Source organism: Streptomyces harbinensis, from assembly GCF_900116145.1.
GTDB lineage: Bacteria > Actinomycetota > Actinomycetes > Streptomycetales > Streptomycetaceae > Streptomyces > Streptomyces carpaticus.
On sequence record NZ_FPAB01000013.1, the window covers coordinates 1 to 56893 of the forward strand.

General features: G+C 71.6%; 55 protein-coding genes and 2 pseudogenes (1 of these 57 cut by a window edge). 31 read left to right on the forward strand and 26 right to left on the reverse strand.

Annotated elements, in window-relative coordinates; all coding sequences use genetic code 11:
- A pseudogene (locus BM385_RS24620) lies at positions 1-196 on the forward strand (hypothetical protein); the annotation flags it as partial.
- 10 nt (positions 197-206) lie between these two features.
- Here the strand turns inward: BM385_RS24620 and BM385_RS24625 are convergent.
- From BM385_RS24625 to BM385_RS24645, 5 genes are all read right to left on the reverse strand, one after another.
- Positions 207-1154, reverse strand: coding sequence for a glycine betaine ABC transporter substrate-binding protein (locus tag BM385_RS24625; protein WP_093844405.1), 948 nt, complete (start codon positions 1152-1154; stop codon positions 207-209).
- Between the two features lie 109 nt (positions 1155-1263).
- The gene (locus BM385_RS24630) at positions 1264-2253 is read right to left on the reverse strand and encodes a malate dehydrogenase (RefSeq protein WP_019431545.1); all 990 of its coding nucleotides are present in this window, start codon (positions 2251-2253) and stop codon (positions 1264-1266) included.
- Between the two features lie 113 nt (positions 2254-2366).
- The gene (locus BM385_RS24635) at positions 2367-3590 is read right to left on the reverse strand and encodes an NADP-dependent isocitrate dehydrogenase (RefSeq protein WP_019431544.1); all 1224 of its coding nucleotides are present in this window, start codon (positions 3588-3590) and stop codon (positions 2367-2369) included.
- Between the two features lie 147 nt (positions 3591-3737).
- Complete coding sequence (locus BM385_RS24640) at positions 3738-4430, reverse strand: DUF2690 domain-containing protein (protein ID WP_019431543.1); 693 nt, start codon at positions 4428-4430, stop codon at positions 3738-3740.
- Between the two features lie 241 nt (positions 4431-4671).
- Positions 4672-5898: an aminotransferase class III-fold pyridoxal phosphate-dependent enzyme gene (locus BM385_RS24645; protein ID WP_093844406.1), complete on the reverse strand. Its 1227-nt coding sequence runs from the start codon at positions 5896-5898 to the stop codon at positions 4672-4674.
- Positions 5899-6087: 189 nt separating this feature from the next.
- Between BM385_RS24645 and trpS the strand changes: the two genes are divergently transcribed.
- The 3 genes and pseudogenes from trpS to BM385_RS24660 all read left to right on the forward strand — a co-directional run.
- Positions 6088-7101, forward strand: coding sequence for a tryptophan--tRNA ligase (gene trpS, locus BM385_RS24650; RefSeq protein WP_093844437.1), 1014 nt, complete (start codon positions 6088-6090; stop codon positions 7099-7101).
- A gap of 118 nt (positions 7102-7219) precedes the next feature.
- Positions 7220-7789, forward strand: coding sequence for a 2'-5' RNA ligase family protein (locus BM385_RS24655; RefSeq protein ID WP_019431540.1), 570 nt, complete (start codon positions 7220-7222; stop codon positions 7787-7789).
- A 39-nt stretch (positions 7790-7828) separates the two neighbouring features.
- Positions 7829-8707, forward strand: a pseudogene (locus BM385_RS24660) (YihY/virulence factor BrkB family protein); the annotation flags it as partial.
- A gap of 55 nt (positions 8708-8762) precedes the next feature.
- Here the strand turns inward: BM385_RS24660 and BM385_RS24665 are convergent.
- Positions 8763-10079, reverse strand: coding sequence for a D-alanyl-D-alanine carboxypeptidase family protein (locus BM385_RS24665; RefSeq protein WP_254791731.1), 1317 nt, complete (start codon positions 10077-10079; stop codon positions 8763-8765).
- Positions 10080-10287: 208 nt separating this feature from the next.
- On the opposite strand from BM385_RS24665, the gene BM385_RS24670 reads away from it, so the two are divergent.
- The 3 genes from BM385_RS24670 to BM385_RS24680 all read left to right on the forward strand — a co-directional run bounded on the left by BM385_RS24670 (position 10288) and on the right by BM385_RS24680 (position 13895).
- The gene (locus BM385_RS24670) at positions 10288-11685 is read left to right on the forward strand and encodes a metallophosphoesterase (RefSeq protein WP_093844407.1); all 1398 of its coding nucleotides are present in this window, start codon (positions 10288-10290) and stop codon (positions 11683-11685) included.
- A gap of 146 nt (positions 11686-11831) precedes the next feature.
- Positions 11832-12137: a carboxypeptidase-like regulatory domain-containing protein gene (locus tag BM385_RS24675; protein ID WP_019431535.1), complete on the forward strand. Its 306-nt coding sequence runs from the start codon at positions 11832-11834 to the stop codon at positions 12135-12137.
- A 171-nt stretch (positions 12138-12308) separates the two neighbouring features.
- On the forward strand, positions 12309-13895 hold the full coding sequence (locus tag BM385_RS24680) for an ABC transporter substrate-binding protein (RefSeq protein ID WP_139275228.1): 1587 nt from the start codon (positions 12309-12311) through the stop codon (positions 13893-13895).
- A 118-nt stretch (positions 13896-14013) separates the two neighbouring features.
- Here the strand turns inward: BM385_RS24680 and BM385_RS24685 are convergent, their stop codons facing one another.
- The 5 genes from BM385_RS24685 to BM385_RS24705 form a co-directional block, all read right to left on the reverse strand.
- Entirely contained in the window at positions 14014-14514 is a 501-nt protein-coding gene (locus BM385_RS24685; protein WP_019431533.1) for a hypothetical protein, read from the reverse strand.
- 180 nt (positions 14515-14694) lie between these two features.
- Positions 14695-15699 (reverse strand): ArsR/SmtB family transcription factor, encoded by a 1005-nt coding sequence (locus BM385_RS24690; protein WP_026047031.1) that lies wholly within the window; start codon positions 15697-15699, stop codon positions 14695-14697.
- Positions 15700-15832: 133 nt separating this feature from the next.
- The gene (locus BM385_RS24695; protein ID WP_175543099.1) at positions 15833-16396 is read right to left on the reverse strand and encodes a Uma2 family endonuclease; all 564 of its coding nucleotides are present in this window, start codon (positions 16394-16396) and stop codon (positions 15833-15835) included.
- A gap of 121 nt (positions 16397-16517) precedes the next feature.
- Positions 16518-17996, reverse strand: coding sequence for a DHA2 family efflux MFS transporter permease subunit (locus BM385_RS24700; RefSeq protein WP_093844409.1), 1479 nt, complete (start codon positions 17994-17996; stop codon positions 16518-16520).
- A 121-nt stretch (positions 17997-18117) separates the two neighbouring features.
- Entirely contained in the window at positions 18118-19485 is a 1368-nt protein-coding gene (locus tag BM385_RS24705) for an FAD-binding oxidoreductase (protein WP_175543100.1), read from the reverse strand.
- Between the two features lie 97 nt (positions 19486-19582).
- On the opposite strand from BM385_RS24705, the gene BM385_RS24710 reads away from it, so the two are divergent.
- Positions 19583-20338 (forward strand): SAM-dependent methyltransferase, encoded by a 756-nt coding sequence (locus BM385_RS24710; RefSeq protein WP_019431528.1) that lies wholly within the window; start codon positions 19583-19585, stop codon positions 20336-20338.
- Between the two features lie 123 nt (positions 20339-20461).
- Here the strand turns inward: BM385_RS24710 and BM385_RS24715 are convergent, their stop codons facing one another.
- Positions 20462-21952, reverse strand: coding sequence for a helix-turn-helix domain-containing protein (locus BM385_RS24715; protein ID WP_254791732.1), 1491 nt, complete (start codon positions 21950-21952; stop codon positions 20462-20464).
- Between the two features lie 211 nt (positions 21953-22163).
- Between BM385_RS24715 and BM385_RS24720 the strand changes: the two genes are divergently transcribed.
- From BM385_RS24720 to BM385_RS24730, 3 genes are all read left to right on the forward strand, one after another.
- Complete coding sequence (locus BM385_RS24720) at positions 22164-22520, forward strand: YciI family protein (RefSeq protein WP_019431526.1); 357 nt, start codon at positions 22164-22166, stop codon at positions 22518-22520.
- A gap of 22 nt (positions 22521-22542) precedes the next feature.
- The gene (locus BM385_RS24725) at positions 22543-23778 is read left to right on the forward strand and encodes an RNA polymerase sigma factor (RefSeq protein WP_381033990.1); all 1236 of its coding nucleotides are present in this window, start codon (positions 22543-22545) and stop codon (positions 23776-23778) included.
- Between the two features lie 776 nt (positions 23779-24554).
- Entirely contained in the window at positions 24555-26339 is a 1785-nt protein-coding gene (locus BM385_RS24730; RefSeq protein WP_175543101.1) for an eCIS core domain-containing protein, read from the forward strand.
- A 200-nt stretch (positions 26340-26539) separates the two neighbouring features.
- On the opposite strand, the gene BM385_RS24735 is transcribed toward BM385_RS24730, so the two are convergent.
- Complete coding sequence (locus tag BM385_RS24735) at positions 26540-26887, reverse strand: hypothetical protein (RefSeq protein ID WP_139275229.1); 348 nt, start codon at positions 26885-26887, stop codon at positions 26540-26542.
- Between the two features lie 30 nt (positions 26888-26917).
- On the reverse strand, positions 26918-27748 hold the full coding sequence (locus BM385_RS24740) for a M55 family metallopeptidase (RefSeq protein WP_093844415.1): 831 nt from the start codon (positions 27746-27748) through the stop codon (positions 26918-26920).
- A 208-nt stretch (positions 27749-27956) separates the two neighbouring features.
- Between BM385_RS24740 and BM385_RS24745 the strand changes: the two genes are divergently transcribed.
- From BM385_RS24745 to BM385_RS24760, 4 genes are read left to right on the forward strand one after another with little or no spacing between them, the layout of a single operon-like run.
- Complete coding sequence (locus BM385_RS24745; RefSeq protein WP_093844416.1) at positions 27957-28715, forward strand: (5-formylfuran-3-yl)methyl phosphate synthase; 759 nt, start codon at positions 27957-27959, stop codon at positions 28713-28715.
- An 8-nt stretch (positions 28716-28723) separates the two neighbouring features.
- Positions 28724-30121: an aldehyde dehydrogenase family protein gene (locus tag BM385_RS24750; RefSeq protein ID WP_093844417.1), complete on the forward strand. Its 1398-nt coding sequence runs from the start codon at positions 28724-28726 to the stop codon at positions 30119-30121.
- Positions 30118-31215, forward strand: a complete 1098-nt coding sequence (locus BM385_RS24755) for an NAD(P)-dependent alcohol dehydrogenase (RefSeq protein WP_093844418.1) — start codon at positions 30118-30120, stop codon at positions 31213-31215. Before BM385_RS24750 ends, BM385_RS24755 begins: the two co-directional genes overlap by 4 nt.
- Positions 31216-31274: 59 nt before the next feature.
- Positions 31275-32189 carry a class I SAM-dependent methyltransferase gene (locus tag BM385_RS24760; RefSeq protein WP_093844419.1) on the forward strand — a complete coding sequence of 305 codons (915 nt, stop codon included), beginning with the start codon at positions 31275-31277 and terminating at the stop codon, positions 32187-32189.
- A 111-nt stretch (positions 32190-32300) separates the two neighbouring features.
- On the opposite strand, the gene BM385_RS24765 is transcribed toward BM385_RS24760, so the two are convergent.
- From BM385_RS24765 to BM385_RS24800, 8 genes are all read right to left on the reverse strand, one after another.
- Positions 32301-32543: a hypothetical protein gene (locus BM385_RS24765; RefSeq protein ID WP_093844420.1), complete on the reverse strand. Its 243-nt coding sequence runs from the start codon at positions 32541-32543 to the stop codon at positions 32301-32303.
- Between the two features lie 33 nt (positions 32544-32576).
- Positions 32577-33074: a glycine-rich domain-containing protein gene (locus BM385_RS24770; RefSeq protein WP_093844421.1), complete on the reverse strand. Its 498-nt coding sequence runs from the start codon at positions 33072-33074 to the stop codon at positions 32577-32579.
- A 163-nt stretch (positions 33075-33237) separates the two neighbouring features.
- Positions 33238-34071, reverse strand: a complete 834-nt coding sequence (locus BM385_RS24775; protein WP_093844422.1) for a helix-turn-helix domain-containing protein — start codon at positions 34069-34071, stop codon at positions 33238-33240.
- A complete protein-coding gene (locus tag BM385_RS24780; protein WP_093844423.1) occupies positions 34061-34585 on the reverse strand; it encodes a DUF6879 family protein in 525 nt (174 codons plus the stop codon). The genes BM385_RS24775 and BM385_RS24780 overlap by 11 nt, the downstream gene beginning before the upstream one ends.
- A complete protein-coding gene (locus tag BM385_RS28080; RefSeq protein WP_078575713.1) occupies positions 34569-34778 on the reverse strand; it encodes a hypothetical protein in 210 nt (69 codons plus the stop codon). Before BM385_RS28080 ends, BM385_RS24780 begins: the two co-directional genes overlap by 17 nt.
- Positions 34779-34890: 112 nt before the next feature.
- On the reverse strand, positions 34891-35085 hold the full coding sequence (locus BM385_RS24790; protein WP_019431513.1) for a DUF397 domain-containing protein: 195 nt from the start codon (positions 35083-35085) through the stop codon (positions 34891-34893).
- 11 nt (positions 35086-35096) lie between these two features.
- On the reverse strand, positions 35097-35300 hold the full coding sequence (locus BM385_RS24795) for a DUF397 domain-containing protein (protein ID WP_019431512.1): 204 nt from the start codon (positions 35298-35300) through the stop codon (positions 35097-35099).
- A complete protein-coding gene (locus BM385_RS24800) occupies positions 35297-36130 on the reverse strand; it encodes a helix-turn-helix domain-containing protein (RefSeq protein WP_237751202.1) in 834 nt (277 codons plus the stop codon). Before BM385_RS24800 ends, BM385_RS24795 begins: the two co-directional genes overlap by 4 nt.
- A 258-nt stretch (positions 36131-36388) precedes the next feature.
- Here BM385_RS24800 and BM385_RS24805 point away from each other — a divergent pair, with 258 nt between their 5' ends.
- Complete coding sequence (locus BM385_RS24805; protein WP_367889614.1) at positions 36389-36733, forward strand: ATP-binding protein; 345 nt, start codon at positions 36389-36391, stop codon at positions 36731-36733.
- The gene (locus BM385_RS24810) at positions 36730-37080 is read left to right on the forward strand and encodes a hypothetical protein (RefSeq protein ID WP_093844425.1); all 351 of its coding nucleotides are present in this window, start codon (positions 36730-36732) and stop codon (positions 37078-37080) included. Before BM385_RS24805 ends, BM385_RS24810 begins: the two co-directional genes overlap by 4 nt.
- 96 nt (positions 37081-37176) lie before the next feature.
- Here the strand turns inward: BM385_RS24810 and BM385_RS24815 are convergent, their stop codons facing one another.
- The 4 genes from BM385_RS24815 to sdhC are packed head-to-tail and all read right to left on the reverse strand — an operon-like array spanning position 37177 to position 40583.
- Complete coding sequence (locus tag BM385_RS24815) at positions 37177-37956, reverse strand: succinate dehydrogenase iron-sulfur subunit (protein WP_019431508.1); 780 nt, start codon at positions 37954-37956, stop codon at positions 37177-37179.
- Positions 37956-39710 (reverse strand): succinate dehydrogenase flavoprotein subunit, encoded by a 1755-nt coding sequence (sdhA, locus tag BM385_RS24820; protein ID WP_019431507.1) that lies wholly within the window; start codon positions 39708-39710, stop codon positions 37956-37958. Before sdhA ends, BM385_RS24815 begins: the two co-directional genes overlap by 1 nt.
- 22 nt (positions 39711-39732) lie before the next feature.
- On the reverse strand, positions 39733-40194 hold the full coding sequence (locus tag BM385_RS24825) for a succinate dehydrogenase hydrophobic membrane anchor subunit (protein WP_019431506.1): 462 nt from the start codon (positions 40192-40194) through the stop codon (positions 39733-39735).
- An 8-nt stretch (positions 40195-40202) separates the two neighbouring features.
- Positions 40203-40583 (reverse strand): succinate dehydrogenase, cytochrome b556 subunit, encoded by a 381-nt coding sequence (gene sdhC / locus BM385_RS24830; RefSeq protein WP_026047026.1) that lies wholly within the window; start codon positions 40581-40583, stop codon positions 40203-40205.
- A gap of 212 nt (positions 40584-40795) precedes the next feature.
- Here sdhC and BM385_RS24835 point away from each other — a divergent pair, with 212 nt between their 5' ends.
- From BM385_RS24835 to BM385_RS24900, 14 genes are all read left to right on the forward strand, one after another.
- Complete coding sequence (locus BM385_RS24835) at positions 40796-42397, forward strand: beta-N-acetylhexosaminidase (RefSeq protein WP_093844426.1); 1602 nt, start codon at positions 40796-40798, stop codon at positions 42395-42397.
- Positions 42398-42811: 414 nt separating this feature from the next.
- Positions 42812-43459: an RNA polymerase sigma factor gene (locus BM385_RS24840; protein ID WP_237751210.1), complete on the forward strand. Its 648-nt coding sequence runs from the start codon at positions 42812-42814 to the stop codon at positions 43457-43459.
- A 194-nt stretch (positions 43460-43653) separates the two neighbouring features.
- The gene (locus BM385_RS24845) at positions 43654-45237 is read left to right on the forward strand and encodes an acyl-CoA mutase large subunit family protein (RefSeq protein ID WP_019431502.1); all 1584 of its coding nucleotides are present in this window, start codon (positions 43654-43656) and stop codon (positions 45235-45237) included.
- A gap of 250 nt (positions 45238-45487) precedes the next feature.
- Positions 45488-46954, forward strand: coding sequence for an ATP-binding protein (locus tag BM385_RS28325; protein WP_093844427.1), 1467 nt, complete (start codon positions 45488-45490; stop codon positions 46952-46954).
- Positions 46955-46960: 6 nt separating this feature from the next.
- Positions 46961-47365, forward strand: a complete 405-nt coding sequence (locus BM385_RS24855) for a roadblock/LC7 domain-containing protein (protein WP_093844428.1) — start codon at positions 46961-46963, stop codon at positions 47363-47365.
- Positions 47366-47371: 6 nt separating this feature from the next.
- Positions 47372-47734: a DUF742 domain-containing protein gene (locus tag BM385_RS24860; protein WP_019431499.1), complete on the forward strand. Its 363-nt coding sequence runs from the start codon at positions 47372-47374 to the stop codon at positions 47732-47734.
- On the forward strand, positions 47712-48395 hold the full coding sequence (locus BM385_RS24865; RefSeq protein WP_019431498.1) for a GTP-binding protein: 684 nt from the start codon (positions 47712-47714) through the stop codon (positions 48393-48395). Before BM385_RS24860 ends, BM385_RS24865 begins: the two co-directional genes overlap by 23 nt.
- A gap of 106 nt (positions 48396-48501) precedes the next feature.
- The gene (locus BM385_RS24870) at positions 48502-49770 is read left to right on the forward strand and encodes a DUF6716 putative glycosyltransferase (protein ID WP_093844429.1); all 1269 of its coding nucleotides are present in this window, start codon (positions 48502-48504) and stop codon (positions 49768-49770) included.
- Between the two features lie 71 nt (positions 49771-49841).
- Positions 49842-51017 (forward strand): acylneuraminate cytidylyltransferase, encoded by a 1176-nt coding sequence (locus BM385_RS24875; RefSeq protein WP_026047024.1) that lies wholly within the window; start codon positions 49842-49844, stop codon positions 51015-51017.
- Positions 51014-51940, forward strand: a complete 927-nt coding sequence (locus tag BM385_RS24880; protein ID WP_019431495.1) for an N-acetylneuraminate synthase family protein — start codon at positions 51014-51016, stop codon at positions 51938-51940. The genes BM385_RS24875 and BM385_RS24880 overlap by 4 nt, the downstream gene beginning before the upstream one ends.
- 34 nt (positions 51941-51974) lie before the next feature.
- Positions 51975-53012, forward strand: a complete 1038-nt coding sequence (locus BM385_RS24885) for a hypothetical protein (RefSeq protein WP_019431494.1) — start codon at positions 51975-51977, stop codon at positions 53010-53012.
- Between the two features lie 143 nt (positions 53013-53155).
- Positions 53156-54382, forward strand: coding sequence for an amidohydrolase (locus tag BM385_RS24890; RefSeq protein WP_026047023.1), 1227 nt, complete (start codon positions 53156-53158; stop codon positions 54380-54382).
- A gap of 212 nt (positions 54383-54594) precedes the next feature.
- Positions 54595-55653, forward strand: coding sequence for a BMP family lipoprotein (locus BM385_RS24895; RefSeq protein ID WP_019431492.1), 1059 nt, complete (start codon positions 54595-54597; stop codon positions 55651-55653).
- 42 nt (positions 55654-55695) lie between these two features.
- A protein-coding gene (locus tag BM385_RS24900) for an ABC transporter ATP-binding protein (protein ID WP_078575708.1) crosses the window boundary here: on the forward strand, positions 55696-56893 show its 5' portion. The gene runs 455 nt beyond the window's last position; 1198 of the gene's 1653 nt are visible here — the first part of the coding sequence; it begins with the start codon at positions 55696-55698; its stop codon lies beyond the right edge, outside the window.

Below are 56893 nucleotides of genomic sequence, written 5' to 3' on the forward strand. Positions count from 1 at the left end.
CGCGCCCTCGGTCACCCTGCACCTGCGCGAGGGCGCCTTCAGTCATCCCGACCATCCCCGCGCCCCGGAGCGGATGATCGCCGCCATCACCGACGCCGTGGCCGCCGTCTACGGGGAGGAGGTACGGCCCCGGGTCGGCGTGCGGCTCACCGGCATCCCGGCCGGGCGGAGCGGCCAGGGCGGCGAGGTGCACTGAGCCCGCCGGTTCAGTCGTCGCGGCCGGGGAGCCAGCGTTCCACCTGGTCCGGGTTCTCGGTGACCCACCGCTCGGCCGCCGCCCCCGGCGACAGGCCCTCGGCCTCGATGAGGCGGGCCACCTCGTTCTGGTCGTCCGTGGACCACTCGAAGGCGCGCAGGAAGTCGGCGGCCGGGGTGTCCGCCTGGGCGAAGGCCGCGTTCAGGTACTTGCGCGGCGACAGGTCCGGATAGGCGCAGGCGACGGTGGCCGGGTCGCTCTGGCAGCCCAGGGTGTGCTGGGGGAGCCGTATCTCCGCCATCTCCACCTCGGCGTTCAGCCAGTGCGGCTGCCACCAGTAGGTGAGCAGCGGGGCGCCGGTCCTGGACGCCTCGGTGATGCTCTCCAGCAGCGCGCTCTCGCTGCCCGCCGCCACCGGCGTCAGCTCCAGGCCGAGTTCCTCGATGATGGCCGCGTCGAAGGTGGCGTAGGCGGCGTCCGCCTGGAGGAGTTCGCCGTTGAAGTCCTCGGCGAAGTCGTTGAGGTTCTCCCAGTCGAGGACATCCGGGTGCGCGTCGGAGAACCGTTTCGGCACGAACCACCCTATGTGGCCGGTGACCCCCAGCTCCCCGGCGTCCACCACGCTGCGCTTCTGCCGGACGTACAGCTCCGTCTTCTCCGGCAGCCCGCCCCAGTCCTCCAGCAGCGCCTGCACGGTGCCGTCGTTCAGTCCGTCCCAGGCGCGGGCCTGGTCCGCCGGCACCAGATCCACGCCGATGCCGAGTTCGTTCTCCAGTACGTAACCGGCCACCGCCGCGTTCGCCTGCCCGCCCGGCCAGTCCGGCACCGCGATCGCGATCCGCTCGCCGGGCTCCTCGCCCGCCCCGGCCACCCGCTCGTCCAGCAGGGCGCAGCCGCTGCTCAGGGTGAGGCCCAGCACCGCGATCGCGCTGATCAGGGCGCGCCGGCAGTTCCGCATGGTGTCCGTTCCTTCGGCCTTCGGCTGGGCGGGCGGCGGCGCGGCCCCGGTCGAGCGCGTACGAACACGCGCTCGTACGGGGCCGCTTCCGCAGGATATGCCCAACCGGTCAGATCAGGCCCAGTGCGCGCACGGCCTCTCGCTCGTCCGACAGCTCCTGGACGGAGGCGTCGATGCGGGTGCGGGAGAACGCGTTGATCTCCAGGCCCTGGACGATCTCGTACGAACCACCCGAAGTGGTGACCGGGAAGGAGGAGATGATGCCCTCCGGGACGCCGTAGGAGCCGTCCGACGGCACCGCCATCGAGGTCCAGTCGCCCTCCGGGGTGCCGTTGACCCAGGTGTGGACGTGGTCGATGGCCGCGTTGGCGGCGGAGGCGGCCGAGGAGGCGCCGCGGGCCTCGATGATCGCCGCGCCGCGCTTGGCGACGGTGGGGATGAAGTCGTCCGCCAGCCACGCCTCGTCGTTCACGGTCTCGGCGGCGTTCTTGCCGGCGATCTCCGCGTGGAAGATGTCCGGGTACTGGGTCGCCGAGTGGTTGCCCCAGATCGTCAGCCGGCGGATGTCGGAGACGGCCGAACCGGTCTTCTTCGCCAGCTGGGTCAGCGCCCGGTTGTGGTCGAGCCGGGTCATCGCGGTGAACCGCTCGGCCGGGACGTCGGGGGCCGCCGCCTGGGCGATCAGCGCGTTGGTGTTGGCCGGGTTGCCGACCACCAGCACCTTGACGTCGTCCGCCGCGTGGTCGTTGATGGCCTTGCCCTGCGGCTTGAAGATGCCGCCGTTGGCCTCCAGCAGATCGCCGCGCTCCATGCCCTTGGTACGGGGGCGGGCGCCGACCAGCAGCGCGACATTGGTGCCGGCGAACGCCACGTTCGGGTCGTCGGTGATGTCGATGCCGGACAGCAGCGGGAAGGCCGAGTCGTCCAGCTCCATGGCGGTGCCCTCGGCGGCCTTGAGCGCCGGGGTGATCTCCAGCAGCCGCAGCCGGACCGGGACATCGGGGCCCAGCAGCTGGCCGGAGGCGATCCGGAAGAGCAGCGCGTAGCCGATCTGGCCGGCGGCGCCGGTGACGGTGACGTTGACGGGGGTGCGGGACATCTGTGGCCTACTCCGATTCTCCAGCGGGTGATGGGTACGTGTGGGCCCCCGGTCGCGTTCCGAGGGCCCACACGGTCCTGCCGTAGTGCTACAGCACGGCTGCGGCTACAGCGTCACGCGGTCGCCGCGATCTTCTTCTTCAGGTTCTCGTCCAGGGCCGCCAGGAACTCCTCGGTGGTCAGCCACGGCTGGTCCTTGCCGATGAGCAGCGCCAGGTCCTTGGTCATCTGACCGTTCTCGACGGTCTCGATGCAGACCTGCTCCAGCTTCTGCGCGAACTCGGTCACCTCGGGGGTGTTGTCGAGCTTGCCGCGGTGGGCCAGGCCCCGGGTCCACGCGAAGATGGACGCGATCGGGTTGGTGGAGGTCGCCTTGCCCTGCTGGTGCTGCCGGTAGTGGCGGGTGACCGTACCGTGCGCGGCCTCGGCCTCGACGGTCTTGCCGTCGGGGGTCATCAGCACGGAGGTCATCAGGCCCAGCGAGCCGAAGCCCTGGGCGACGATGTCGGACTGCACGTCACCGTCGTAGTTCTTGCAGGCCCACACGTAGCCGCCCTCCCACTTCAGGGCGGCGGCGACCATGTCGTCGATCAGCCGGTGCTCGTAGGTGAGCCCGCGCTGGTCGAACTCCTCCTTGAACTCGGCGTCGAAGACCTCCTGGAACAGGTCCTTGAAGCGGCCGTCGTAGGCCTTCAGGATCGTGTTCTTGGTGGACATGTACACCGGGAAGTTGCGCTCCAGGCCGTACCGGAAGGAGGCACGGGCGAAGTCGCGGATCGAGTCGTCCAGGTTGTACATCGCCAGCGCGACACCGGAGGACGGGAACTCGTACACCTCCAGCTCGACCGGCTCGGAGCCGTCCTTGGGGGTGAACGACAGGGTCAGGGTGCCCTCGCCGGGAACCTTGATGTCGGTGGCGCGGTACTGGTCGCCGAAGGCGTGCCGGCCGACGACGATCGGCTGGGTCCAGCCGGGGACCAGACGCGGCACGTTCTCCATGATGATCGGCTCGCGGAAGATCACGCCGCCCAGGATGTTGCGGATGGTGCCGTTGGGCGAGCGGTACATCTTCTTCAGGCCGAACTCCTCGACCCGCGCCTCGTCCGGGGTGATGGTGGCGCACTTCACGCCGACCCCGTACTGCTTGATCGCTTCGGCGGCGTCGACGGTCACCTGGTCGTTGGTGGCGTCCCGGTGCTCGATACCGAGGTCGTAGTACTTCAGCTCGATGTCGAGGTACGGAAGGATCAGCTTGTCCTTGATGAACTGCCAGATGATCCGGGTCATCTCGTCGCCGTCGAGTTCGACGACGGGGTTGGCTACCTTGATCTTTGCCATGGGTGCGGTCTGTCCCTCCGAGCCGGCTGGGTCTTTCCCTGGGATCTCAATATCTCGTCATCAAGATACCCAGGCCCACCCTAGCCCCCGCCCCGGCCCCCGCCCAAGGGACGACCGCGCTCCGCTCCGGACGCCGCGGGGCGCCCGCTAGTACCAGGGAGCGTCCTGGGTGGCGCTGATGCAGTACGGCTGCCAGTCGCCGCTGCGGTCCTCGCGGGTGGTGGGGGTGGCGCAGACCGTCACCGTGAAGGCGTCGTTGTCGACCCCGGCCATCTTCGTGAAGATGTCCCGGTTCACGGAGATCTGCGCGGTGCGCAGCGCCCCGTCCGTGACCTCCGCGGTGACCACGTCGCCCGGTTCCCCGGCCGCGATCCGGCCCCACACGGCGTGACAGGCCGGGTTGTGCCGGATCTGGAGCGCGACGGGGTTGTCCTCCTGCGGGATGTACGAGAAGGCGTCGTCACCGCAGCCGGCGGTCTGCGGATTGCGGCCGTCGCACGCCTCGCCCGGGCAGGCCGGGGGCGGATCGTCCGCCAGCAGCCGGTCGGCGAGACCGGTGGACACCGCCGTGACCCAGGCCACCGCGGCGGTCCCGGCGAGCCCGCCCAGCCACAGCGCGGCGGTACGCGGCCGGCCGCTCGCGCGCAGCCGCCGCCATCGGGTGCGCGGCGCGGCGGGCGCCCGGTCCCGCTCGCCGTCCTCGCCCCGCTCGCCGCTGCCGCGGTCGTCGGCGTCGTCACCGGCTCGCGCGGCGGTACGGGGCTCGGGGCCGGCAGGTCGCTGTCCGTCGTCCGGGCCCGGGGGAGTCGCGTCGTCCGGCCCGGCGTTGGTTCCGGTCACTACCACCTCCGTCGCTCGTCGTGGCGCTCACCGAGCGCGTGCCCACCGGCGGGAGTGGCAAGCCGGCGCACGGGCGTACTGCGGCGGGGTGTGGAAGCACGCACCAGCGCGTACGGGCCCGGTCCGGTGCCTCCCGCGTACGCCCCCGGCCGGCCGTTCCCGGCCCACTGCTCCCAGCCCGCTGTTCCCCGCCCGCTGTTCCCAGCCGGTCGCGCACGCCCCGGCCCGCCGCCGTGGCCGCTCAGCGTGCGACCATCAGCTCCGCGCGCAACTGCTCCAGCGCCCAGCCCAGATCCCGCGCCGAGATCACCAGCGGCGGGGCGAGCCGCAGCGCCGGACCCGGGCCGCCCCGCACCAGCACCCCGTGCCGCAGCAGCCGTTCCGCCACCTCCCGCCCGCCGCCCACGGCCGGGCCCAGGTCCACCTCCGCCCACAGGCCCCGCCCCCGCACCCCCGTCACCGCGCCGTCCGCCGCCAGCCCCGCCAGCTCGTGGTGCAGCTGCTCGCCCCGCTCCCGCGCCCGGCGCTGCGGCTCGCCCTCCCGCAGCATCGCCAGCACCTCCAGGGCCACCGCGCACGCCAGCGGACCGCCGCCGGACGCCGGCCGGTGCTCGCCCGGGCGCAGCGCCCCCAGCACCGCCGCCGAGGACACCACCGCCGCCACCGGCAGCACCCCGCCGCCCAGCGCCGTGCCCAGCACGTACAGGTCCGGCACCACGTGCTCGTGCTCGCACGCGAACGTCGCCCCGGTCCGGCCCAGGCCCGACCACCGCTCGTCCGCCAGGAACAGCACCCCGCACTCCCGGGTCAGCTCCCGCACCCCGGGCAGATAGCCGGGCGGCGGCACCCGCACCCCCGCCGCCCCGCCCACCGGCTCCAGCAGCACCGCCACCGTCTCCCCGGCGTCCGCGGCCAGCGCCGCCGCCACCGCCGCGAGATCCCCGTACGGCACCACCGTGAACCCCGGCGGATGCGCCCCGCTCTCCGCCCCGGTACCGGCGAACACCCCGCCGTCCACCGGCACGTTCCCCGCCGCCACCACCACCCGGGTCCGCCCCGCCGGCACCCCTTTCACCCGGTGCCCCCACGCCCGGGCCGCCGCGACCGCCGCCCGTACCGCCTCCTCGCCGCCGGTCACCGGCAGCGCCATCTCCATCCCGCACAGCGCGGCCAGCGCGGCGCACAACGCGCCGAAGTGCTCGTGGTGGACGGCGCGCGAGGTGACGGTGAGCCGGTTCAGCTGCGCCCGCGCCTCGGCGACCGGCCGCGGATGCCGGTGGCCGAAGGCCGTCGCCGGGGAGCCGGCCAGCAGATCCAGATAGCGGCGCCCCTCCACATCGGTGACCCAGGCTCCGCGCGCCGAGGCGATCACCACCGGCAGCGGATCGTGGGTGGGCGCACCGTGCGTCGCGGCGGCGGCGAGGTGTTCGGCCGGCGAGGCGGTGGACAGGGACGGGTTCGCGATCATGGCGCTCTCCGATCCGTGATCTTCCGGCGGCACTGGCGGGGATCATCCGCCGCCGATTGTCGCGCCGGGCGCCAGGAGGCGGAAGAAAGCGCGGGCAGACGTCCGGTCAGCGGACGGCCCCGGCGCCCGCCCCGTACCGTCCGCACCACCCGTGCCAGGGATCACCGCGGGCCTGAGACAATGGAGGGCATGGCCACTGATCGTCCGCGCGTGCTCTCCGGAATCCAGCCGACCTCGGGCTCGTTCCACCTCGGGAACTACCTCGGTGCCGTCCGGCAGTGGGTGGCCCTCCAGGAGACGCACGACGCCTTCTACATGGTGGTGGACCTGCACGCCATCACCATCCCGCAGGATCCGGCCGAACTGCGCGCCGCGACCCGGCTGGCCGCCGCCCAGCTGCTGGCGGCCGGGGTCGACCCCGAGCGCTGCACCCTGTTCGTCCAGAGCCATGTCGCCGAGCACACCCAGCTGGCCTGGGTGATGAACTGCCTCACCGGCTTCGGCGAGGCGTCCCGGATGACCCAGTTCAAGGACAAGTCCGCCAAGCAGGGCGCCGAGGCCACCACCGTGGGCCTGTTCACCTACCCGGTGCTCCAGGTCGCCGACATTCTGCTGTACCAGGCCGACCAGGTGCCCGTCGGCGAGGACCAGCGCCAGCACATCGAGCTGACCCGCGATGTGGCCGAGCGCTTCAACGGGCGGTTCGGCCAGACGTTCACCGTCCCGGCGCCCTACATCCTCAAGGACGCCGCCAAGATCTACGACCTGCAGGATCCGGCCATCAAGATGAGCAAGTCGGCGTCCTCGCCGAAGGGCATCATCAATCTGCTGGACGAGCCGAAGGCTTCGGCGAAGAAGATCAAGTCCGCGGTCACCGACACCGGCACCGAGATCCGGTACGACCCGCAGGGCAAGCCCGGCATCAGCAATCTGCTCGTCATCCACTCGGCGCTGACCGGCACCACCGTGCCGGAGCTGGAGGAGAAGTTCGCCGGGCAGCTGTACGGCGCGCTCAAGACCGAGCTGGCCGGGATCGTCGCCGACTGGGTGACGCCGTTCCGCGAGCGCACCCAGGAGTTCCTCGCCGACCCGGCCGAGCTGGACGCGCTGCTCGCCAAGGGCGCCGCCAAGGCCCGCGAGGTCGCCGCCGCGTCGCTGGCCACCGCGTACGACCGGGTGGGACTTCTGCCGCCGCGGCCGTGAACCGCGCACCGCGGGAAGAATGACGGAAAACGGACCCCGGCCAGCCCCGCGCGGCCGGGTCCCCCCGGCACACTGGCCGCGCCGGCCGCCGGGCAGCACAGCAGGAAGGGAGCGGGTTGTGGGGACCGTCACGCTGGGCGTGTCGATCGCGGTACCTGAGCCGCACGGCAGCCGGTTGCAGCAGTGCCGCCTGGGCTTCGGCGACGCCGCCGCCGCCAAGATCCCCACCCATGTCACCCTGCTCCCGCCCACGGCGGTCGAGCCCGCCGAACGCCCCCGGATCGAGGAGCACCTGGCGGCCATCGCCGCCGCCGGGCGCCCCTTCCCGATGCGGCTGTACGGCACCGGCACCTTCCGCCCGCTCTCCCCGGTGGTGTTCGTCCAGGTGGTCGAGGGCGGCTCCGCGTGCGGCTGGCTCCAGGAGCGGGTGCGCGACCCGCAGGGCCCGCTCGCCCGCAAGCTCCAGTTCCCCTACCACCCGCACGTGACCATCGCGCACGGCATCGACGAGAAACTCATGGACGCCGCCGAGGCGGAGCTCGCCGAGTACGAGGCGGCCTGGACCGCGTCCGGGTTCGCCCTGTACGAGCAGGGCCGGGACGGCGCCTGGCGGCTCCAGCGCGAGTTCCGGTTCACGACCGCCGCGGCCGGCACCACCAGGGAACGCACCCCCGAGACCGCCGCGTAACCCGGCGCGGGGCGACCCGCGCCCCTACAGTTGCCCACCATGGGAAACGGGACGAAACCCCCCTCGGCGGCGGGCGCCACCGGCATCGGCGGACGCCACCCCGGCACCGTACGGGAACGGGACATCACCTTCGAGGAGCGGCTGTCCCGGCTGCCGTGGGTGGGCTCCGCCTTCGCCGCGCTGTTCGCCTCCCGCGCCTACCGGGTCTACGGATACCTGGAGGACCGCACCTGGACCCGGCTGGCCGCCGCCGTCACCTTCACCAGCTTCCTCACCCTCTTCCCGGTGATCGCGCTGGCCGCCGCCATCGCCGCCGCCGTGCTCAGCGACGCCCGGGTCACCGACGTGGAGGAGTGGTTCGCCGACCAGGTCCCCGGCATCTCCCAGCAACTCGACCTGCGGTCGTTCTTCGAGAACGCCGGCGCCATCGGGCTGGCCGCCCTGCTCCTGCTGCTGCCCACCGGCGCCGCCTGGGTCGACTCGCTGCGCGGCACCCTGCGCACCGTGTGGGACCTGCCGGAACCGGAGGGCAACCCGCTGCTGCGCAAGGCCAAGGACCTCGGCGTACTGGCCGGGCTCGGCGCCGTCGTCCTGCTCTCGCTCACCGCCTCCGCCCTCGCCATGAACGCCGTGCACTGGGCCACCGGCTGGCTCGGCGTCCCCCGCAACGGCATCGCCCAGTCGCTGCTCACCACCGCCGCCTACGCGCTCGCCATCGCCTCCACCTTCGCGCTGATGCTGTACGTCCTGGCCTGGCTGCCCGGCGTACGGCCGCCCAGGCGCGCCCTGGTGGGCGCCTGCCTGGTCGGCGCGATCGGCATCGAGGTGCTGAAGCTGCTGCTCGGCGGCTATCTGCTGAACATCGCCGGGCGCACCGTCTACGGGGCGTTCGGCGCGCCGATCGCCCTGCTGATCTGGATCAATCTGATCGCCAAACTGGTGCTCGCGTGCTGCGCCTGGACGGCCACCGCGGTCAGCTCGGAGGAGCGGACCGGCGCCGACGTGCTGGGGACGGCCGGACGGCGGCGGGCAGCGGGTGCTTTCGGTGGAAGACGTAGGCGGCGACGGCCATCAGGACCAGCACCCCGCCGGTGAGGCCCAGCACGCTGCCGATGCCCGCCTCCCGGGCGCCGGTTCCGGCGGCGGTGGCGTCCGGGGCGGCGCCGGAACCGGCGTTCTTGCCGTCGTCGGCGAGCCGCGCCTCGCGGGCGGCGGCCTCGATCTCGCTCAGCGGCGGCACCAGTTCGCCGATGGGCTCCACGGAGTCGGCGGCCTCGAAGCCCCAGTCGAACAGGGCGGCGGTCTCCCGGTACACCTGGAGGCTGTCGCCGTCGGAGGGGTTCATGCAGGTGACCAGCAGCACCCGGTCGCCGCGTTCGGCGACCCCGGTGAAGGTGTAGCCGGCGTTGGTCGTGTAGCCGTTCTTGACCCCGGCGACGCCCGGGTACGGCTCCAGGCCGCGGTCGCCGACGAGCAGCCGGTTGGTGGACTGGATCTGGTACGCCTCGCGCTCGCCCGGCTCGCCGTCCTCGTCCTCTTCCGGCGCCCCGCCGGGGAACTCGGTGCGGGCGGTGGCGGCGTAGCGGCGGAAGTCCTCGTTCTTGAGGCCGTCGCGGGCGATGAGGGTGAGGTCGTAGGCGGAGGAGGTCTGGCCCTCGGCGTCGTAGCCGTCGGGGCTGACCACGTGGGTGTCCAGGGCCTGGAGGTCAGCGGCGCGTTCGTTCAGCTCGGCCACGGTGGCCTCCAGGCCGCCGTTCATGGCGGTGAGCGCGTGCACCGCGTCATTGCCCGAGGCGAGGAAGACGCCGTGCCACAGGTCCTCCACGGTGTACGTCTGGTGGTCGGCGATGCCCACCGCGCTGCTGCCCGCGCCCATGCCCGCGAAGTGCTCGGGCTCGGCGGTGTAGATCTCCTCGGGGTCGAACTTGGGGATGAGGGTGTTGGCGAACAGCATCTTGAGGGTGGAGGCCGGGGCGAGCCGCAGGTGCGCGTTGTGGGCGGCCAGCACCTCGCCGGTCTCGGCGTCGGCGACGATCCAGGCGCGGGAGGAGAGGTCGTCGGGCAGGTCGGGGGCGCCGGGGCCGGGATCGACCTGCGGGCCGGGGACGCCGAGACGCTCCCCGCCGATGACGGTGGTCTCGTCGGTGGCGGTCGTCGCGCTCGTCGCGGCGGTGGTGGTTACGGTGGTGGCGGACGCGGCGGTGGCGGCGGGCAGCAGGGCGGCTGCCGGGAGCAGCGCGGCGCTCAGCGGGAGCGCGAGCGCCCGGCGCATGCGGAGGCGGCGGGGCATGATCCGAAAAGAGGGCGATCGCAGAATCGGCACACCGTGAACTTAACCCGTGGCACGGTGACACCGGCCAGCGCAGGGGCCCGATCCGGTGAGGCGGCACGTTCTTCCGGGCGATGATCGTTGCGCAGGTGGTCGGAGCTGTCATCGCATCCGGCGGTTTTCGCGTCCTGACCGGTGAACCTGTGTCAGTGAGAGGAACTGGATCTTCATGGCCATCGTCGCGGCCCTCGTCGGACTGCTGCTGCTGAGCGCCGTCCACTGGTATCTGTGGAAACGGCTGGTCGCCGACGTGTCGGCCCCGGGCGGGTGGTACCGCCGGGTGGGCACCGTCCTGCTGGTGCTGCTGCCGGTGACCACCCTGCTGTTCCAGTGGGGTGGCCAGGCCGGGGTGCCGTTCTCGGTGAAGCAGGTGGTGGCCTGGCCGGGCAGCTACTGGGTGGCGATGCTGCTGTATCTGCTGCTGGCGCTGGCGGTGGGCGAGGCGCTCCGGCCGCTGCTGCTGCGGGTGCTGCGGCGCCGCGACGCGAGCCGGGCGGTGGCGCCCGAGGCGCGGCCGGAGCAGGAGCAGGAGCAGGAGCGGGAACAGGAACAGGAGCGGGTCGCGGCGGGCGGGGTACCCGGCGTATCGGAATCCTCCGCCGGGCCGGGCGTGTCGAAGGCACCGGACGGTACGGCCCACGCGTCCCGCTCCGGCGGGGCGGACGGACCGGGCGAGCCGGGCGAGCCGGCCGAGCCCGCCGGGGACCCGGTGGCAGCGGCGGACGGCCCCGGCCGTACGGAGGCGGGCCGCCGGCTGTTCGTGGCCCGCACCGTCGCGGTCGGCGCCGGTCTGGTGGCGGCGGGCACCGTCGGCTACGGCAGTTACCGCTTCCGGCAGCTGACCACCAAGCACGTGAAGGTCCCGCTGGCGAAGCTGCCGCGCGCCGCGCACGGCTACCGCATCGCGGTGGTCAGCGACATCCACCTCTCCGCGATACTCGGGGCCTCGCACAGCCGCCGCATCGTGGACGCCATCAACCGCACCCAGCCGGATCTGATCACCGTGGTCGGCGACATGGTCGACGCCGAGGTGACCGATCTGCGGTCGGCGGCGGCCCCGCTGGCGGAGCTGTCGGCACCGGACGGCGCGTACTTCGTCACCGGCAACCACGAGTACTACGTGGACACCCTCCAGTGGGTCGAGCACGTGCGCGAGCTGGGCATGATCCCACTGGAGAACGCCCGGGTGGAGCTGCCGTTCTTCGATCTGGCCGGGGTCAACGACGTCCAGGGCGAGGGCACCGTGCACGGCGGTCCCGACTTCGAGGCCGCGCTCGGGGACCGCGACCGGCAGCGGGCCAGTGTGCTGATGGCCCACCAGCCGGTGCTGATCCACGACGCGGTGGACGCGGGCGTCGATCTCCAGCTGTCCGGGCACACCCACGGCGGGCAGCTGTGGCCGGTCACCTACCTCGCGGACCTGGCCAATCCGACGCTGGCCGGCCTGGAGCGGTACGGGGACACCCAGCTGTACGTGTCGCGCGGCGCGGGCGCCTGGGGGCCGCCGGTGCGGGTGGGCGCGGATCCGGACATCACGGTCATCGAGCTGGCCGCGACCGGCGCCTGACCGACTCCGGACCGGACATCCGTCCGAATTTCGTTTCATCCTCTTCTGTCGGTCAACTATTCGGCTCACTCTGATGTCTTGGATAACGACATGGGAACAGATGGAGTGCGCGGGAGCTACGATGCGCATCGACATAGGAGGACAAAGTGAACACATCGGAGTCCGGGGCCACCGGGGGGGATGCTCTGGTCATCCGGGGTACGGTCCGCGACTCGCTCGGCGTGGCGCTGCCGCGGGCCGTGGTGACGCTGGCCGTGGCCGGCGGCAGACAGCTGGAGAAGACCAGGAGCGCGGCGGACGGCGGTTTCCAGGTGACCGCCCCCGCCGAGGGGGACTATCTGCTGGCGGCGTTCTCGCCCCAGCTGGGCGAGCAGAGTGTGACGGTGAGCCTGGACGGCAGGCCGGTCGAGGTCGAGTTCCGGATCGACGTACCGGGCACGGTACTGCCGTAGCCGCTTGATCACGGGGCGAGTTGTGGCCGGTCCGTTGTCTCCCGCGTGGTGCACGGGATATGCCCCTGTGATTGGCTTGGCCCGCGACATGTCTTCCGATGAAGGGCGCGGCGGGTGCGAGGGATCCGAGCCAAAGGGGCCATAGGCATTGGACTGGCCGTAGTGCTGGTCGTGGGCGCCGTTGGCGGATGGCTGCTGTTCGGGCCGAGCGGGAACGACAAGGACCCGATCGTGGTGGGCAGCACGTCCGCGCCGACCAGCGTGGACCCAGGAGCGGCCACCGACGCCGCCGCCTGGTACCTGATGAGCAATCTGTACCAGTCCCTGCTGACCTTCGTCCCGGGGAAGGAGGAGCCGGAGCCGGACGCGGCCGAGAGCTGCGGCTTCACCGACACCGAGCTGACGGTCTACCGCTGCACGCTGCGTGAGGGCCTGACCTTCAGCAACGGGCGGGAGATGACCCCGGAGGACGTGAAGTTCTCCTACGACCGCATCCTCGCCATGGGCGACCGGGCCGAGCGCGAGGCGGACGACCCGAACATCGCCGAGGACGACAAGTTCCAGTACTCGGGCCCCATCACGCTGCTGAGCAGCCTGGAGACGGTCCGGGTCGACGGACAGGACATCGTCTTCGAACTGAGCCACACCGACGCCACCTTCCCGTTCATCGTGGCCGGTACGACGGGCGCCATCGTCGACCGGGAGAAGTACGAGGAACTGGAGGTGCGCACGGACGGCAAGGTCGACGGCTCCGGCCCGTACCTGCTGAAGTCCTACACCCCCGAGGTGAGCGCCGAACTGGTGCCCAACCCGTCCTACGACGGCCCCTACGAGGTGTCGGACTTCCCCATCACCATCCGCTACTTCAACCAGGGCGAGGACGGCACCTCCGCCGAGGACCTGCTGGCGGAGGCGTGGGACAAGGGTGAGATCGACGTCGCGGACGGCAAGCTGCCGCCCGACGTGGTCGCCGAGATCAACTCGGCCTCGCCCGACTACCGGGTGTACGAGTCGACCGGCGGTTCGATCCGTGTCATGACGCTGAGCACCCAGATCGAGGGCTCGGTGATGCAGGACAAGACCGTGCGCCAGGTGGCGGCGGCCCTCCTTGACCGCCAGGCGATCGCCCGGCAGGTGCAGCGCAACACGGTGGAGCCGCTGTACTCCCTGATACCCGTGGGCTTCACCGGTCACGGCACCCCGTACCACGACCTGTACGGCGACGCCCCGGACCCGGCGGAGCTCCAGGACAAGCTGGAGTCGGCCGGCTACGAACTGCCGCTCTCCTTCACCCTCGCCTACTCGCGCGGCGCGGCCAACCACGAGGAGGCCGAGCTGATCGAGCAGCAGCTGGAGGCGGACGGCCTCTTCGAGGTGGAGCTCGAATACCACGAGTGGTCCGACTTCATCCCGATGAAGAACAACGCCGAGTTCGAGGCGTACCTCATCGGCTGGCGCCCCGACTACCCGGACCCCGCGACGTTCACCGACGCGCTGCTCGGCCCCGGTGACAGCATGCGCACCGGCTACGCCAGCGACGAGATCAACGGCCTGATCGAGGACACCCAGGCGGAATCCGACCGGGGCCGCACGGACCAGGGCTTCCGCCAGATCCACGAACTGGCCGCCGAGGCCGCGACCATCGTGCCGGTCTGGCAGGAGAAGCGCCTGGTGGTGGCCGCACCGGACATCACCGGCCTCCAGCACCTCCAGGGCAGCTCGGGCGTCTGGCGCCTGTGGGAACTGAGCCGCCTCTGACCCCCGGCCCGCCCCCGTAGTACCTCTGCCGCCGCCCGGCCTCCGGTCCCACCGGAGACGGGCGGCGGCGCCGTTCCCGGCCGGTGTGCGGCCGGGGACGGCACGGGCTCATCGGTGCTCAGCAGTTGCGGATGGACCAGACGGGGTTCCAGTTCTGGAGGTACTGGACTCCGTAGTTGGGTTTGAAGGACTTGATGACGTTCCCGCTCTGGTCATAGAAGTACGAGGTGGGGTTACCGGTCTGGTTGTTCATGTAGAAGCCGGTGTTGAGCCAGTTGGAAAGGTAGTACCGGTTGCAGGTGTACAGCTTGTAGACCTTCCAGTGGCCGTTGGTCGGGTTCCACACCCCGGTACAGAGATTCCCCTCGGCGCAGCTATAGGTGCCATTGGGCAAAACGTGTTCGAACTGCGCGCCCGGCGAAATGCTCGGGGAGACAGCGGCCACCCCGGCGTCCGCCCGCGCCTGTGCCTCCGCCGGTGCCGGCGGTGCCACCAGTACCTGTTCGCCCGGGCCGGACTCGGCCCCGCCCGTGGCCTGGGCCGGGCTGACGGCCACCAGGGCCATCAGCAGGCCGGCCAGGACGCCGATGACGCCCAGAGAAGGACGCTTACCGCGCATCGTGCTCACCCCCACAGAAGAGAAGTGTCCTGTTCGTCGGTCGCCGGTCCGGCCGCCGCCCGGGACGTCGCGCACGGCCCCGGTGGCGCCGGGGCGACCGGCCCGGGGCCGGAACGGGCCCCGGGCACGACCCAGCCTGCTGCCGTGCGCCTCGCCGTCGCCACACCCTTAAGCCGTGGCTTAAGCGTCGACCGGCGCGCTGTGCGGACTGTCCAGCAGGGCGAGACCCGCCGGGGTGATGGCGTGCAGCACCGACCGGCTGCGGCGGGCGCTCGACAGCAGGCCCGCCGCGCGCAGCGCGCCGGTGTGCTGGCTCACCGCCGCCTCGGAGATGTCCAGTCTGCGGGCGAGTTCACCGGTGGTCCGGGCACTGACCACCTCCTCCAGGAGGGCGGCCCGGGTACGGCCGACCACCGCGCCCAGCGCCTTGGTCCGGTGCGCGGCACTCCGGCCGCCGCCCCAGCCGAGGGTGTGCTGGATCGGGTGGACGAGCACGGGTGTCCCTTCCGGCTCGACCAGTGTGATGGGCCTGCGGACGCAGAAGAAGGAGGGCTGTAGCACCAATCCGCGCCCGTCGAGCCGCAGGTCGCGGACGGCCGGATAGTCGACCTCCAGTACCGGGTGCCGCCAGCGCATCATCGGGCGGAAGCTCGCCAGCAGCCCTTCGATGCCGCCGTCCCGCAGGGCCCGCGCCCGGACGGCGCCGTCGGCGTCCACCTGGGCCCGGACGCGCGGCCAGAACGGGGCGAGGGCGGCGCGGTGATAGGCGTGCAGATCGGCGCCGAGCAGCCGCAGGGCGTCGGGCGATCCCTCGGCGAGCGCTCGGGCCTCCGGTGGCAATGGCCGCCGCCGCAGGGGTGAGGCGGCGAATCTGACGAGATCACGGCGCAGCCTGGCCCGTGGCGTGGTGAGCACCCGTTCCACCGCGTTCTCCGGCGCGCCGTCACCGCAGGCACCGGGTGTGAGGAAGTCCGGGAAGTAGCCGCGCATCGGCAGCAACCCCGCCAGCAGGCGGCCGATCCCGGCCAGCCGGGGCCGCACCCTGCGCCGCCACTCCTCGAACGCGACGTGCCTGTTGGCCTGCCCCAGCACGGTGAAGCTGTTCGCGATCTCCCACAGCGGATCCGGGACCGCAACAAGGCGTATCCGTGCGATGTCCTCAGGCGTGAAATGTACACGCAGCAAGAAACCCCCCCGGGCTCGTCACTTACCGGCACAATGCCAGCTTTCAGGACATTGACCGGTGTGCGCGATCCGGGGCAAGACACCATTCGGTCATGGTGCGCCCTCGGCCCCGCCCGACACCCGGCCCGCCGGGTCAGCGCACCGGGCGGCGGGGCGGGTAGAGCTTGAACTTCGTCGTGTCGAGAGCGAAGTCGAACGGCTTCGGCAGTTCGATCGGCCGGCCGAACTCGGTGGTGGTGCGGGTGCGGTAGCCCGCGCTGTACGGCTGGGAGTGCAGCTGGCAGGAGCCGTCGTGGGGGTCGACGATCAGATAGAGCGGGATGCCGCTCCCGCCGTACCAGGCGAGCTTCTTGATCCGGTCGACTTCCCTGTCGTCGGCGATCACCTCCGCCACGAGAGCGGCACTGCCGCACGGCAGGGGGTGGGGGTTGTCGGTGACGGCGTCGCGTGTGGTGACCACGAGGTCCGGCTTGGGCTCGAAGGACGAGTCGGGGGACACCACCGCCTGTCCCGGCAGGGCTTCCCAGTGGTCCCGGTCGAACCGGCAGGCGAGATCGCTCACGATGAGCTGATGGAACGGGGTGGCCGACGCCTGGAGCACGATCTTTCCGTCGATCAGTTCGACTCGGAGCTCGTTCAGTTCCGGGAGCTCTTCCAGAAATCGCAGCAGCTCGTGGGGATTGGCGATCGGGGACATCGGCCCACCGTAGGGGCGGAACGGCGCCTGTCGGCCACGATAGCGAGAACGGGACCCCATCGAGTGACGGCGACCCGCTGGGATGACGGTCCGGTCCGTCGTCCCAGCGGGCGGGGGTCGGTCAGGCGGTGCGGTCCGTGCGGTCCGGGTGGTCGCGGGAGACGCGCAGGGCGACCAGCAGGGCCAGGAGGACCGAGGCCAGCGGCCACAGGTAGCCGTGCCGGACGGCTTCGGTGACCTCCGTCGCGGGTGCCGTGGTGAAGGACTCCGTCAGCCGGCCGGACATCAGCAGGGAGACCGCCGCCGCGCCCAGGGACGCGGCGATCTGGGAGCAGATCGCGATCAGGGTGGACGCCGCCGGGGCGCGGTCGGCGGGCAGGCCGCGGGTGGCGGCGGCGATGCTCGGCATCAGGGTCATCCCGCCGCCCGCGCCGATCACCGTCATGGAGAGCATCAGCCGCCAGTACGGGGTGTCCGGCTGGGCCTGGAGCGCGAAGCTCGCGAACCCCGCCAGCCCCAGCAGGACCCCGGGCACCACGATCCACCGGGGTGCCACCTTGTCGGTGAGCCGCGTCGCCACCTGCATCACCGTGCCCGAGGCCAGCGCGAGCGGCGCGCCCAGCAGCCCGGCGGTCAGGACGGAGGCGCCGCGCACCGACTGGAAGTAGATCGGGGCCAGCATCATGGAGCCGAAGTAGCCGGTGGCGAAGAGGAACACCGTCGCCACCCCGAGGGCGATGCGCCGCTGCGCCAGCAGCCGCAGCTGGACGAGTGGTTCGGGGGTGCGCAGGGCGCGGAGGGCGAAGGAGATCATCAGGGCGGTGCCGGCCGCCGCCGGGAGGAGTGCGCCCGGGGTGAGCATGCCGTCCGCGCCCTCGGCGCCCCGGGTCAGGCCGTAGATCAGTGCGGCGAGTCCGGGGGAGAGCATCAGCAGCCCCGGCACGTCCAGACGGTGTGCCGACCGCGGTTCGCCGGGTGGCAGCAGCCGCAGCGCCAGGGCGATGGCCAGGGCGCCGATCGGCACGTTGATGAGGAACATCCAGCGCCAGGACACGCTGTCGATGAGCATCCCGCCCAGCAGCGGGCCGGTGAGCGGGGCGATGAGGATGGGGATGCCGAGCAGGCTCATGACCTTGCCGTTGTCGCGTCCCCGGGCCGCCGCCGCTTGCAGCATCACGGCCATGCCCACCGGGGACACCAGTCCGCCGGCCAGTCCCTGCACCACCCGGAAGGCGATCAGTGACTCCATGCTCCAGGCCAGTCCGGCCAGGGCCGAGCTGAGGGTGAAGGCGGTGATGGCGGTGAGGTAGACGCGACGGTTGCCGAAGCGGTTCATGGCCCAGCCGGCGGTGGGGATGACGGCCGCGAGTGCCAGGGTGTAGCCGGAGGAGACCCACTGCACGGTGGTGATGGCGGCGCCGAACTCCTGGGCCAGGGTGGGGTAGGCGATGGCCACGATGGTGGTGTCGAGCACGATCATCACCGAGCCGAGGATGATGACGGTGGCCAGGGCTCCCAGCCGGGGCGGTGGCGGTCCGGCCGGGGGCCGTTCGGGGGTCGCCGGTGGGGAGGTCTGCTCGGATATCGGGCCGGTGCTCATCGGTGGCGGTCTCCTGTCGCACTGCTGTTCAGGACCCGCCGGGTGGGGCGGGCTCCGCCATGCTGGTACTTCAAGGAAAGTTGAAGTCAAGGCGCAGCCCGGGGGAGGGGGACGGCAGGCGCTAGAAGACCTTGCCGGGGTTGAGGATGCCCAGCGGGTCGAAGACCGCCTTGATGCCGCGCTGCACCTCAAGGGAGTCCGGCCCCAGCTCCCTGGCCAGCCACTCCCGCTTCAGCACGCCCACCCCGTGCTCCCCGGTGATCGTGCCGCCCAGTTGGAGGCCGAGCGCCATGATCGCGTCGAACGACTCGCGCGCCCGCCGCGACTCGTCCGGGTCGGTGGCGTCGAAACAGACGGTGGGATGGGTGTTCCCGTCGCCCGCGTGCGCGATCACCCCGATCGTCAGCCGGTGCCGGTCGGCGATCCGGGCCACCCCGTCCAGGAGTTCGGCCAGCCGGGCGCGCGGCACGCACACGTCGTCGATCATCGTGGTGCCCTTGACCGCCTCCAGCGCCGACAGCCCGGCCCGCCGCGCCGCCAGCAGCATCTCCGACTCGGCGGTGTCCTCGGCCGGTACCACCTCGGTGGCGCCCGCCGCCCGGCACAGTTCGCCGACCGCCGCCAGCTCGGCGCCCGGCTCCGGGGTGTCGAACCCGGCCAGCAGCAGCGCCTCGGTGGACTCCGGCAGCCCCATCTTCAGCAGCCGGTTGACGGCCCGCACCGAGGTGCGGTCCATCAGCTCCAGCAGCGAGGGAGTGTGCCCGGCCGCCATGATCCGGCACACCGCGTCCCCGGCCGCCGCCGCCGAACCGAACTCGGCCGCCAGCACCAGCTGCGGCGGCGGCGCCGGACGCAGCGCGACCACCGCCCGTACCACCACGCCCAGCGTGCCCTCCGAGCCGACGAACAGCCGGGTCAGGTCGTAACCGGCCACCCCCTTGGCGGTGCTGCGGCCGGTGGACAGCAGCCGGCCGTCCGCCAGCACCACGTCCAGGCCCAGCACGTACTCGGCCGTCACCCCGTACTTCACGCAGCACAGGCCACCGGCCCCGGTACCGATGTTCCCGCCGATCGTGCACTGTTCCCAGCTGGACGGATCGGGCGGGTACGCAAGCCCGTGCCCGGCCACCGCCTTGGACAGGTCCGCGTTGACGACCCCCGGTTCCACCACCGCGATCCGGTTGACCGGGTCGATGTTCACGATGCGGTTCATCCGTACCAGGGACAGCAGGACGCACCCGTCCACCGCGTTGGCCGCCCCGGACAGGCCGGAGCGGGCCCCCTGCGGCACCACCGGCACCCGCAGCTCGCTCGCGACCCGCAGGACGTGCTGCACCTGCTCCCGCTCGCGCGGCAGTACGAGCACGGCGGGCGCGCCGGCCGGGCAGAAGCTGGCCATGTCGTGGGCGTAGGAGGCGAGGACATCGGTGTCGGTCAGCACGGCCTCGGCCGGCAGACCTTCCAGGAGCCGGGTCACAAGATCGCTCATGCTGCGCATCCTGGCACCGGCCGGGGACGGGGGGAAGCCCACGCGCGCCAACCGAAAATCGCTGGCCGGGGCCGGTACGCGGTGAGAGGTTGGCCGGATGCAGCCATACAACAGACATCTCATCACCCATGCCCGGCACCCGATCGCCGCCCCGCTCCACCCGCACTCCGTGCTGGACCTGATCGAACGCGCCGTGGGAGATGACGACGCCGCCCGGCCGCGCATTCTCGACCTCGGCTGCGGCGAGGGCGCCTGGCTGCTGGAAGTCCTCGCCCACTTCCCCGGCGCCCGCGCCGTGGGCGTGGACATCGACGGTGGCGGCCTCGCCCGGGCGGCCGAGCAGGCCGAGGCCCTCGGTGTCGCCGACCGGCTGGAACTGCACGAGATGCCTGCCGCGGACTACCGCGCCGCCGAGCCGTTCGACGTCGTGCTGAACGTCGGCGCCACCCACGCCTTCGGCGGGCTGCTCCCCACCCTGGAAGCGGCCCGGGCCCATCTCGCCCCGGGCGGACGGGCGCTGATCGGCGACGGTTTCTGGGAGCGCGAGCCCACCCCGGCGGTGCTGGAGATCCTCGGCGAGTCGCCCGACGCGTACGCGGATCTCGCCGGCACCGTCGACCGGATCACCGGGGCCGGCTGGACCCCGGTGTACGGGCACACCAGCACGCTGGACGAGTGGGACGACTACGAGTGGTCCTGGACCGGTTCGCTCGCCGAGTGGGCGCTGGACCATCCGGACCATCCCCGCGCCGGGGAGGCCGCCGAGACGGCGGCGGCGCACCGTACCGCCTGGCTGCACGGCTACCGGGGCACCCTCGGCTTCGTCACCCTCGTGCTGCGCCGCACCGCGTGATGTTCCGAGGGGGCCACCCGGACCGGCCCTGCGGGCCGTCCCCCGCCGCGTGACCCCCTCGCCCCCCGTCAACCGGTGCCAACGCGAGTAGACCGCTCCGGCTCGGCCGCGCACAAGGGGCCGTCACTGGGCACGCTGTCCAGAATCGCCCACCGGGCTGGACACACTGATCCGCAGCGCGAGCGCCAGCTCGTGCACCCCGGCACCCGTCGCGCTCAGATCGCGGTGCAACAGCCCCTCCGCGCGCCGCAGATGGGCGGTGACGGTGGTCCGGCTGATGCCGAGGGCCAGCGCCGTGCGCCGGACGTCGGTGTTCGCGCCGATCCAGGCGTGCACCGTGGCCCGTACCCGCGCCTGTTCGGGGGCGGCCAGCGGACGCAGCAGGGCCCGCGCCCAGCGCCGGGCGGCGTCGGTCGCCAGCAGTGCGGCGAGCGGTGCGGCCGGCGGTTCGGCCGGCGCCGGGGCCGGGCGGGAGCTGGCGGGCGGCGGGCCGGGCGACGGACCGGGCGGCAGGGCCAGCGCCAGGTGGAGGGTGGCCCGGTCCCCGACCGTGCGCAGGTCCATCCCCAGCGCCGTCTCCACCCGCCGCAGATGGGCGGTGACGGTCGTCCGGCTCAGGCCGAGCAGCCGCGCCACCCCGGCCCGGGGGAACCGCAGCGCGAGCCGGGTGACCTCCACCGCCACCCCCGGCAGCGGCTCCAGCGGGGCCAGCAGCGCGGCGGCCCAGCGGGCGGCGGGGCCCGGGGGCAGCAGCCGGTCCAGCGGTTCGCGGCCCTCGTAGCCGGCCAGCCGGTCCTCGCCGGTGCGGGCCACGGCGAGGGCGTGCCGGGCCTGTTCGTACGCCTCGGCGGTGGCGGTCAGCGGCTGGTCGGTGCTGATGCCGAGGGCGTACGCCGGGTTCTCGCCGACCAGGGCGCGCAGTTCGCCGGCCAGCGGTTCACCGTCCGGGATCAGACAGATCAGATGCTCGTCGTACACCGGGCAGCGCACCATCAGCGCCCGGCCGTGGAAGCCGGCCCCGTCCTGGTACGCGCGGGCAAGCCGGTCCCGGTCCGCCGGGGCGCAGCGCAGCAGATGGACCCGCAGCCGTTCGCAGTCCAGCAGCGGCGGCCGGGCGCCGGACGACATCCGGCGGGCCAGCAGGATGTCGCCGGCCATCAGCGCCATGAACACCCCGAGACGTACCTGCCGGGCCTTGCGCTCGTACTCCCGGCGCGCCGCGTCCGTCTCCCCGGCCCGGAACAGCAGATCAAGCACCCCGCACACCCGCGCGGCCAGCGCCGCCCCCGCCCGGTCCGGCGGCCGGGGCCACAGCACCGCCAGCACCCGGTACGGCGCCCGGGCGCCGATCCGCTCCAGCCGCAGCGCGCGCGGCCCGTCCCCGGTGGCCGCCGACGCCAGCCGGCCGGCCGTCAGCCGGCCCAGCAGCGCGGCCGGTTCCGGGCGCGCCAGCACCTCACCGGGAAAGCCGGGGGTGGCGGCCGTCACCGCGCCGTCCGTACCCACCACGGCCGCCTCGGCGTCCACCCGCGTCCGCAGCCACGCCAGGACGCCGTCCGCCCCGGCGCCGGGCGATCCGGCCGGCCGGGTGATCAATCGCAGCAGTTCGTCCACCGGATGTCCCTCCCTCCCCCCTGCCCGGACTGTCTCACAGCGTGCCGCGCCCCGGGGCAGGGCGCCGGATGCGGCCATCCGGCCGTGCGGAAAAAAATCCCGAAGAAAATCCTGGCGGGCTGTCGATCCGGCCGGACCCCGTTCGACGTACAGGTGAGCGGCGGGGACGAGCCCCGCCCAGCACCGCACACAGAACCACCGAGGAGCCACCGTGCCGCGTTTCATCACCCTCATCCGCAACGACGAGCAGAACATCCCCGCCGATGGCTTCCCGCCCGAGTTCGGCGCGCGCATGGGCGCCCTGCTGGAGGAGATCACCCAGGCCGGCGTGATGCTGGACACCGCCGGGCTGACCCCCACCGCCGAGGGCACCCGGGTCACCTACTCCGGCGGCGACCTCAGCTACACCGACGGGCCGTTCACCGAGAGCAAGGAGGTCATCGGCGGGTACTCCATCATCCAGGCCAAGGACAAGGAGGAGGCGCTGTACTGGACCAAGCGCTTCCTGGAGATCCACCCGCCGGTGTGGAACCTCACCGCCGAGGTCCGGCAGCTCACCGAGAACTGACCGGATGATCTGATGGTGTGCCGTGACGGATCATCGCGTGACGGCCACCATCGAGGCGGCCTACCGGATCGAGGCCCCACGGGTCATCGCCGCCGCCGCCCGCATCGTGCGGGACGTCGGCATCGCCGAGGAACTGGCGCAGGACGCGCTGGTCGCCGCCCTGGAGCAGTGGCCCGAGTCGGGCGTCCCGGACCGTCCGGGCGCCTGGCTCACGGCCACCGCCCGGCACCGGGCGGTCGACCTGGTGCGCCGCAAGGAGACCTACGCCCGCAAACTCGCCGAGGTCGGCCGCGCGCTCACCGACGTCCCCGCGCCGCCGGAGCCGTCCGGGCCCGAGGACATCGACGACGATCTGCTGCGGCTGATCTTCACCGCCTGCCACCCCGTCCTCCCGGTCGAGGGCCGCGTCGCCCTCACCCTGCGGCTGCTCGGCGGCCTCACCACCGCCGAGATCGCCCGCGCCTTCCTGGCCGCCGAACCCACCGTCGCCCAGCGCATCGTGCGGGCCAAGCGCACCCTGGCCCGCAGCGGGGTGCCCTTCGAAGTCCCCTACGGCACGGACCGGGCCGCCCGGCTGTCCTCCGTCCTCGACGTCATCTACCTCGTCTTCAACGAGGGGTACGCGGCCACCGCCGGCGACGACCTGCTGCGCCCCGCCCTGTGCGAGGACGCGCTACGGCTCGCCCGCGTCCTGGCCGCCCTCGTCCCCGGCGAGCCCGAGGCGCACGGCCTGGCCGCCCTGCTGGAGTTCCAGGCCGCCCGCATCCCGGCCCGCACCGGCCCGGACGGCGCCCCCGTGCTGCTCGCCGACCAGGACCGCGCCCGCTGGAACCGGCCGATGCTGCGGCGCGGCGTGGAGGCCCTGGAGCGCGCGGGCAGCGGTCCGTACGCCCTCCAGGCCGCCATCGCCGCCTGCCACGCGCGGGCGGCCCGGTACGAGGACACCGACTGGGCGATGATCACCGCTCTCTACGACCGGCTGCTGGCCCTGAAACCCTCCCCGGTGATCGCCCTGAACCGGGTGGTCGCTCTCTCGATGGCGCGCGGCCCGGCGCAGGCGCTGCCGCAGGCGGACGCGCTGCTCGGCGAACCGGCCCTGAAGGGCTACCACCTGCTGCCCAGCGTCCGGGGCGACCTGCTGGCCCGGCTCGGCCGGGACGCCGAGGCGGCCGAGGAGTTCCGGCGGGCAGCGGCCCTCACCCGTAACGCCCGCGAACGGGACCTGCTGCTCGCCCGGGCCGCCGCCCTCACCGGGTGACCGGCTGCCGGCCGGCCACCGTTCGTCCGGCGGCGCCACCAGGAGATTGCCGGTGGAGCTGAACGCCCCCCACAGCTGGGCGCGTTCGCTGTCACCGACCCCGCTCGGCCGGGTTGCTCCTGGGGCACCGCCGAACCGGGACCGGCCCCAGGGCCCGGGCTGGTACCGGACCCACACCCTCGCCTGCGCATCGCCCGGCGTGGCGCCCGGACATCCGCGCCGCGGTCATCTCCCAAGCCGCGGGTGAACTTGCACCGCACGATGCGCCACGATGGCCGACACCGCCGGCATCCACCCCTCTCGCGGTCCTGTCCGACCGCGTCGTCCACCCCCGCGGGCGACATCCTCGCACGCATCGCCTCATATCTGAACGCAATTCCCGGACTCGGAAGACTGGCACGCCAAGAGGATCCGAAAGAAAGCCCGTTCTGATCTGACCCCGCCCCTCTGGGCCCTGGCAGTTGTGTGATGCTTGCGCCAGAGACAGGAAGTAGATCTTTCTGGCGCTACCAGGAGTTTGCATGAATCAATACATGCGTGGAAAAGCACCTTCTGAGCGGAAGGCGGCTGGCTCTCGGTCGAACTCCGCTGCCGTGCCGGTGGGCCTACAGGCTCAGGCCGGGAACGCGGCGATGGTGCAGATGCTTCGGCAGGCGGGGCACCCGTGGGCCCAGGACTCGCACCAGCACAGCTCGAATTGCGGACACCGGGTGGAGGGGGCCGGGGTCCAGCGTTCGGCGCAGGAGACGGTGGAGGCCGAAGCACGTCCCCGGACTGTGGACGATCACTCCCCAGAGGGGCAGCGGGCCCTTATCGACCAGGCGATGGCCTCGCCGAGCCGACGTCTTCCCGAGCCTTTGCTTCAAGCAGCCAAGCCGTACTTCCAGAACGAGAACCTCGACGTCACGCGGCTCCACGACAACCCAGTGGCCCAGCGAGCCACTGAGGCGATGGGGGCACAGGCGATGACGATCGGGACGCACATCTTCGCGCCACCCGAGGCTGTCAGAAACATGCACCTCATGGGGCACGAGCTGAGCCACGTCAACGAAAACCTCAACGGAACCCGTGAAACCGGGAAGAGCAACGGTGCCGGTGTCATCGTCACCGACCCCGGTCAGAACTCTGAGCAGAAGGCGGACAGGGACGGAGTGTCCTTCGCCGCCGGTGCGGCAAGCGCACCGTCCGTCGTCACCCAACGCGCCACGCGGAAGGCCGGAACTCCTGCCACAGCGGGTGGGGAGACCGAAGCCGAGCCGACCGTTCAGCGAGCTCCCTCCGGCTACGACTATTCGTCTTACTACACCGATGATGTTCCGATGGTGATCGACGCCGAGCCCGGCTACGGCTCCTCGTCAGGATATCCGCAGGTCAGCTACTCGTCGTACACGCTGCCCCCCGGATATGAGGGGAGGGAGGACGACCGCGGCCGTTCGTCGTCCAGGGCCTCCTATGGCTATTCGAGGCCGTCTTCACGTGCTCCCTCCCGCTACCGGGAGGACGTGGAAATGGACCTGGATGATGGCGCCCACATCATCGACGCAGATCCCGGCCGTTCTTCATCCAGGGCGCCCTATGGCTATTCGAGGCGGTCTTCACGTGCTCCCTCCCGCGACCGGGGCGGCATGGAAATGGAGCTGGACGATGGCGCCCACATCATCGACGCAGCTCCCGGATCCTCCCGCCGCAGGCATTCGAGGACCCGTCGCCACGGCGGCTCGGAAAGGAGCCGGGAGTCGAGCTACTCGCGCCCCAAGGGGATCGAGAAGTCGTATCCAAAACCGACTTCCGAAAACGGCAGGAAAGTATGGAGTATCGCCGGCCGGGTGATGGCACAGACCAAACAAATCATCAGCAGGGGAGCGGCCAACCAGATATCATCCGCAGCAGCCAACGGTGGCGGGCTGACCCACCTGATCTCGACCGTCCGTAACCCTGAGTACCGCCTGAAACAGCCGAGCACTTTCCAGGAGATGCTGGGGCAGAATGCGGCTGCGGCGGAAGCCCTCGGCGTCGGGAACTGCGGCGAACACGCCGCCGTGTCCTTCTGCCTGCTCAACAAGGAAAAACTGCCCTCCGGGTACCGCATCTGGCACGTTTCCTTGTCGATCGACCACGCCTTCGTAGCCGTGGGTAACCCCAAAAAACCGAACGAGATCATTATCCTCGATGCCTGGCAGGACAACGCCTCCCTCAGGATGGCCGGAGAAAATCTCCACTTCGCCTTTCTCGTGAACGGGCAGGTCACTCCCGAAGCAACGCCATACAAACCCGATGGCAGAGACTACATGGCATTGGGCCGGAAAACCGTGGATATTGCGGCCATGACGAACACCATGGATACGACCGGCCCGGCGATCGACCCGACGGAATTCGCCGGCGTTCCGGGGATGTACAGGCAGGAGATGCGGCCGAGGGAAGAGGGGGCACTGAACCCGATGGACGAACCTCGACGACCTCATCCCAGGGAACGGCGCTATCAAGAGAGCATGAGGGAACGCTACGAGCGGTACGAACGCCACGAACGCCGCGAACGCGAGCGACGAGACGGATGGCGCTAGAGGTAGTACTCCAGCAGGATTCCGGTGTCTGAGCCGCAGGTTCCGGCTGTCGGCCGGAGTGCATCGGGCCCTGGAGCGGCCAGGGGCGGTCTCATGGAGACCGCCCCTCGATACACAGCAAGGCGCGCTGACTGTCCCTGTGAAGGCAGGCGGGCCGGGCCCCGCGTCCCACGCCCGCCCCGGCCCCGACCCGGCGGTGCTCACCGCCCGCGGCCCTCCGTGGTCCCGTCCAAGTCCTCCAGTACCCCGCCGACCCAGCCCTCGGCCGAGCGCGTCGTGAAGGCGAAGCGCGCCCGGGAGAGGGGCCGGGCCAGCGGGTTCCTGCGGTGCGAGCGGGCCGCCTTCTCGGCCGACTTGAGGTCGCGGACGGCGAAGGCGAGCCGTTGCTGCGCGTCTTCGGGCTCGGTGACGTCGACCAGTTCCAGGGAGCGGGCGACGATCAGCTTCGCCGCCTCCCGCACCACGTCCGGACGGTGGATGTCCTGCGTTTCCAGGGACTTCAGCAGCGCGTGCACCTCGCGGAGTCCCGTGATGGTCTCTGCTGTCATGCGGCTGCGCCTGCCCCGGTACCGGGGTGGTTACGCCGGTGTGATCCCCGCGAGCTGGCCGACGAGCAGCGCCACCCGGTACGCCTCGGCGTAGTCGGCCGCCGTGTACGCGATCGTCCGGCCGCCCGCGGCCCGCGTCACGCCCGGGATGAGGGTCGCCAGGTCGACGGTGTGCGGCAGGGCGAGATCGATCTCGACCTCCACCGGCCCCGGCACGGTGAACGGCGCGATCTCCGCGCGCCGTACCACGGCCCCGGCCGCCGCCGTCCGCAGCCGCTCGCGGGCCTCCTCCGGGTGCAGCGCCACCGCCGCGGCCTGGGCGAGCGCCCGCTTGACCTCGACGGTGGCGGCGTCCGGCACCAGCTCCCCGAACTCGGCGCACGCCACGTCGTCCCCGCTGAGCAGCACGACCGGCGCCCCGAAGTAGCCGGCCATGGCGGCGTTCAGCCCGATCTCGCCGAGCGAGCGCCCGCCCACCCGTACGTCCAGGTTGACGCCGTTCATGGTGTGCGCCAGCACGGCGGGGCCGGAGCCGGCCCGCGCGTGGTACCCGACGAAGAGCACCGCGTCGGTGTCCGGGCCGAGCCCGCCCAGCATCCCGAACGGCCGCGGCTTGCCGCGCACCAGCAGGGCCCGCCGGTCCAGCTCCTCCGGCAGGATGTTCCGGAACGGCCCGTGCGCGTCGGCCACCCACACCTCGGCCCCGGGATCCCCGTCCAGCACCCCGGCGACGGCGGCGTTCACCTCGGCCGTCATGAGGGCCCGGCTGCGTGCGTAGTCGTAGCCCTCCGGGCTGGTCTCGGTGCCGTGCACGACGCCCGAGATGCCTTCCAGATCGGCGGAGATCAGTACTTTCGTCATAGTGGGAGCCTACGGGCCGGGCCGGCCCCGGCCCGTTCGCGCCCGGCGTGCGCCGCGCACTGTGGGACCGTGCGGGCGCCCCGAGGGGAGTCCGCGCGCTCTACCGGCGCTCGGGGGCGGCGGAAATGATGAGCCCACCGATCATGCGTCAGGTGATCCGCACCCCCTGCCTTCCGGGCAGCCGGGCCCGCGGCGGAAGGAGCTCACGGTGTTGCTTCTCATCTCCCCGGACAGCGTCGAGGAAGCCCGCGACTGCGCCAAGGCGGCCGACCATCTCGACATCGTCGACGTCAAGAAGCCCGACGAGGGCTCGCTCGGCGGCAACTTCCCCTGGGTGATCCGCGAGATCCGCGACGCGGTCCCGGCCGGCACCCCGCTCTCCGCCACCGTCGGCGACGTCCCGTACAAGCCCGGTACCGTGGCCCAGGCCGCGCTCGGGGCGGTCGTCTCCGGCGCCACGTACATCAAGGTCGGCCTCTACGGCTGTACGACGCCCGACCAGGGCATCGACGTCATGCGCGGCGTCGTCCGGGCGGTGAAGGACCACCGGCCCGACGCGTTCGTCGTGGCCTCCGGCTACGCCGACGCCCACCGGATCGGCTGCGTCAACCCGCTCGCCCTGCCCGACATCGCCGCCCGCTCCGGCGCCGACGCGGCCATGCTGGACACCGCCATCAAGGACGGGACCCGGCTGTTCGACCACGTGTCGCCCGACGCCTGCGCCGAGTTCGTCCGGCTCGCGCACGCCGCCGGCCTGCTCGCCGCGCTCGCCGGCAGCGTCACCGCCGCCGACCTCGGCCCGCTGACGAGCATGGGCACCGACATCGTCGGCGTACGCGGCGCCGTCTGCGAGGGCGGCGACCGCAACGCCGGACGCATCCGCCCGCACCTGGTGGCCGCCTTCCGCGCGGAGATGGACCGGCACGCCCGTCAGCAGGCGGCAGCCACCGTCCCCGCCGCGGGCTGACCCCCGGCATGCGGACCCCCGAGCCCGGCCGCCCGCCCGGACGTTTCGCCGTCACCGACCCGGCCACCGGCGAGCCCTTCGACGAGGCGCCCGACCAGCAGCCGGACGAACTGGACGCCGTCATCGGCCGGGCGGAGCGCGCCTGGCACGGCTGGCGCGCCGATCCCGCCGCCCGTACCACCGCGCTGCGCGCGGCGGCCGACACCGTGGAGGCGGCCGGCGACGATCTCGCCCGGCTGCTCACCCGGGAACAGGGCAAGCCCCTGGCGGAGTCGCACGCCGAGGTCGCCCGTACGGCGGCCCGGCTGCGGTACTTCGCCGGCCTCACCCCCCAGACCCGGCGGATCAGCGACGGCCGGCCCGTGCACAGCGAGATCCGCTGGCGCTCGCTCGGGCCGGTGGCCGCGATCGTCCCGTGGAACTTCCCGCTCCAGCTCGCCGCGGCCAAGTTCGCACCCGCGCTCGCGGCAGGCAACACGGTCGTCCTCAAACCGTCCCCGTACACCCCGCTCACCACCCGGCTGCTCGGCTCGCTCCTCACCGCCGTGCTGCCCGAGGACGTGCTGACCGTCGTCACCGGCCGCGAACCGCTCGGCGCCCGCCTCGCCGGCCACCCGGGCATCCGGCACGTCACCTTCACCGGCTCGGTACCCACCGGGCGGGCCGTCGCCGGGGCGGCGGCCGGCACGCTCGCCCGGGTCACCCTCGAACTCGGCGGCAACGACGCGGCCGTCCTGCTGGAGGACGTGGCGGTGGACCGGATCGCGGACCGGCTGTTCTGGGCCGCGTTCCGCAACTGCGGCCAGGTCTGCATGGCGGTCAAGCGGGTCTACGTCCCGGAGCGGCTGCACGCGGAGGTCGTCGACGCCCTCGCCGAGCGCGCCAAGAGCGTCGCCGTCGGCCCCGGCCTCGACCCGGCCACCCGGCTGGGCCCCGTCAACAACGCCCCCCAGCTCGCCCGCGTCGAGGAGCTGACCCGCCGCGCCCTCGCGGACGGCGCCCGCGCGGCGGCCGGCGGGCACCGGCTGGACACCCCCGGCTACTTCTTCGCCCCCACCGTCCTCACCGACGTCCCGCCCGACAGCCCGGTGGTGACCGGCGAACAGTTCGGGCCGGTCCTGCCCGTCCTGCCGTACCGCACTCTCGACGAGGCCGTCACCGCCGCCAACAGCACCGGCTTCGGCCTCGGCGGCTCCGTCTGGGGCACCGACCCCGACCGGGCCGAAGCCGTCGCCGACCGGCTCGACTGCGGCACGGCCTGGATCAACCACCACGCCGAACTCTCCCTCCACCAGCCCTTCACCGGCACCGGGAACAGCGGCGTCGGCGTCGCGGGCGGGCCGTGGGGGCTGTACGGGAACCTCCGGCCGTTCGTCGTCCACCGCCCCGAGGCGGCACAGCCGTGAGGTTCCGGGCGGCCGTCCTGCGCGGGTACACCGACCCGTTCACCGTGGAGGACGTGGTCCTGCGCGCCGGACCCGCCGCCGGCGAACTCCTCGTCGAGATCAAGGCCAGCGGGATGTGCCGGACCGACCTCGCGGTCCGGTGCTCGGCCGGCCGCAGCCCGCTGCCGGCGATCCTCGGCCACGAGGGGGCCGGGGTCGTGGTGGCGACGGGCGGCGGCCCGGAGGACGCGATCGGCACCGGCGACCACGTCGTCCTCAGCTTCGACTCCTGCGGACACTGCCCCACCTGCCGCGCCGCCGCGCCCGCCTACTGCGACTCGTTCGCCGCCCTCAACCTCTTCGGCGGCCGGAAGGAGGACACGCCCCGGCTCACCGACGCCGCCGGGGGAGCGTTCGCCCCCCGGTGGTTCGGGCAGTCCTCCTTCGCCCGGTACGCACTTGTCGCCGCCCGCACCGCCGTCCGCGTCGACCCCGCCCTGCCCCTCGCCCTGCTCGGCCCGCTCGGCTGCGGCTTCCTCACCGGCGCCGGCGCCGTCCTGAACACCTTCCGGGCCGGCCCCGGCGACCCCCTCGTCGTCCTCGGCGCCGGAGCGGTCGGCCTGGCGGCGGTCATGGCGGCCACCGCAACCGGGGCGCACGCTGTGGCCGTCGACCGGCACCCCGAACGCCTCGCCCTGGCCGAACGTTTCGGCGCCACCCCGCTGCCCGCCACCGCCGCCGGACTGCCCGAGCGGATCAGACGGCTCACCGACGGCGGCGCCCGGTACGCCCTGGACACCACGGCCGACCCCGCCCTCATCAACGACGCCCTGCACGCCCTGCGGCCCACCGGCACCCTCGGCCTGGTCGCCCGGCTGCCCGGCACCCTGCCGCTGGCCCCGGGCACGCTGGACAGGGGCCGCACCGTCCGCCACATCTGCGAGGGCGACGCCGTACCCGCCCTGCTGATCCCCCGGCTGACCGCGCTGTGGCAGGCCGGACGGTTCCCCTTCGACCAGCTGATCCGCACCTACCCGCTGGACGCCGTCAACGAGGCCGAACGCGACAGCGACGCCGGCCGCGTCGTCAAACCCGTCCTCCTCCCGGACACCTGACGCCGGCGGGCCGCGCCCCAGGCACCCCGCAATCCCGATCCCTCATCGAAGGAGCACCCATGGCCACAACGGCGCCGCAGCACACGGATGTGGACGGCGTGGACGGAGGCATCGGACTGACCGCGCTTCTGGTCGCCACCGCCCGGGCCATCGAGACCCACCGCCACGACAGCCTGGCCCGCGACCCCTACGCCGAACACTTCGTGCGCGCCGCCCCGGCGTGCGCCGGCTGGCCGGTACGCATCGACCAGGCACCGGACGGGGACGACAACCCGCTGTGGGGCCGGTTCGCCCGCTACTTCGGCCTGCGCACCCGGGTCCTCGACGACTTCGCCCTCCGCTCGGTGCGCATGGGCGCCCGCCAAGTGGTGCTGCTGGGCGCCGGTCTCGACACCCGGGCGTACCGGCTGGAGTGGCCGTCCGACTGCGCGGTGTACGAGATCGACCGGCCGGGCGTACTGGAGTTCAAGCACCGGGTCCTCCTGGACCTGGCGGCCACCCCCAAGGTGAAGCGCGTCCCGGTCCCGGCCGACCTGCGCCACGACTGGGTCACCGCCCTGACCACCGCCGGCTTCGACCCGGCCCTGCCCAGCGTCTGGCTGGTGGAAGGACTGCTCTTCTACCTGCCGGGCCCGGCCGAGAAATACCTCATCGACACGGTGGACCGGCTGACCACCCGGGGCAGCGCCCTGGCCTTCGAAGCCAAGGTCGAGAAGGACCTGAACCGGTACCACGACAGCCCGACCTACACGGCGACCCGCGAGCAGATCGGCATCGACCTGCTCCACCTCTTCGACCCGGGCCCACGCCCCGACTCGGCCGCCGACCTGGTGACCAAGGGCTGGTCCACCTCGGTGCACACCCCCTTCGACTTCACCCACCGCCACGGCCGCGGCCCCCTCCCCGAACCGGACGGCGTGAAGGACGCACTGGAGGGCAACCGCTGGGCATTCGCCCACAAGCCCAGGCCCTGACACACCGCGTGGGTGCTCACCCGCAGGGCCCCGGTTCCCGGCCCCGCCGGGAACCGGGGGCCCCGGCCCTTTCTCCATACGGACGTGATCCCCGCAGGGGATCACCACGCCCTACGTGCCGCTGGGCGGCAGGACGAACCCCCGTTGCGGGCCGGCGGCCGGTCCGTCATCGGAGAACGTGGCTGCCACGGCCGCCAGGGCGTCGGCTGTCACATCGTGGCGCGTCCTGTAATCAGCGCTGTCGTACACACGCCACGGGCCGGCGGGGTTGTCCGGATCTTCCGGTGCGACCACTCCGGGAATGTTCAGCTGCCGCAGTACGGCGTCAACTCGGCGGGCCTGTTGCGCGTCCATGCAATCCCTTCCAACGGTGCGGAATCGAGCAGACTACTGATCGCCTCCGCCCTCTCCCCCTGAACAGTGTGAGGCGCAGTTACCCGGATTGATCGGCCCGCATCCGCCGGGCATCGGCGTATGCGAACACCGGGCGGCTGTCAGAACCGAAGCGGTGGTCGGCCCCCTCCACAATTCCCGGTCCACGCTGTGCCCGGCACGTTCGATGATGGTCACCGTGTGGGCGAGCACGTGCCGGTCGTGACGTCCGGTATCAGGGCGTTCGGGCCAGTGGTGAACGAACCTGCCCAGACGCGCGCAGAGTTTTTTGTACAGATGGGTGTGCAGGATCAGGGCGTGCCAGCCTTCGTCCACCACGTTGGAGGGTGTGATGTTGTCGTTCGGGAACCGGGCGGCGGCTTCCACGAATTTGAGTGCTTCCGTGACGATCCGCTCGGCCGTACGTTCCTCCATGCCGGGGTTGTTGTCGATAACGGTGGCGACGACTCCCTCGAACGCAGCCGGAGTGAGTAACGCTCGTACGCCGTGCATGGTGTCTTCCTCCCTGTTGTGGCAGGCCACGTCAGCCCAGGCGGTACAGCCGATCGGGCTCTTTCCGCCAGGGTCATGGCCCCGGGAACGGGGCCACCTCATGGAGTCATGGTCCGCCTTGCGTTCCGGAAGATCCAGGGATATTCGTGTTCCTGGGTACATTTCATGACCGATATTCCGCTGCCCATTGGCCCAGCGTGTTTCGGGCCTCATCGTCGAAGAGCGCTTGCCTCTGAAACAACTCAAAAACGTCCAGATGTTCGGCGATGTCACGGGGGTCTTGGAACACGATTCTTCCCGTAAGGGTCTCGACCGTTGCCAGCCGCCGGTCATAGACCGTGAAGGTGTTCAAAGGGCCACGCCTCACCGGTGACGTGAGAGGAATGATACCGATGCGCACATGGGGGAGTTGCGAGATCGATATGATGCGATCGATCTGTACAGCCATCGCATGGCGCGGAACAATCAGCCACCGGACGGCTTGTTCGGTCAGTAAGAACCTGAACTGCTTGGCCTCGGCGTAGAGGACTTCTTGCCGTGCGATCTTCTTCGCCACGGTCTTTGAAATATCTCCCGGAGTGTGCCCCAAGCTTGCTCTGATGTACTCGGGTGTCGCCAGCAGGCCGGTCAGCATGGAAGGAAGGAAAAACCGAAGGGTACTGGCCTCCGCCTCCAGACCCGCAAGTTCCGCCTGCCTCTTCTCCAAGCCTCTGCGCCAGGAGACACGCTTGCCCTGCCACTCCGTGTGGGCGAGGCGTGCGAGGGCGATGGCCTCTGCTACGAGCTCCGGAGGTGCGTCAAGGGCCCTGAGGATCAGTTCGACATCAACAAGGCTCGGTGTGACGCGGGCGGTCTCGATATTGCTCAGCTTGGTTTGTGACATGTTGCAGCGCCGTGCGAGCCAGACCTGTGTCCGTCCAGCTCGCCGGCGCATTCTGCGCAGTGACTCCGCCAGATCAGCTCGTGACTGACCCAACTGTCCTGGTTCAAACGCCAAGGACCTTCACGTACTCCTCGAAAGGCACTGCGTGCTCCAAGGCGATACGCTGCCACGCGCGGTACGGTGCCGGATCGCCCTCATACACCTCGCGGTTGATCTGGCTGCCGTCCGTGCGAAAGTTGAGGTGAACGATGCGTGCCCCGTCGAACATCCACCAGTCCTGACCGGAAAGCGGCAAGCCGAAGTCCTGGGCCGTCACATCCAGCACACGGATGTCCTCGCCGGCTGCGATGTTGCCGGGGATGCCCCAGGCGAACTGGTACCGCTGGTACTCGGTGAGTGGCCGGCGCACGATGCGCACCCGGCCGATGCGCCGGCCCGAGGCGACGAATCCCCGAACCCGCTCATGCCAACGGGCATTGTGATCCTCCGGCTTGCTCTCACCTCGCACGAAGCGGCCGATGTTCTCCTGCTCCCGGGGCATGGTGTAGGTCGGTTGAGCTTCGAAGCGCCATGCCTCGTGCTCGAAGGCATCGAAGAACTGGCGCCACTCCTCACCATCCAAGAGCACGGACGGCCTCCCGCAGTACTTCCTCGGGGATCTCTACCAGCCCTTCGCCCTCAGGTGGGGTGAAGGCGCTGGACACTGCCCCCTGGACCACGAATGAGCCGTTCCTGGTCCGATAGACGTTCGGACAATCCTCGTCCTCACAGTTTGTCCCGCTGCCGCTGCCAGTCAGGCGGATCAGCCCGTCACGAGCCATGCTTCCTCCTTGTGACACAGAGACGTTGCTCTCCGTCACGAGAACGGTAGGACGACGGGACGTGCCGGATCCACCGCTCATCGCTCGTATTCGCGTTGTCGGGTAGAACCAGTCAGCCCTTGAGATGGGTGAGGAACGCGGACCAGGCGCGGGCGGGGATCACGGCGGCGGGGATGGTCCGGTCCTTGGTGTCCCGGACGGCAACGCCGTTCCCGGCGGCGATCACCGCGACCTCGACGCAGTTGCCGTTGCCGCCGCTGTAACTGCTCGGGCGCCACTCGCCTGGCGCGGAAGATTCGAGGGGCATCCAGGCACCTTTCAGGCTCGAAGGTGGGAGATGAGTGCCCTCCAGGCCGCAGTGGGGATCAGGAGAACCCGATGGGGCTGTTTGCTGTCCCGGACCGGGACCGTGCCGGGAAAGCCGTCGACGACCTCGACGCAGGCACCGTTGGCCTGGCTCCTGCGCGAGGCCCGCCATATGGCGTCGCCGAGGTCGGCGGTCTGCCCCTTCTGGGTACTCATAGTTCCCTCATCCTGTCTCGGATCAGCTCAAGTGTTTGCGGCACACTGGCCGCGTTGGCCCGGAGATTATCGAACACGACCTGGTACGCCTGCGGATCGCCGCTATAAGGGTCGTCATTGGCTTCGGCATACACCACGTCCGGATCCTCTTGATGAGTGAACCGCAGGATGATGAACGGTCCCACCAGTGTTCCCGGATGGGCTCCGATCGAGAAGGGGATGGCCTGCAACAGAACGTTGGGGCTGTCGGCCATGTCCAGGAGGTGGGCGAGTTGGGCGCGCATGACCTTGGGGCCGCCCACCATGCGGCAAAGTGCTGATTCGTCCAGAACGGCGCGAAGCTGGATGGGGTTGTGCTGGGTGAGCAACTGTTGCCGCTGCATCCGGACATCGAGACGCTGTTCCAGTGCCTCGTCGGTGAGCCCGGGGCCCGTCGCGCGGTTGATGGCTTCAGCGTACTCGCTGGTCTGAAGGAGCCCGGGGATCACCGTTTCGTAGGTGAGGATCGTCTCCGCCTCGGCTTCCAAGCCGATGAAGGTGGTGTAGGGGATGTCGCTGTAGAGCTGCCACCAGCCCTTCTTGCGGGCTTCCTTCGTGAGTGTCGCCAGCTTCTCGCGCTGGGCCTCGTCGTCCAGACGGTAGAGGTCCAGGAGCTTTGTCACATCGGCCGGGGTGGGCGTCGAGCGACCCGCTTCGAGGCGGGACAGCTTGGAGGCTGACCACTTGAGGGCCTTCGCTACGTCGTTCCCTTTGAAACCGGCTGCTTCCCGAAGTCGCTTCAGTTCGAGGCCGAGGCGTCGCCGCCGCACCACAGGGCTGGATGTCGTCACGGCAGCAGTGTGCCACCAGTTGAGGTGCCGTCACACTCACATGCAATTGCATGTTGACGTGACATTGCGCTCACGCACGCAAGGAGGGCATGCTGATGGCAGCCAACGGTGCGCGTCCGATGCGTGGCGCGCTGTGATCTCGGCGTGCCGTCGAGCGCGTCTCTCTTCCCTCGTCCAGGAGGTGTGGTGAGGAATCCGGTGCAGGTTGCCTACCTCAACAATGTGTATGGGGGCTCGTTAATCGCGTGCGCGGTGGAGGTGGAGCGGTGGCGGGCCGCCTCGGGAAGTGTGGCCCTTCGGTGGGGAGGGGGCCGGGACACCGTGGAGCTGGTGCGGTTGGGGGTCAGTGAACTGCTCGGGAATGTGGCCAAGCATGTCGAGAATCCGCGCTGCTACCTCCGGATGGCCCGGATCGGGGCCGAGGTGACGGTGCAGGTGTTCGACCGGTCGGTGCGGATGCCGGTGCTGGCACAGCAGGCGCCCGGGTGGGATGCGGAGTCGGGGCGTGGGTTGTGGATGCTGCGGGAGATGGCCGATGGGTTCGGGTGTGAGAGGACCCTTCGGTGCGTAGGGAAGATCGTCTGGTTCCGGTGTGCCCTGTGAACGTCTCGACGCAGGTGTGGGTGCAGACGGACGCGATCTGCGGGTGGGCGGAAGAGGGGAACTGCCTGATGTGCGGGCGGACCAGGGTGCTGGTGATGTGGCTGGGGCCGGTGGTCGGGTTCGGGCGGAGCCGGCCGTTCCATGCCTGTGAGCCGTGTGCCGTCCGGTTGGCGCGGTGGGTACGGGGAGCCGAGCCCGAGCCGTGCGAGCCGACCGTGACCGTCCACGGTGATGCCGCGTTCCAGCGGCGGTACGACACCGCCGTCAACTCCGTTGCCGCCGTGACCATCGCCGGGATTCTGTCGCTCAGCTCGGTGGCCGCCGGGCTGTGGCTCGGGGCGCGGTGAGGGAGTGGGGAGCGGGAACGCGGACGGGCCGGGCCCGGGATCCACAGGGTGTGGATTCCGGGCCCGGCCCGTTGGCGGCGCCGGCGCCCGCTTCGCTCAGAAGCGGCGGGTGATCAGGGCCTTCTTCACTTCCTGGATGGCCTTGGTGACCTCGATACCGCGCGGGCAGGCGTCCGTGCAGTTGAACGTGGTGCGGCAGCGCCACACGCCGTCGCGGTCGTTCAGGATCTCCAGGCGCTGCTCGCCGCCCTCGTCGCGCGAGTCGAAGATGAAGCGGTGCGCGTTCACAATCGCCGCCGGGCCGAAGTACTGGCCGTCGTTCCAGAACACCGGGCACGAGGAGGTGCACGCGGCGCACAGGATGCACTTGGTGGTGTCGTCGAACCGCTCGCGGTCCTCGGCGGACTGGAGGCGCTCGCGGGTGGGCTCGTTCCCCTTGGTGATGAGGAACGGCATCACGTCGCGGTACGCCTGGAAGAACGGCTCCATGTCGACCACGAGGTCCTTCAGGACCGTCAGACCCTTTATCGCCTCGACCAGGATCGGCTTGGTGGCCACGCCGTCCTTGATCTCGGTGATGTCCTTGATCAGGGTCTTGCAGGCCAGCCGGTTGCGGCCGTTGATGCGCATCGCGTCCGAGCCGCAGATGCCGTGGGCGCACGAGCGGCGGAACGTCAGGGTGCCGTCGTCCTCCCACTTGATCTGGTGGAGGGCGTCCAGGACGCGCTCCTTCGGGTCGATGCGGATCTCGAAGTCCTGCCAGCTCGCCTCGGCCGAGACCTCCGGGTTGAAGCGGCGGATCCGGAAGGTGACGGTGACGAGGTGGCCGGCGTCCTGCCCGGGGGAGGAGACCTTGTCCAGTGTCGGCGTGGCCATCAGTACTTACGCTCCATCGGCTGGTAGCGGGTGACGACGACCGGCTTGTAGTCCAGCCGGATCGACTCATTGCCGTCGGCGTCGACCTCGCGGTAAGCCATCGTGTGCCGCATGAAGTTGACGTCGTCGCGGTCGGGATAGTCCTCCCGGTAGTGGCCGCCGCGCGACTCCTTGCGGGCCAGCGCGGAGACGGCCAGGACCTCGGCGAGCTCCAGGAGGTTGCCCAGTTCCAGGGCCTCCAGCAGGTCGGTGTTGAACCGCTTGCCCTTGTCCTGGACCGAGACGTTCTTGTAGCGCTCGCGCAGCGCCGCGATGTCCTCCACGGCCTCCTTGAGCGTCTCCTCGGTACGGAACACCATGGCGTTCTTGTCCATGGTCTCCTGGAGTTCGCGGCGGATCACGCTCACCCGCTCGGTGCCGGTGGACTCGCGCATCCGCTCCACCTCGGTGGCCACGAACTGCTCCGGGTTCTCCGGGAGGTCCACGAAGTCGGCGGTCGCCGCGTACTCGGCCGCCGCGATGCCGGCCCGGCGGCCGAAGACGTTGATGTCCAGCAGCGAGTTGGTGCCCAGCCGGTTGGCGCCGTGCACCGAGACGCAGGCGACCTCGCCCGCCGCGTAGAGGCCGGGGATGATGTCCGTGTTGTTGGCCAGCACCTCGCCCTCGACGTTGGTCGGGATGCCGCCCATCGCGTAGTGCGCGGTGGGCTGGATCGGGATCGGGTCGGTGTACGGCTCGATGCCCAGGTAGGTGCGCGCGAACTCGGTGATGTCCGGCAGCTTGGCGTCCAGCTGCTCCGGCGGCAGGTGGGTCAGGTCCAGGTACACGTGGTCGCCGTCGGGGCCGCAGCCGCGGCCCTCGCGGATCTCGGTGTAGATGGAGCGGGAGACCACGTCACGCGAGGCGAGGTCCTTCATGACGGGCGCGTACTTCTCCATGAAGCGCTCGCCGTCCTTGTTCCGCAGGATGCCGCCCTCGCCGCGCGCGCCCTCGGTGAGCAGGATGCCCATCTTCCAGATGCCGGTCGGGTGGAACTGGAAGAACTCCATGTCCTCCAGCGGCAGCCCGCGCCGCCACGCCGCCGCCTGGCCGTCGCCGGTCAGGGTGTGGGCGTTGGAGGACACCTTGTAGAACTTGCCGTTGCCGCCGGAGGCGAAGACGACGGCCTTGGCCTGGAAGATGTGCAGTTCGCCGGTGGCCAGTTCGTACGCGACGACGCCGGCGGTCTTCCTGACCCCGTCGACCTCGTTGAGCAGCAGGTCCAGGACGTAGAACTCGTTGAAGAACTCCACGCCCTCCTTGACGCAGTTCTGGTACAGCGTCTGGAGGATCATGTGCCCGGTGCGGTCGGCCGCGTAGCAGGAGCGGCGCACCGGCGCCTCGCCGTGGTTGCGGCTGTGGCCGCCGAACCGCCGCTGGTCGATGCGGCCCTCGGGGGTCCGGTTGAAGGGCAGGCCCATCTTCTCCAGGTCGAGGACGGAGTCGATGGCCTCCTTCGCGAGGATCTCGGCGGCGTCCTGGTCGACCAGGTAGTCACCGCCCTTGACGGTGTCGAAGGTGTGCCACTCCCAGTTGTCCTCCTCGACGTTGGCGAGGGCGGCGGCCATGCCGCCCTGGGCCGCGCCGGTGTGGGAGCGGGTGGGGTAGAGCTTGGTCAGTACGGCGGTACGGCTGCGCTTGGTGGACTCGATGGCCGCGCGCATTCCGGCGCCGCCCGCACCGACGATGACGGTGTCGTACTTGTGGATCTGCATCAGTTCGTCAGCCCCGGTGCGGTCAGGTGATGTTCGGGTCGAAGGTGAAGATCACCAGCGTGCCCAGCAGGACGGTGAAGACGGTGGCCGTGTAGAGCAGCATCTTCAGCCAGAAACGGGTGTTGTCCCGCTGCGCGTAGTCGTTGATGATCGTCCGCAGGCCGTTGGCGCCGTGCAGCATGGCCAGCCACAGCATGATCAGGTCCCAGGCCATCCAGAACGGGGAGGCCCAGCGGCCGGCCACGAAGGCGAAGCTCACCTTGGAGACGCCGCCGTCGAGCACCAGCTGGATCAGCAGGTGGCCCAGGACCAGGACGACGAGCAGGATGCCGGACAGCCGCATGAACAGCCAGCCGTACAGCTCGAAGTTGGTGCGGGTGGCCTTGGGGGTCTTGCCGGTGCGCGCCCGGGGCGGCTCGATGACGGGGGCCGGGTTGTCGGCGTCGTACCCCTCGTCCACGGTGATGGAATCGGTGGAGGACATCGTTTGCATCAGCTCCCGAACAGCTCACGGAAGGCGTGCGAGAGCACGGGGTACGCGGCCCCGGCCATCAGCACGACCCAGACGCCCATCACGGTGTACAGCATGTGCTTCTGGTAGCGGGCGCCCTTGTTCCAGAAGTCGACGGCGACGACGCGCAGGCCGTTGAGCGCATGGAAGAGGACGGCGGCGACCAGTCCGTACTCCATGAAGGCCACGAGCGGCGTTTTGTACACAGCGATGGTGTCGTCGTACGCCTGGGGGGAGACGCGGACGAGTGCGGTGTCGAGGACATGAACGAACAGGAAGAAGAACACGAGGACACCGGTGACTCGATGAGCCACCCATGACCACATGCCTTCCCGGCCGCGGTACAGCGTTCCTGCCGGCACGGAAGAACCCTCCGAAGCGATTCGGGGCCTGCGGCGGCTCTCCTGTCTGTCAAGGGTCTCCGTCGGGCCCGGCCGGGTACGGTCCACCGGCCGCCCGCCATGGTATCGACGGGTTGACCCCTTCTTTGACGCGGGGTCTAGGGTGTGATCAATCGCGCATGGATCTCATCCGTTCGCATGATTCATCTGCTCATACGGTTACCGTCGTGTGTATGAAACGCACGGTATGGCGGATATGGGCGATTGTCGCCGTCGTGGGGCTGATAGCCACCGCCACGGCACTTGTGCTCACCCAGCAGTCCGGCGGCGGCACCGCCGCGGACGCTCCGGACCCCACCCAGACCTCAGCGGCATCCGACCCCCTCCCCGACCCCGTACGGGCCGACGGCCCCAGCGGGGACCTGCAGACCGTCCCCCAGGTGACCACCTGGGAGCCCGCCGAAGGACCCGGCTGGGCGCCGTCCGAGACCACCCGGGTGGTCGCCGCGGACGGCTCCGAGGCCGCCGGGCCGGCCGATCAGCTGGCCGGCGAGCTGTCCGTGGACCGCGCCGCCGACGGCGCCCGCGCCTCGGACGTCCTCCTCCTGATTGACCCGAATGCCGGAACCGGCCCCGAGGGATATTCCCTCACCACCCGTGACCACCAGGTCACCATCACGGCCGAGACCGGCGCCGGCGCCTTCTACGGCACCCGCACCCTCCTCCAATCGGTGAACGCCGACGGCGGCCTCCCCGAGGGCAGCGTCCAGGACGCCCCCGACCGCGAACAGCGCGGCCTGATGCTCGACACCGCCCGGAAGTTCTACTCGGCCGAGTGGATCGAGGACCGGCTGCACGAGCTGGCCGACCTCAAACTTAACGAGTTCCACCTGCACTTCAGCGACGACCAGGGCTTCCGCATCGAGAGCGAGAGCCACCCCGAGATCGTCTCCGAGGAACACCTCACCAAGGACGAGGTCACCGCGATCGTCGAGCTGGCCGAGTCCCTGCACATCACCGTCATCCCCGAGATCGACTCGCCGGGACACCTCGGCGCGGTGCTCGACGCCCACCCCGACCTCCAGCTCACGAAGACGGACGGCTCCGTCGCCCGCGGCGCCATCGACCTCGCCAACCCCGACGCCGCCGCCCTCATCGACGACCTGCTGCGCGAGTACGCCCCGCTCTTCCCCGGCGAGTACTTCCACATCGGCGGCGACGAGTACCCGGCGCTGTACGCCTCCGACCCCGAGGCCAGCTACCCCGGCCTGGCCCGCGCGGCCCAGGAACAGTACGGGGACGGGGCCACCGTCCGCGATCTGGCCACCGGCTGGATCAACGACCGCGCCGACACGGTCCGCGAGCTGGGCAAGACCCCGCAGGTGTGGAACGACGGCATGCACGCCGGCGGCAAGGTCCAGCCGGACCAGGACCGCCAGGTCACCTACTGGACGGGCCGCGAGATCGGCGCCCGCGAGCCGCAGGAGTACCTGGACGCGGGCTTCCCGCTCGTCAACCTGAACTCGCAGTACCTGTACTACGTGCTCGGCGAGCCCAACGAGTTCACCTATCCCACCGGTGAGGCCATCTACAACGAGTGGACCCCCGACGTGGTGCGCGGCTCCACCGCGCTCCCCGAGGGCGAGGGCGGCCCGGAGAACGTGCTCGGCGCGCGCTTCGCGATCTGGTGCGACCTCGCCGACGCCCAGACCCCCGAACAGGTGGCCGAGGGCATCCGGCTCCCGGTCGCCGCCATGGCGCAGAAGACCTGGCACGCGGGGGAGCCCAGCGGCAGCTGGCAGGAGTTCACCCAGCGGGTGAACGACGTCGGCTGAGGGTGGGCTAGTCTCGGTCACCGAGAAGTGGATCATGGTCGGCGCGCCGGACAGCCCACCCGGTGCGCCGATCGGCAGCCAGGGCCGCCACCCCCCACAGGAGAGGCCCCGGCTGCCGCGGCGGACCCACGCCTGGCGGGGCCCGGGTCCGCACCTCGTACAGCGTTGGGCGGCCGGTTTCTGTTACCGAGCGGATACGTACAGATGCGGCATGGACGCGGCAGCGCGGGCCGCGTAGCGTTCAGTATCCACAGCGCACAGTTACCAGCTCTGGAAACGGAACGGCGAAGAGTGCGGCGTGGAAGGCCGCTAAGGGGGGCCGGAGTGCAGGCGCAGGTTCACTTTCAGGAGCAGGTGCCCGAGCAGGCAGCCGAGCATGCCCGGGAGTCACGGCGCCGTCCCGACCGGGCGGCGCTGGCGGACCGCCGGCTCACCGCGGCGCTCCAGGCAGCCCGGGAGGGCGACGAGGGCGCGTTCCGCCAGGTCTTCCACGCGGTGCACCCCCGGTTACTGGGGTACGTCAGGACGATGGTCACCGGCCCGGACGCCGAGGACGTGACCGCCGAGGCCTGGCTGCACATATCCCGCGACCTGCCGCGCTTCAGCGGTGACGCCGACCGCTTCCGCGGCTGGACCCACCGCATCGCCCGCAACCGTGCCCTCGACCACCTGCGGGCCCGGGGCCGGCGGCCCCAGGAGTGCTGCGCGGAGGACGCCGGCCTCACCGAGCTGCCCGCCGGTGTGGACACCGCCGAGGCCGCCATGGAGGCCGTCGCCACCTCCCGCGTCTTCGACCTGGTCGCCACCCTCCCCCGGGAGCAGGCCGGTGCCGTCGTGCTGCGCGCCATGCTGGGCCTGGACGCCAAGCGGGCCGCCATGGTGCTCGGCTCCCGGCCGGGCGCCGTGCGCACCGCCACCCACCGGGGACTGCGGCGGCTCGCCCAGCTGGTCGCCGAACGCCACGACCACGACCCGGCCGGGCCGCCCGCGGCCCAGGTGAGCGCCTCGGCGCAACCCGCCGTTTCGGGCCCGGTAACGAAATCGGGGCGCGCGGCGCAGTAAGAGACAGGCCGACTGGTCATCGGCCCCGGGTCGACCCGAGGTCCCCCCCGTACCTCTGGGTAGGCCCATCGCGCGGACGGGGCAGCTTTCCCCCTAGCCCCGTCCGCGCACTTCTCCGCCCTCCCCCTCACTCACCCCTCACTTCCGCCTGCGCTCCTTCCCCGCGCCCGGTCCCGCTCGCTACAGTCCGTCGCATGACGCGTGAGTCCGAGTCGGGCAGGCCGATCGATCCGGTATACGGCCCGGAAGCTCTCAAGGGCTGGGATCCAGCCGAAAAACTCGGCACCCCGGGCGGCTATCCGTACACCCGCGGTGTCTATCCCTCCATGTACACCGGACGGCCCTGGACCATGCGCCAGTACGCCGGCTTCGGCACCGCCACCGAGTCCAACGCCCGCTACCGGCAGCTGATCGCCAACGGCACCATGGGCCTGTCGGTGGCCTTCGACCTGCCCACCCAGATGGGGCACGACTCGGACGCGCCGCTGGCGCACGGCGAGGTCGGCAAGGTCGGGGTCGCCATCGACTCGATCGACGACATGCGGGTGCTCTTCGACAGCATCCCGCTGGGCGAGGTCTCGACCTCGATGACCATCAACGCCCCCGCGGCGCTGCTCCTGCTGCTGTACCAGCTGGTGGCGGAGGAGCAGGGGGTGCCGCCGGAGAAGCTCACCGGCACCATCCAGAACGATGTGCTCAAGGAGTACATCGCGCGCGGCACCTACATCTTCCCGCCCAAGCCCTCGCTGCGGCTGGTGTCCGACATCTTCCGCTACTGCCGGGCGGAACTGCCCAAGTGGAACACCATCTCCATCTCCGGCTACCACATGGCCGAGGCCGGGGCGACCCCCGCGCAGGAGATCGCGTTCACCCTGGCCAACGGCATCGAGTACGTGCGCACCGCCGTCGCCGCCGGGATGGCCGTGGACGACTTCGCGCCCCGGCTGTCGTTCTTCTTCGTGGCGCGCACCACCATACTGGAGGAAATCGCCAAGTTCCGGGCCGCGCGCCGGATCTGGGCTCGCGTCATGCGCGAGGAGTTCGGGGCTACCAACCCCAAGTCGCTCATGCTGCGCTTCCACACCCAGACCGCCGGGGTGCAGCTCACCGCGCAGCAGCCCGAGGTCAACCTGGTGCGGGTCGCGGTCCAGGCGCTGGGCGCGGTGTTCGGCGGCACCCAGTCGCTGCACACCAACTCCTACGACGAGGCGATCGCGCTGCCCACCGACAAGTCGGCCCGGCTCGCGCTGCGCACCCAGCAGGTCCTGGCGTACGAGACGGATGTCACCGCCACCGTCGACCCGTTCGCCGGGTCCTACGTCATGGAGTCCATGACGGACGACGTGGAGAGCGCCGCGCTCGAACTGATGGCGCGTGTGGAGGAGCGCGGCGGGGCCGTGGCCGCCATCGAACAGGGTTTCCAGAAAACGGAGATCGAGCGCAGCGCGTACCGCGTCGCCCTGGAGACGGACGCGGGGGAGCGGGTGGTCGTCGGCGTCAACCGGTTCCAGCTCGCCGAGGAGGAGCCGTACGAGCCGCTGCGGGTGGACCCGGCGATCGAGGCGCAGCAGGCGGACCGGCTCGCCGCGCTGCGGGCCGCCCGCGACCAGCCGGCGGTGGACGCGGCGCTGGCCGCGCTGCGTACGGCGGCGGCCGACCCGGCGGCGAATGTGCTCTACCCGATGAAGGACGCGCTGCGGGCCCGCGCCACGGTCGGCGAAGTCTGCGACACGCTGCGGGAGGTGTGGGGGGCGTACGTGCCCTCGGAGACCTTCTGACCCTGCCGCCGGTGTGACAGCTGGTGCGGGAGGTACGGAAGTTGAGGACGGGCGGGCGGCTCGGCCGCGCCGCGCGGAAGGACGGCGTGCCGGTGGATAGGATCCGTGCCCTGAGATCCCCTCACGAAAGGTGACTTGACGGCTACCGTGCGCACCGTCGCGCGCGGGCGCCGTGGCTCCACCGCCCGCACGACCGTGAAGGCTTCCGATGGCACGTCCTCCGTCCACTCCGGCACTGTGGCCCGTGGCCATGGTCGTCCTGCCGTGCGCGGTCGCCGCCACGGCCACCGGACTTCTCCCGGCCGGACACCCGTGGGCGCCGGTGGCCGGCGGAGCGGGCGCCGTTCTCGCCCTCGGCCTGCTGGTGCCGCTGTGGCGCGCCTACCGGGCCACCACCGGCGAACTGGTGCGGGCGCGGGCCGAGGTGGCCCGGCGCAAGTCCGAACTCGCCCGCCGCGACAGGCAGTGGCGCGGCTACACCGGGCGGCAGTCCGCACTGCTGCGCGAGGAGTGCGCCCATCTGCTGGCGGACCGGCTGCCCACCGTCTTCGCCGGCGGCGAGGTGCCGCCCGCCAAGTACCGCGGCCAGCTGCCGCCCGCCGTGGTCAGCGGATTCGACCGGCTGATCGAGGACATCGCCGAACGGCTCGCCGACCGCGACACCGCGCAGCGGATGGCCGTGGTGGCGCTGGCCGGCCGGGTGCAGACCTCCGCGCACCGCATCCAGTGCGCCGTCACCGCACTCGCCGAACGGCACGGCCACGACCCCGACGTCCTGGAGACGGCGATGGGCGTCGACCACGCCGCCACCCAGCAGGCCCGGCACGCCCAGAGCCTGAAGGTCCTCGGCGGCGAATGGCCGGGCCGGGCCGGCGACGAGCCGCTGGCCCTGGTGGACGTGGTACGCGCCGCCTCCGGCCGGATCGTCGCCTACCGGCGGGTGCAGGTCGCCGGGGAACAGGAGGTGGGCGCCGCGGCCCGGATCACCGAACCGCTGATCCACCTGGTCGCCGAACTCCTCGCCAATGCCACCGAGTGCTCCCCGCCCGGCACCGTCGTCCCGGTGACGGTCCGCACCGTGCAGCGCGGCGCCGTCATCGAGATCGACGACGGCGGGTCGGGCATGGACGACAACCGCATGGGCCGGGCCCGGCAGGTGGTCTCCGGACGGCGGCCGGTGGCGCTGGCGGACCTGGGGGAGGTGCCGCGCACCGGGTTCGCGGTGGTGGGACGGTTCGCCGCCCGGTACGGCTTCCAGGTCGATCTGTCGCACTCGCCCTACGGCGGGGTGCGGGCCGTCGTCCTCGTCGGACGCGACGACCTGGTGACGGTGGCGCCGCTGGGCCCCGCACCGGCGCCGTCCCGCTCCCCGGCCCCCGTCCCGCCCCCCGCGCCGGCCCGGCGGGAACTCGCCCCGCCGCCGGGCCCCCCGGCCGTCCCCGGGCCGCCCCGTCCCCGGACGGAACGTTCCGGCGGACCCCGGCATGCCCGCACCGCCGACCCCGGACCCGACCCCGTACCGCCGCCGCTGCGCCCCTCCGGCCTGCCGCAACGCGCCTCCCGCCGCGGCGAGCCACCCCCCGCACCGCCCCGGAGCACCGGCGAGCCACCCCCCGCGGCCGCCCACCCGCAGCCCACCCCGGAGGAGGCCGGGGAGTGGATGGCGGACTACTTCGCCGGTGCCGGACCCGACGCCCCCGAACCCCCGAAAGGCTGACCGCGCATGAAGTACGTCGAAAGCCCGGAAGAACAGGGCTGGATGATCTCCGAGGTGGCCGCCGTCCCCGGTGTGCGGCATGTGATCGTCTTCAGCTCGGACGGTCTGCTGCTCGCCAGCTCGGGCGACATCGACCGCGACAGCGCCGACCGGCTCGCCGCCAACTGCGCGGGGCTGCACTCCCTCGGCCGCAGCCTCGGCCGCGAGTTCGGCGCCGAGGAGGGCACCGTCCACCAGCAGATGGTCGGCTACGACGGCGGCTACCTCTTCCTGCGCAGCGCCCACGGCGCCCATCTCGCCGCCGTCACCGGACCCGCCGTCGACCCGCGCCAGGTGGCCCGGCAGATGCGGTCCCAGATCATCAGCATCGGCGCCGCCCGGCTCAGCAGCCCGGCCCGGCTGAACGCCTGATCGCCCATGACCGGCAACGGCGGGTACCGTGACAGCGCACTGCGGCCCTATGTGATCACCGGGGGGAAGTTCCGGCCGAGCCGCGCCGCACTGGGGGTGGAGACGCTGCTGCTGCGCGCGGAGACGGCCGGACCGCTGCCGGTGACGGCCACCCGGGAGAGCCGGGCCCTGGTGCGGATGTGCGAGCGGCTGCTGTCCCTCGCGGAGGCCGCCGCCCATCTCAAGCTGCCCCTCAGCCTGGTGAAGGTGCTGGCCTCCGAACTCGTGGACGCGGGTTACCTCGTGGCGCGCTCGGGCATCCCGCAGGCAGCACGCCCCGACATGGAATTGCTCCAGGAGGTACTCGATGGACTCCGCAGACTCCGCTGACCGGTACGTACCGGACTCGGTGCGCCAGGCGGTGAAGGTGCTGATCGTGGGAGCCTTCGGGGTCGGCAAGACCACACTGGTCGGCTCGGTCAGCGAGATCGAGCCGCTGCGTACCGAGGAGACCGTCACCGGGGCCGCCGTCGGCGTCGACGCGCTGGCCGGCGTCGAGGACAAGCGGACCACCACCGTCGCCATGGACTTCGGCCGGCTCACTCTCAACGACCGCCTGGTGATGTACCTCTTCGGCGCCCCCGGTCAGCGCCGCTACTGGGGCATGTGGGACGGGCTGGCCGAGGGCGCCCTCGGCGTCCTGGCCGTGGTGGACACCCGGCGGCTCGCGGAGAGCTTCGAGGTGCTGGCCGAGCTGGAACTGCGCGGGCTGCCGTTCGTGGTGGCCGTCAACCGGTTCCCGGACAGCGAGGACCACCCGGTCGCCGAACTGCGCGGCGCGCTGGACCTGACCGGCGACACCCCGGTGGTCACCTTCGACGCCCGCGACCGCGCCTCCTCCATCGACGCGCTGATCACCCTCGTGCAGTCCATATCCGGCGGCGCCACCGGCCCGGCGGGCACCGAGGGGACGGATCACCCGGACGAGGCAGCGCGCGGCCCGGTGGCGTACGCGCCCCGCCAAGGTGAACGCCTGCCGGCCGAGAGGTGAACTCCACCTGACCCGTAACCCAGTTGGCCGTGCGGTGCCGATCCGTTCACCCTCTGTTGGTCATCAGTTGTCCCCCTCCTAGAGCGCGCTGCCTAGGTTCCCTGATGTGCCAGATGCTTCCCCCCACGACCCGCCCCGCGTCGCCGTCCTCGCGGACTCCGACACCCGGTGGAAATGGGGTGCTCACACCGCCCGCCGGCTGGTCCCCGGCGCGGCCCCCCAGGGCTACCTGCTGCGCGGCCGGGCCACCCCCACCGCCCGGCAGCTCGCCGAGACCGGAACCGGCGCGGACCAGGTCCGCGAGATCACCGCCGCCGGCTTCCTGACCGAACTGGGCCGCGGCACCCACCAGGTGCTCGTCCTCGCCTGTGTCGGCGGCACCGTGCAGGCCCTGCTGCACGCCCTCGCCGATGTGTGGAAGGGCAACGACCGGCGGCCCGTGGTGGTCACCGGCTACGTCGGCGTGGTTTACGAGAAGCTCACCGACGGGCTGCTGCTGCGGCACGGCGCCGATGTGGTGCTCGCCAACAGCCCCTACGACCTGCGCCGGTTCCGCGCCGTGTACGAGGGGGTACGGGCGGACGCCTCCGCCGTCACCGAGTGCGCGCTGCCGTTCCTCGGCGGCGAGCGCTACCGGCCGCCGGCCCCCGGCACCCGCCCCCACCGGGTGGTGTTCGCCGTACAGCCCTCCGTCCCCGGCAGCCGCGCCGACCGCTCCTACCTGCTGGAGCGGGCCATGGCCCACGCCCGCCGGCACCCGGACCGCGAGGTGATCGTCAAGCTGCGCAGCCGGCCGGGCGAACAGACCACGCACGTCGAGGAGCTGCCCTACCAGCGGCTGGCCGAACGCGCGGGGGACCGGCGGCCCGCCAACTTCTCCCTGGCCTACGGCAACATGGGCGAGGTCCTGGACACCACCGACCTGCTGGTGACCGTCTCCTCGACCGCCGCCCTGGAGTCCCTGCACCGCGGCATCCCCACCGCCGTCCTCACCGATCTCGGCATCCGCGAGCCGCTGGGCAACCACTACTTCACCGGCTCCGGCTGCTTCGCCTCCTGGGACGAACTCGACGCCGGCCACCGGCCCGAGCCCGATCCCGCGTGGCTGGCCGACCAGGGCCTGGCCGCCGACCCGGAAGCGGCCTGGGGACCGGCCCGCGACCGGCTCGCCGCCCTGCTGGACGCGCCGCGCCCCGCCCTGACCCCGTACTACACCCGGCGCACCGCCCCCGGCTATCTGCCCGGCATCCTCGCCCGGCACGACACGGCGGCGCCCGCCGGCTCCCACCGGCTGCTGCGGCAGGCCGCCCGCGCCACCTACCGCACCGCGGCCCAGCGGATCGCCCCGATCATCCGGCGCTGGGGGCAGCTGTGACCCGGCCCGGCACCGACCACCCCGCCCCGCTCACCGACCCGTCAGGTCCGACCGACAGCGAGAGCCACCCCATGCCCAACGTCCTGGCCGTCATACCCGCGCGCGGAGGCTCGAAGGGGGTCCCCGGCAAGAACCTGGCGCCCATCGCCGACGCCCCGCTGGTGGTCCGCGCCGTCCGCGCCGCCCGCGCAGCCCGGCTGGTCGGACAGGTCGTGGTCTCCACCGACGACCCCGGCATCGCCGCCGTCGCCCGCGCCGCCGGCGCCGGCGTGGTCGAGCGCCCCGCGCGGATCTCCGGCGACACCGCCACCAGCGAGGCCGCCGTCCTGCACGCCATGGACACCGTCGAACAGCGCGAGGGCACCGCCCTGGACGTGGTGCTGCTGGTCCAGTGCACCAGCCCGTTCGTCACCGCCGACGACCTGGACGGCGTGGCGGGCGCCGTACTCGGCGGCGCCGACAGCGCCTTCACCGCCGCCCCCTTCCACGGCTTCGTCTGGCGCGAGGGCGAATCCGGCGGCCACGGCGTCAACCACGACAAGGCGTACCGCCCGCGCCGCCAGGACCGCCCGCAGGACTGGCTGGAGACCGGCGCCGCCTACGCCATGCGCGCCCCCGGCTTCCGTACCGAACGCCACCGCTTCTTCGGCCGCACCACCCTGGTGCCCGCCGACCCGGCCCGGGTCCTGGAGATCGACGACCCGCACGACCTGGACCGGGCCCGCGCGCTGGCCCCGCTGCTGGACGGCACCGCCGGCCGGCTCCCCACCCGCGCCGACATCGACGCGGTGGTCATCGACTTCGACGGCACCCAGACCGATGACCGGGTGCTGATCGACTCCGAAGGACGGGAACTGGTCGCCGTGCACCGCGGCGACGGCCTCGGCATCGCCGCCCTGCGCCGCGCCGGGCTGCCGCTGCTGATCCTGTCCACGGAACAGAACCCGGTCGTCGCCGCCCGGGCGCGCAAACTGCGCATCCCGGTCCTGCACGGCATCGACCGCAAGGACCTCGCACTCAAACAGTGGTGCGAGGAGCACGGCATCAACCCGCAGCGCGTGCTCTACGCCGGCAACGACGTCAATGACCTGCCCTGCTTCGGCCTCGTCGGCTGGCCGGTGGCCGTCGCCGGCGCCCATGACGTCGTCACCGCCGCCGCCCGCGCCGTCACCACCGCCCCGGGCGGATACGGCGCGATCCGCGAGATCGCCTCGTGGATCCTCGGAAAGGAACTCAGCACCTCATGACCACCAGCAACCGCCTCCGTCAGCTCGGCGACCGCGTCGTGGGCCCCGGCCGCCCCGTGTACGTCACCGGTGAGATCGGCATCAACCACAACGGCGACCTGGACAACGCCTTCGCCCTGATCGACGCCGCCGTCGAAGCCGGCTGCGACGCCGTCAAGTTCCAGAAGCGCACCCCGGAGATCTGCACCCCGCGCGACCAGTGGGACATCGAACGCGACACCCCCTGGGGCCGGATGACCTACATCGACTACCGGCACCGCGTCGAGTTCGACGAGGACGACTACGCCGCCATCGACGCGTACTGCAAGAAGCACAACATCCACTGGTTCGCGTCCCCGTGGGACACCGAGGCCGTCGCCTTCCTGGAGAAGTTCGACGTGCCCGCCCACAAGGTGGCCTCCGCCTCCCTCACCGACGACGAACTGCTGCGCGCCCTGCGCGCCACCGGCAAGACCGTCATCCTCTCCACCGGCATGTCCACGCCCGAGCAGATCCGGCACGCCGTCGAGGTCCTGGGCTCGCAGAACATCCTGCTCTGCCACGCCACCAGCACCTACCCGGCCAAGGCCGACGAGCTGAACCTGCGGGTCATCAACACCCTCCAGGGCGAGTACCCCAACGTCCCGATCGGCTACTCGGGACACGAGACCGGCCTCCAGACCACCCTGGCCGCCGTCGCGCTCGGCGCCGTCTTCGTCGAGCGGCACATCACCCTGGACCGCGCCATGTGGGGCTCGGACCAGGCCGCCTCCGTCGAACCGCAGGGCCTGGCCCGCATGGTGCGCGACATCCGCACCATCGAGGAGTCCCTGGGCGACGGCGTCAAGAAGGTGTACGACAGCGAGCTGGCGCCGATGAAGAAGCTGCGGCGCGTCAAGGGCGTGGTCGCCGAGGCCGGCGAGCGCGAGCCCGCGACCGTCTGACCGGCCGCGACACCTCAACCGAAGGGCGACGAAGATGACGACCGACGACACGCTGGCGTTCGCCGAGAGCCCGGTCCAGCTGCTCAACATACTGGAGTGGGCCCACATCCACCCCGGCCCCCGTACGGTCGTCATCCTGCCCCCGCACGACCCCACCTCCCGGGGCCAGCTGCGCCGGATGGCCCAGCTGGCCCGGGACGAGGGGCACCGGGTGCTGTGGCAGGAGGCACGCGGCGGGGCCCTGAAGCCCTCCCGCGCCCTGGCCGCCCTCGCCGGGCCGCTGCGCCGGGCGCAACTGCTGCTCATCGGGGACCCGTTCTCCCGCTATCTGCAACTGCTGCTGTCCATGGCCAGACGCTGCGACATCGTCGTGGTGGACGACGGCACCGCCACCATGGAGTTCACCGCGCAACTGGCGCGGGGCGAACGCCTGGTGCGCTGGCACCGCGCCGCACCCTCCGGCGCGCGCGCCGCGCTGTTCGCACCGGTCGCCAAGCGGGCGGTGCGGCGGCTGACCCCGGCCACCGGGGTGGGCGTGGAGGTGTTCACCGCGATGCCGGTGGATCCCCCCGAGGGCGTGGCCGTCACCGCCAACACCCTGGCCTGGACCCGGGACCGGTTCGGCCCGCCCCGGGTCGCGGACGGCGCCGACCTGGTCGGCACCTCCCTGGTGGAGACCGGGGTCCTGCACGAGGACCGCTATCTGGCGGCCGTCGCCGATCTGGCGGAACGGCACGCGGTGGCCCGCTACTACGCGCACCGCAAGGAGAGCGCCGAGAAGCTGCGCCGGGTGGAGCGCGAGGCGGGCCTGGAGATCGTCCGCCCCGACCTGCCGCTGGAACTGGTGGCGCGGCGCGGCCCGGTCGGCTCCAAGATCCTCAGCTTCCCCTCGACCGTGGTGCACACCCTGCCGCTGGTGCTGTCGGACACCGGCACCGAGATCGTGGTGTGCGACGTCTCGCCCGGCTGGTTCACCGACCGGGTGACCGAGCGGGCCAGCGGTTTCCTGTCCGCCGTCACCAGCACCGCGCGCGGTGCCCACGGGCTGAGCTTTCTCCCCGCCCCTCGATGAGGGGCGCCCCGAGACCCCGCCGCCGGATCAGAAGAAATAAAAAACAGTCATACCCAGTCAGTTGCGACCGTACGCGTTCCCGGCATGTGAAATCTCCGTGAGCGGCGCCGTTCCCGCGGCGAAACAGCGATAGTGTCGGATGCGTGAGTCAACAGCTGTCACCGGAGTCCGCCGGTGTGCTGAGCGATGCCCTGCGGCGCGAGCTGGTCGCGTTCCGCCGGGATCTCCACATGCACCCCGAGCTGGGCCACCAGGAGGTCCGTACCACCGCCGTCGTCAAGGAGCGCCTGGAGCGCGCGGGGCTCGCACCCCGCGTCCTCGACTGCGGCACAGGTCTGGTATGTGACATCCGCCCCGCCGGTGACGCGGGCCGCCTGCCGCTGCTGGCGCTCCGCGCCGACCTGGACGCGCTGCCGATCCCCGACACCAAGACCGTCGCGTACCGCTCCACCGTGCCGGGCCGCGCGCACGCCTGCGGCCACGACGTGCACACCACCGTGGTCCTCGGCGCCGGCCTGGTGCTCGCCGGGCTGGCCGCGCGCGGCGCGCTGCCGCAGCCGGTGCGGCTGATCTTCCAGCCCGCCGAGGAGGTGCTGCCCGGCGGCGCCACCGACGCCATCGACTCCGGGGTGCTGGACGGGGTGGGCCGCATCCTCGCGCTGCACTGCGACCCGAAGGTCGACGCCGGCCGCATCGGGCTGAAGACCGGCGCCATCACCTCCGCCTGCGACCGGCTGGAGATCCGGCTCACCGGCGACGGCGGCCACACCGCCCGCCCGCATCTGACCACCGACCTGGTCACCGCCGCCGCCCGGGTGATCACCGACGTGCCGGCCCTGCTGGCCCGCCGCGTCGACACCCGCGCCGGGCTCGCCGTCACCTGGGGCCGGCTCACCACCGGGCACGCCTCCAACGTCATCCCGCAGCGCGCCGAGATCTCCGGCACCATGCGCTGCCTGGAGCTGAGCGCCTGGCGGGCCGCCAAGGACCTGGTCGAGGAGGCGGTCGGCGAGGTCGCGCGGCTGCACCAGGCCAAGTACGAGATCGACTACATCCGGGGCGTCCCCCCGGTGGTCAACGAGGAGACGACCACCGCCCTGCTGGCCGCGGCCATGACCGAGCGGTTCGGCGCGGGCTCCGTGGAGCCCACCGAGCAGAGCCTGGGCGGCGAGGACTTCTCCTGGTACCTGGAGCAGGTGCCCGGCGCCATGGCCCGGCTCGGGGTCCGCGTCCCCGGCGACGGCGAGCGGCCCGGCGCCCCGCCGCGCGACATCCACCAGGGCGATTTCGACGTGGACGAGTCCGCGATCGGGGTCGGTGTGGAACTGCTCACCACCACCGCGCTCCTGGACGCTGCCGAGCGCCCCTGAGCGCCCCGGCGGCGCGACAGGACAACCGGCCCGGGTATCCGGCGCACCGCCCCGGGTGCCCGGGCCGGCACCCGGCGCAATGTTGCGTACCGATTGCGTTCACGACGATCTGATAACGGGACCTTAGCCCGGCTTTACCCCACATCTACGCGCGTTACGATCCCTGCAACAGCGCCGTAAGAGGCGCTTTCAGAACCGAAGGGATCGTCCTCTTGCGCCGCGCCTCCAAGCTCGCAGCCTCGGTCGCCGTCACCGCGGCCCTCGCTCTGACCGCCACCGCGTGCGGTGAGAGCTCCACCTCGTCCAACAACTCCGGCTCCGACGCGAAGGGCGACGCCGGTGTCGGCCTCGCCTTCGACGTCGGCGGCCGGGACGACCACTCCTTCAACGAGTCCGCAGCCCGCGGCCTGGACCGCGCCGAGGAGGAGCTGGGCATCTCCTTCAAGGAGATGACCGCCAAGAACGACGAGACCGAGGCCGACCGCGAGCAGCGGCTGACCTCCCTCGCCGAGAACGGCTACAACCCGATCATCGGTGTCGGCTACCTCTACGGCAGCTCGATCGAGAAGGTCGCCGCCCAGTACCCCGACATCACCTTCGGCGTGGTGGACTCGGTCGTCGAGGGCGACAACGTCTACAGCATGGTCTTCTCCGAGCACGAGGGCTCCTACCTCGCCGGGGTGGCCGCCGCGCTGAAGACCGAGAGCGGCCAGGTCGGCTTCATCGGCGGCGTGAACAACCCGCTGATCAACAAGTTCGAGGCCGGGTTCGTCCAGGGCGTCCTCGACACCAACGAGAACGAGGGCACCGACGTCTCCGTGGACGTCCAGTACCTCTACGAGGACAACGACGCCGGCTTCAACGACGTCGCCAAGGCCCGCGAGACCGCCGACGGCATGCTCGGCCGCGGCGCGGACATCATCTACACCGCCGCCGGCCAGTCCGGCCAGGGCTCCATCGAGACCGTCGCCGGTGTCGAGGGCGCCTGGGCGATCGGCGTGGACTCCGACGCGTACGAGCAGCCCGGCCTCGCCGAGTACAAGGACTCGATCCTCACCTCCGTGGTCAAGGGCGTGGACGTGGCCGTCTTCGACCTGATCAAGTCCGTGCAGGACGGCGAGCCGCTGAGCGGCCCGCACTCCTACAACCTGGAGGAGGGCGGCGTCTCGCTGGCCACCTCCGGCGGGTTCATCGACGACATCTCCGAGCAGATCGAGGCGGCCAAGGCCCGTATCGTCTCCGGTGAGGTCACCGTCCAGGAGACCCCGTAAGACAGTGACGGCCGCCCCCGGCGGGGCGGCCGTACGGGGCCGGTGGGGGAGCGATCCCCCACCGGCCCTCCGCGTCGCTATCACCGTCCCGCGCGAGGAGAGTGCGCCATCCCAGCCTCCAGCAGCTCCCCCGAGCCCAGCGGCACCACCCCGGCCGTTGAGCTGCGCGGGATCACCAAACGCTTCCCCGGCGTCGTGGCCAACCACGACATCGACATCACCGTGCGCAAGGGCACCGTGCACGCCCTCGTCGGCGAGAACGGGGCCGGCAAGTCCACGCTGATGAAGATCCTCTACGGCATGCAGAAGCCGGACGAGGGCACCATCACCATCGACGGCGAGCAGGTCTCCTTCGCCACCCCCGCCGACGCCATCGCGCGCGGCATCGGCATGGTGCACCAGCACTTCATGCTCGCCGACAACCTCACCGTCGCCGAGAACGTCGTCCTCGGCGCCGAGAAGCTGCACGGCATCGGCGCCGGCGCCCGCGCCCGCATCAAGGAGATATCCGACGCCTACGGCCTCGGCGTGCGCCCCGACCTGCTGGTCGAGGAGATCGGCGTCGCCGACCGGCAGCGGGTGGAGATCCTCAAGGTCCTCTACCGGGGCGCCAGGACCCTCATCCTGGACGAGCCCACCGCCGTCCTGGTCCCGCAGGAGGTCGACGCCCTCTTCGGCAACCTCCGCGAGCTGACCGCCGAGGGCCTGACCGTCATCTTCATCTCCCACAAGCTGGGCGAGGTGCTGTCCGTCGCCGACGACATCACCGTCATCCGGCGCGGTACGACGGTGGCCTCCGTCGAGCCCGCCGGCGTCACCCCCAAGCAGCTGGCCGAGCTGATGGTCGGCTCCGAACTGCCCACCCCGGAGACCCGCGAGTCCACCGTCACCGACCGCCCGGTCCTCACCGTCTCCGGGCTGCGGCTGTCCGGCACCGACTCCGACGGGGTACGGCGCGACGTGCTCGCCGACGTCGGCTTCACCATCCACGCCGGCGAGGTGCTGGGCATCGCCGGTGTCGAGGGCAACGGCCAGGCGGAACTCGTCGAGGCGATCATGGGCATCCGCACCGCCGACGAGGGCACCGTCACCCTGGACGGCGCCGACATCACCCGGCACCCCACCCGGCGCCGCCGCGAGGACGGCATCGGCTACATCCCCGAGGACCGGCACCGGCACGGGCTGCTCCTGGAGGCCCCGCTCTGGGAGAACCGGATGCTGGGCCACGTCACCCAGCGCC

Excerpts from the sequence above, each read along its gene's own strand:
- BM385_RS24825 (WP_019431506.1), bottom strand. The coding sequence starts at position 40,194 with ATGTCCTCCACCGATTCCATCACCGTGGACGAGGGGTACGACGCCGAC.
- BM385_RS24875 (WP_026047024.1), top strand. The coding sequence starts at position 49,842 with ATGCCCAACGTCCTGGCCGTCATACCCGCGCGCGGAGGCTCGAAGGGG.
- BM385_RS24835 (WP_093844426.1), top strand. The coding sequence starts at position 40,796 with ATGAAACGCACGGTATGGCGGATATGGGCGATTGTCGCCGTCGTGGGG.
- BM385_RS24665 (WP_254791731.1), bottom strand. The coding sequence starts at position 10,079 with ATGCCCCGCCGCCTCCGCATGCGCCGGGCGCTCGCGCTCCCGCTGAGC.
- trpS (WP_093844437.1), top strand. The coding sequence starts at position 6,088 with ATGGCCACTGATCGTCCGCGCGTGCTCTCCGGAATCCAGCCGACCTCG.
- BM385_RS24860 (WP_019431499.1), top strand. The coding sequence starts at position 47,372 with ATGACCGGCAACGGCGGGTACCGTGACAGCGCACTGCGGCCCTATGTG.
- BM385_RS28325 (WP_093844427.1), top strand. The coding sequence starts at position 45,488 with ATGGTCGTCCTGCCGTGCGCGGTCGCCGCCACGGCCACCGGACTTCTC.
- BM385_RS24885 (WP_019431494.1), top strand. The coding sequence starts at position 51,975 with ATGACGACCGACGACACGCTGGCGTTCGCCGAGAGCCCGGTCCAGCTG.
- BM385_RS24845 (WP_019431502.1), top strand. The coding sequence starts at position 43,654 with ATGACGCGTGAGTCCGAGTCGGGCAGGCCGATCGATCCGGTATACGGC.
- BM385_RS24795 (WP_019431512.1), bottom strand. The coding sequence starts at position 35,300 with ATGAGTACCCAGAAGGGGCAGACCGCCGACCTCGGCGACGCCATATGG.
- BM385_RS24770 (WP_093844421.1), bottom strand. The coding sequence starts at position 33,074 with ATGCACGGCGTACGAGCGTTACTCACTCCGGCTGCGTTCGAGGGAGTC.
- BM385_RS24865 (WP_019431498.1), top strand. The coding sequence starts at position 47,712 with ATGGACTCCGCAGACTCCGCTGACCGGTACGTACCGGACTCGGTGCGC.
- BM385_RS24855 (WP_093844428.1), top strand. The coding sequence starts at position 46,961 with ATGAAGTACGTCGAAAGCCCGGAAGAACAGGGCTGGATGATCTCCGAG.
- BM385_RS24815 (WP_019431508.1), bottom strand. The coding sequence starts at position 37,956 with ATGGCCACGCCGACACTGGACAAGGTCTCCTCCCCCGGGCAGGACGCC.
- BM385_RS24625 (WP_093844405.1), bottom strand. The coding sequence starts at position 1,154 with ATGCGGAACTGCCGGCGCGCCCTGATCAGCGCGATCGCGGTGCTGGGC.
- BM385_RS24685 (WP_019431533.1), bottom strand. The coding sequence starts at position 14,514 with ATGCGCGGTAAGCGTCCTTCTCTGGGCGTCATCGGCGTCCTGGCCGGC.
- BM385_RS24790 (WP_019431513.1), bottom strand. The coding sequence starts at position 35,085 with ATGCCCCTCGAATCTTCCGCGCCAGGCGAGTGGCGCCCGAGCAGTTAC.
- sdhA (WP_019431507.1), bottom strand. The coding sequence starts at position 39,710 with ATGCAGATCCACAAGTACGACACCGTCATCGTCGGTGCGGGCGGCGCC.
- BM385_RS24645 (WP_093844406.1), bottom strand. The coding sequence starts at position 5,898 with ATGATCGCGAACCCGTCCCTGTCCACCGCCTCGCCGGCCGAACACCTC.
- BM385_RS24670 (WP_093844407.1), top strand. The coding sequence starts at position 10,288 with ATGGCCATCGTCGCGGCCCTCGTCGGACTGCTGCTGCTGAGCGCCGTC.
- BM385_RS24740 (WP_093844415.1), bottom strand. The coding sequence starts at position 27,748 with ATGACGAAAGTACTGATCTCCGCCGATCTGGAAGGCATCTCGGGCGTC.
- BM385_RS24880 (WP_019431495.1), top strand. The coding sequence starts at position 51,014 with ATGACCACCAGCAACCGCCTCCGTCAGCTCGGCGACCGCGTCGTGGGC.
- BM385_RS24700 (WP_093844409.1), bottom strand. The coding sequence starts at position 17,996 with ATGAGCACCGGCCCGATATCCGAGCAGACCTCCCCACCGGCGACCCCC.
- BM385_RS24630 (WP_019431545.1), bottom strand. The coding sequence starts at position 2,253 with ATGTCCCGCACCCCCGTCAACGTCACCGTCACCGGCGCCGCCGGCCAG.
- BM385_RS24750 (WP_093844417.1), top strand. The coding sequence starts at position 28,724 with ATGCGGACCCCCGAGCCCGGCCGCCCGCCCGGACGTTTCGCCGTCACC.
- BM385_RS24705 (WP_175543100.1), bottom strand. The coding sequence starts at position 19,485 with ATGAGCGATCTTGTGACCCGGCTCCTGGAAGGTCTGCCGGCCGAGGCC.
- BM385_RS24695 (WP_175543099.1), bottom strand. The coding sequence starts at position 16,396 with ATGTCCCCGATCGCCAATCCCCACGAGCTGCTGCGATTTCTGGAAGAG.
- BM385_RS24710 (WP_019431528.1), top strand. The coding sequence starts at position 19,583 with ATGCAGCCATACAACAGACATCTCATCACCCATGCCCGGCACCCGATC.
- BM385_RS24635 (WP_019431544.1), bottom strand. The coding sequence starts at position 3,590 with ATGGCAAAGATCAAGGTAGCCAACCCCGTCGTCGAACTCGACGGCGAC.
- BM385_RS24760 (WP_093844419.1), top strand. The coding sequence starts at position 31,275 with ATGGCCACAACGGCGCCGCAGCACACGGATGTGGACGGCGTGGACGGA.
- BM385_RS24735 (WP_139275229.1), bottom strand. The coding sequence starts at position 26,887 with ATGACAGCAGAGACCATCACGGGACTCCGCGAGGTGCACGCGCTGCTG.
- BM385_RS28080 (WP_078575713.1), bottom strand. The coding sequence starts at position 34,778 with ATGGCTCGTGACGGGCTGATCCGCCTGACTGGCAGCGGCAGCGGGACA.
- BM385_RS24765 (WP_093844420.1), bottom strand. The coding sequence starts at position 32,543 with ATGGACGCGCAACAGGCCCGCCGAGTTGACGCCGTACTGCGGCAGCTG.